This window comes from Chryseobacterium sp. MP_3.2 (assembly GCF_035984805.1).
In the GTDB taxonomy this organism is placed as follows: Bacteria; Bacteroidota; Bacteroidia; order Flavobacteriales; family Weeksellaceae; genus Kaistella.
Map to the genome: position 1 here is coordinate 1 of NZ_JAXCHW010000007.1, position 57,671 is coordinate 57,671.

The 57,671-nt window shown below is 35.4% G+C and carries 55 protein-coding genes, 1 tRNA gene and 3 pseudogenes; 28 read left to right on the plus strand and 31 right to left on the minus strand.

The annotated features are described in order from the left end of the window. Positions 1-70: 70 nt before the first annotated feature. Positions 71-433: a hypothetical protein gene (locus RCH13_RS09760; protein WP_326987059.1), complete on the plus strand. Its 363-nt coding sequence runs from the start codon at positions 71-73 to the stop codon at positions 431-433. 241 nt (positions 434-674) lie between these two features. On the opposite strand, the gene RCH13_RS09765 is transcribed toward RCH13_RS09760, so the two are convergent. From RCH13_RS09765 to holA, 11 genes and pseudogenes are all read right to left on the minus strand, one after another. Further along, positions 675-2,255 (minus strand): calcineurin-like phosphoesterase family protein, encoded by a 1,581-nt coding sequence (locus tag RCH13_RS09765; RefSeq protein WP_326987060.1) that lies wholly within the window; start codon positions 2,253-2,255, stop codon positions 675-677. Beyond that, positions 2,256-3,002, minus strand: a complete 747-nt coding sequence (locus tag RCH13_RS09770) for a glycerophosphodiester phosphodiesterase family protein (RefSeq protein WP_326987061.1) — start codon at positions 3,000-3,002, stop codon at positions 2,256-2,258. Between the two features lie 4 nt (positions 3,003-3,006). Next, positions 3,007-4,455 (minus strand): SusD/RagB family nutrient-binding outer membrane lipoprotein, encoded by a 1,449-nt coding sequence (locus RCH13_RS09775; protein WP_326987062.1) that lies wholly within the window; start codon positions 4,453-4,455, stop codon positions 3,007-3,009. 6 nt (positions 4,456-4,461) lie between these two features. After that, entirely contained in the window at positions 4,462-7,437 is a 2,976-nt protein-coding gene (locus tag RCH13_RS09780) for a SusC/RagA family TonB-linked outer membrane protein (RefSeq protein WP_326987063.1), read from the minus strand. A 670-nt stretch (positions 7,438-8,107) separates the two neighbouring features. Further along, positions 8,108-8,485, minus strand: a pseudogene (locus RCH13_RS09785) (site-specific integrase); the annotation flags it as partial. A 12-nt stretch (positions 8,486-8,497) separates the two neighbouring features. Beyond that, complete coding sequence (locus RCH13_RS09790; protein WP_326987064.1) at positions 8,498-9,340, minus strand: site-specific integrase; 843 nt, start codon at positions 9,338-9,340, stop codon at positions 8,498-8,500. A 255-nt stretch (positions 9,341-9,595) separates the two neighbouring features. Continuing rightward, a tRNA-Ser gene (locus RCH13_RS09795) sits at positions 9,596-9,680 on the minus strand. A 110-nt stretch (positions 9,681-9,790) separates the two neighbouring features. Then, a complete protein-coding gene (gene crcB, locus RCH13_RS09800) occupies positions 9,791-10,156 on the minus strand; it encodes a fluoride efflux transporter CrcB (RefSeq protein WP_326987065.1) in 366 nt (121 codons plus the stop codon). Positions 10,157-10,285: 129 nt separating this feature from the next. After that, positions 10,286-11,227, minus strand: a complete 942-nt coding sequence (gene trxB, locus RCH13_RS09805; protein WP_326987066.1) for a thioredoxin-disulfide reductase — start codon at positions 11,225-11,227, stop codon at positions 10,286-10,288. A gap of 101 nt (positions 11,228-11,328) precedes the next feature. After that, positions 11,329-12,090, minus strand: coding sequence for an alpha/beta hydrolase (locus tag RCH13_RS09810; RefSeq protein ID WP_326987067.1), 762 nt, complete (start codon positions 12,088-12,090; stop codon positions 11,329-11,331). Between the two features lie 142 nt (positions 12,091-12,232). Beyond that, a complete protein-coding gene (gene holA, locus RCH13_RS09815) occupies positions 12,233-13,267 on the minus strand; it encodes a DNA polymerase III subunit delta (RefSeq protein WP_326987068.1) in 1,035 nt (344 codons plus the stop codon). Between the two features lie 2 nt (positions 13,268-13,269). Between holA and RCH13_RS09820 the strand changes: the two genes are divergently transcribed. From RCH13_RS09820 to RCH13_RS09830, 3 genes are all read left to right on the plus strand, one after another. Further along, positions 13,270-13,704, plus strand: coding sequence for a type I restriction enzyme HsdR N-terminal domain-containing protein (locus tag RCH13_RS09820; protein WP_326987069.1), 435 nt, complete (start codon positions 13,270-13,272; stop codon positions 13,702-13,704). A gap of 97 nt (positions 13,705-13,801) precedes the next feature. Next, positions 13,802-15,115 carry a Na+/H+ antiporter NhaC family protein gene (locus RCH13_RS09825; protein WP_326987070.1) on the plus strand — a complete coding sequence of 438 codons (1,314 nt, stop codon included), beginning with the start codon at positions 13,802-13,804 and terminating at the stop codon, positions 15,113-15,115. A gap of 3 nt (positions 15,116-15,118) precedes the next feature. Continuing rightward, positions 15,119-15,733 (plus strand): HAD family hydrolase, encoded by a 615-nt coding sequence (locus RCH13_RS09830; protein WP_326987071.1) that lies wholly within the window; start codon positions 15,119-15,121, stop codon positions 15,731-15,733. 92 nt (positions 15,734-15,825) lie between these two features. Here the strand turns inward: RCH13_RS09830 and RCH13_RS09835 are convergent, their stop codons facing one another. Further along, positions 15,826-16,185 (minus strand): cupin domain-containing protein, encoded by a 360-nt coding sequence (locus RCH13_RS09835; protein WP_326987072.1) that lies wholly within the window; start codon positions 16,183-16,185, stop codon positions 15,826-15,828. A gap of 274 nt (positions 16,186-16,459) precedes the next feature. Between RCH13_RS09835 and RCH13_RS09840 the strand changes: the two genes are divergently transcribed. Then, a complete protein-coding gene (locus tag RCH13_RS09840; protein ID WP_326987073.1) occupies positions 16,460-17,203 on the plus strand; it encodes a dienelactone hydrolase family protein in 744 nt (247 codons plus the stop codon). 210 nt (positions 17,204-17,413) lie between these two features. Here the strand turns inward: RCH13_RS09840 and RCH13_RS09845 are convergent, their stop codons facing one another. Continuing rightward, the gene (locus RCH13_RS09845; RefSeq protein WP_326987074.1) at positions 17,414-18,067 is read right to left on the minus strand and encodes a CoA transferase subunit B; all 654 of its coding nucleotides are present in this window, start codon (positions 18,065-18,067) and stop codon (positions 17,414-17,416) included. Between the two features lie 126 nt (positions 18,068-18,193). Here RCH13_RS09845 and RCH13_RS09850 point away from each other — a divergent pair, with 126 nt between their 5' ends. From RCH13_RS09850 to RCH13_RS09865, 4 genes are all read left to right on the plus strand, one after another. Beyond that, positions 18,194-19,996, plus strand: a complete 1,803-nt coding sequence (locus RCH13_RS09850; RefSeq protein ID WP_326987075.1) for an ABC transporter ATP-binding protein — start codon at positions 18,194-18,196, stop codon at positions 19,994-19,996. A 14-nt stretch (positions 19,997-20,010) separates the two neighbouring features. After that, on the plus strand, positions 20,011-21,060 hold the full coding sequence (locus tag RCH13_RS09855; RefSeq protein ID WP_326987076.1) for a flavin monoamine oxidase family protein: 1,050 nt from the start codon (positions 20,011-20,013) through the stop codon (positions 21,058-21,060). A gap of 448 nt (positions 21,061-21,508) precedes the next feature. After that, positions 21,509-21,742 carry a hypothetical protein gene (locus RCH13_RS09860; RefSeq protein WP_326987077.1) on the plus strand — a complete coding sequence of 78 codons (234 nt, stop codon included), beginning with the start codon at positions 21,509-21,511 and terminating at the stop codon, positions 21,740-21,742. A gap of 3 nt (positions 21,743-21,745) precedes the next feature. Then, positions 21,746-22,054, plus strand: coding sequence for a type II toxin-antitoxin system RelE/ParE family toxin (locus RCH13_RS09865; RefSeq protein WP_326987078.1), 309 nt, complete (start codon positions 21,746-21,748; stop codon positions 22,052-22,054). A 98-nt stretch (positions 22,055-22,152) separates the two neighbouring features. Here RCH13_RS09865 and RCH13_RS09870 read toward each other — a convergent pair whose 3' ends face one another. Next, positions 22,153-22,854, minus strand: a complete 702-nt coding sequence (locus tag RCH13_RS09870) for a CoA transferase subunit A (RefSeq protein ID WP_326987079.1) — start codon at positions 22,852-22,854, stop codon at positions 22,153-22,155. Between the two features lie 614 nt (positions 22,855-23,468). Here RCH13_RS09870 and rplS point away from each other — a divergent pair. Beyond that, complete coding sequence (gene rplS, locus RCH13_RS09875) at positions 23,469-23,822, plus strand: 50S ribosomal protein L19 (RefSeq protein WP_326987080.1); 354 nt, start codon at positions 23,469-23,471, stop codon at positions 23,820-23,822. Between the two features lie 340 nt (positions 23,823-24,162). Here the strand turns inward: rplS and RCH13_RS09880 are convergent, their stop codons facing one another. Both RCH13_RS09880 and rpsA read right to left on the minus strand, forming a co-directional pair. Further along, positions 24,163-26,763: a T9SS-dependent M36 family metallopeptidase gene (locus tag RCH13_RS09880; protein ID WP_326987081.1), complete on the minus strand. Its 2,601-nt coding sequence runs from the start codon at positions 26,761-26,763 to the stop codon at positions 24,163-24,165. 315 nt (positions 26,764-27,078) lie between these two features. Beyond that, a complete protein-coding gene (gene rpsA / locus RCH13_RS09885) occupies positions 27,079-28,878 on the minus strand; it encodes a 30S ribosomal protein S1 (RefSeq protein ID WP_326987082.1) in 1,800 nt (599 codons plus the stop codon). A 225-nt stretch (positions 28,879-29,103) separates the two neighbouring features. Here rpsA and RCH13_RS09890 point away from each other — a divergent pair, with 225 nt between their 5' ends. After that, positions 29,104-30,411, plus strand: a complete 1,308-nt coding sequence (locus RCH13_RS09890) for a DEAD/DEAH box helicase (RefSeq protein WP_326987083.1) — start codon at positions 29,104-29,106, stop codon at positions 30,409-30,411. Between the two features lie 68 nt (positions 30,412-30,479). Here RCH13_RS09890 and RCH13_RS09895 read toward each other — a convergent pair whose 3' ends face one another. Beyond that, positions 30,480-31,190: an SMP-30/gluconolactonase/LRE family protein gene (locus RCH13_RS09895; protein WP_326987084.1), complete on the minus strand. Its 711-nt coding sequence runs from the start codon at positions 31,188-31,190 to the stop codon at positions 30,480-30,482. Between the two features lie 262 nt (positions 31,191-31,452). Here RCH13_RS09895 and RCH13_RS09900 point away from each other — a divergent pair, with 262 nt between their 5' ends. Both RCH13_RS09900 and RCH13_RS09905 read left to right on the plus strand, forming a co-directional pair. After that, positions 31,453-31,794 (plus strand): MerR family transcriptional regulator, encoded by a 342-nt coding sequence (locus RCH13_RS09900; RefSeq protein ID WP_326987085.1) that lies wholly within the window; start codon positions 31,453-31,455, stop codon positions 31,792-31,794. A gap of 105 nt (positions 31,795-31,899) precedes the next feature. Beyond that, positions 31,900-33,309, plus strand: coding sequence for a helix-hairpin-helix domain-containing protein (locus RCH13_RS09905; RefSeq protein ID WP_326987086.1), 1,410 nt, complete (start codon positions 31,900-31,902; stop codon positions 33,307-33,309). 60 nt (positions 33,310-33,369) lie between these two features. Here the strand turns inward: RCH13_RS09905 and RCH13_RS09910 are convergent, their stop codons facing one another. Next, positions 33,370-35,241: an endonuclease gene (locus RCH13_RS09910; RefSeq protein WP_326987087.1), complete on the minus strand. Its 1,872-nt coding sequence runs from the start codon at positions 35,239-35,241 to the stop codon at positions 33,370-33,372. A gap of 169 nt (positions 35,242-35,410) precedes the next feature. Between RCH13_RS09910 and RCH13_RS09915 the strand changes: the two genes are divergently transcribed. The 7 genes from RCH13_RS09915 (at position 35,411) to RCH13_RS09945 (ending at position 39,943) form a co-directional block, all read left to right on the plus strand. Then, positions 35,411-36,550 carry an acyl-CoA dehydrogenase family protein gene (locus tag RCH13_RS09915; RefSeq protein WP_326987088.1) on the plus strand — a complete coding sequence of 380 codons (1,140 nt, stop codon included), beginning with the start codon at positions 35,411-35,413 and terminating at the stop codon, positions 36,548-36,550. 88 nt (positions 36,551-36,638) lie between these two features. Continuing rightward, complete coding sequence (locus RCH13_RS09920; RefSeq protein ID WP_326987089.1) at positions 36,639-36,779, plus strand: hypothetical protein; 141 nt, start codon at positions 36,639-36,641, stop codon at positions 36,777-36,779. A gap of 481 nt (positions 36,780-37,260) precedes the next feature. Then, positions 37,261-37,728: a nucleoside triphosphate pyrophosphohydrolase family protein gene (locus tag RCH13_RS09925; protein ID WP_326987090.1), complete on the plus strand. Its 468-nt coding sequence runs from the start codon at positions 37,261-37,263 to the stop codon at positions 37,726-37,728. An 18-nt stretch (positions 37,729-37,746) separates the two neighbouring features. After that, positions 37,747-38,307, plus strand: coding sequence for a TlpA family protein disulfide reductase (locus RCH13_RS09930; protein WP_326987091.1), 561 nt, complete (start codon positions 37,747-37,749; stop codon positions 38,305-38,307). Positions 38,308-38,356: 49 nt separating this feature from the next. Further along, positions 38,357-38,920: a DUF4230 domain-containing protein gene (locus RCH13_RS09935; RefSeq protein WP_326987167.1), complete on the plus strand. Its 564-nt coding sequence runs from the start codon at positions 38,357-38,359 to the stop codon at positions 38,918-38,920. A gap of 121 nt (positions 38,921-39,041) precedes the next feature. Continuing rightward, positions 39,042-39,227 carry a hypothetical protein gene (locus tag RCH13_RS09940; protein WP_326987092.1) on the plus strand — a complete coding sequence of 62 codons (186 nt, stop codon included), beginning with the start codon at positions 39,042-39,044 and terminating at the stop codon, positions 39,225-39,227. A gap of 185 nt (positions 39,228-39,412) precedes the next feature. Next, positions 39,413-39,943, plus strand: coding sequence for a hypothetical protein (locus tag RCH13_RS09945; protein WP_326987093.1), 531 nt, complete (start codon positions 39,413-39,415; stop codon positions 39,941-39,943). Positions 39,944-39,973: 30 nt separating this feature from the next. On the opposite strand, the gene RCH13_RS09950 is transcribed toward RCH13_RS09945, so the two are convergent. Next, complete coding sequence (locus RCH13_RS09950) at positions 39,974-40,201, minus strand: hypothetical protein (RefSeq protein ID WP_326987094.1); 228 nt, start codon at positions 40,199-40,201, stop codon at positions 39,974-39,976. A 42-nt stretch (positions 40,202-40,243) separates the two neighbouring features. On the opposite strand from RCH13_RS09950, the gene thrS reads away from it, so the two are divergent. Next, positions 40,244-42,169, plus strand: a complete 1,926-nt coding sequence (thrS, locus tag RCH13_RS09955; RefSeq protein WP_326987095.1) for a threonine--tRNA ligase — start codon at positions 40,244-40,246, stop codon at positions 42,167-42,169. Between the two features lie 83 nt (positions 42,170-42,252). Next, a complete protein-coding gene (gene infC / locus RCH13_RS09960) occupies positions 42,253-42,759 on the plus strand; it encodes a translation initiation factor IF-3 (RefSeq protein ID WP_185113915.1) in 507 nt (168 codons plus the stop codon). 194 nt (positions 42,760-42,953) lie between these two features. Here infC (RCH13_RS09960) and RCH13_RS09965 read toward each other — a convergent pair whose 3' ends face one another. Together RCH13_RS09965 and RCH13_RS09970 are read right to left on the minus strand one after the other, a co-directional pair. Beyond that, positions 42,954-43,259, minus strand: a complete 306-nt coding sequence (locus tag RCH13_RS09965) for a helix-turn-helix transcriptional regulator (RefSeq protein WP_326987096.1) — start codon at positions 43,257-43,259, stop codon at positions 42,954-42,956. A 51-nt stretch (positions 43,260-43,310) separates the two neighbouring features. Continuing rightward, positions 43,311-43,553, minus strand: coding sequence for a type II toxin-antitoxin system RelE/ParE family toxin (locus RCH13_RS09970; protein ID WP_326987097.1), 243 nt, complete (start codon positions 43,551-43,553; stop codon positions 43,311-43,313). Positions 43,554-43,690: 137 nt separating this feature from the next. On the opposite strand from RCH13_RS09970, the pseudogene infC (RCH13_RS09975) reads away from it, so the two are divergent. The 3 genes and pseudogenes from infC (RCH13_RS09975) to RCH13_RS09985 form a co-directional block, all read left to right on the plus strand. Next, positions 43,691-43,954, plus strand: a pseudogene (gene infC, locus RCH13_RS09975) (translation initiation factor IF-3); the annotation flags it as partial. A 250-nt stretch (positions 43,955-44,204) separates the two neighbouring features. Then, positions 44,205-45,353, plus strand: coding sequence for a sensor histidine kinase (locus RCH13_RS09980; RefSeq protein ID WP_326987098.1), 1,149 nt, complete (start codon positions 44,205-44,207; stop codon positions 45,351-45,353). Positions 45,354-45,624: 271 nt separating this feature from the next. Then, positions 45,625-45,738: pseudogene (locus RCH13_RS09985) on the plus strand (IS1595 family transposase); the annotation flags it as partial. Between the two features lie 28 nt (positions 45,739-45,766). Here RCH13_RS09985 and RCH13_RS09990 read toward each other — a convergent pair. Together RCH13_RS09990 and RCH13_RS09995 are read right to left on the minus strand one after the other, a co-directional pair. Beyond that, positions 45,767-47,389, minus strand: a complete 1,623-nt coding sequence (locus RCH13_RS09990; RefSeq protein WP_326987099.1) for an amidase — start codon at positions 47,387-47,389, stop codon at positions 45,767-45,769. Positions 47,390-47,801: 412 nt separating this feature from the next. Beyond that, positions 47,802-48,167, minus strand: a complete 366-nt coding sequence (locus RCH13_RS09995) for a hypothetical protein (protein ID WP_326987100.1) — start codon at positions 48,165-48,167, stop codon at positions 47,802-47,804. A 330-nt stretch (positions 48,168-48,497) separates the two neighbouring features. Between RCH13_RS09995 and rpmI the strand changes: the two genes are divergently transcribed. The 3 genes from rpmI (at position 48,498) to RCH13_RS10010 (ending at position 50,428) form a co-directional block, all read left to right on the plus strand. Beyond that, a complete protein-coding gene (rpmI, locus tag RCH13_RS10000) occupies positions 48,498-48,695 on the plus strand; it encodes a 50S ribosomal protein L35 (protein ID WP_039348142.1) in 198 nt (65 codons plus the stop codon). Between the two features lie 117 nt (positions 48,696-48,812). Further along, on the plus strand, positions 48,813-49,157 hold the full coding sequence (rplT, locus tag RCH13_RS10005; RefSeq protein ID WP_039348143.1) for a 50S ribosomal protein L20: 345 nt from the start codon (positions 48,813-48,815) through the stop codon (positions 49,155-49,157). A 77-nt stretch (positions 49,158-49,234) separates the two neighbouring features. Next, positions 49,235-50,428, plus strand: a complete 1,194-nt coding sequence (locus RCH13_RS10010; RefSeq protein WP_326987101.1) for a M28 family peptidase — start codon at positions 49,235-49,237, stop codon at positions 50,426-50,428. A gap of 71 nt (positions 50,429-50,499) precedes the next feature. Here RCH13_RS10010 and hisIE read toward each other — a convergent pair whose 3' ends face one another. The 8 genes from hisIE to hisG form a co-directional block, all read right to left on the minus strand. Beyond that, positions 50,500-51,120, minus strand: coding sequence for a bifunctional phosphoribosyl-AMP cyclohydrolase/phosphoribosyl-ATP diphosphatase HisIE (hisIE, locus tag RCH13_RS10015; protein ID WP_326987168.1), 621 nt, complete (start codon positions 51,118-51,120; stop codon positions 50,500-50,502). Between the two features lie 55 nt (positions 51,121-51,175). Continuing rightward, positions 51,176-51,928: an imidazole glycerol phosphate synthase subunit HisF gene (hisF, locus tag RCH13_RS10020; RefSeq protein ID WP_326987102.1), complete on the minus strand. Its 753-nt coding sequence runs from the start codon at positions 51,926-51,928 to the stop codon at positions 51,176-51,178. A 1-nt stretch (position 51,929) separates the two neighbouring features. Continuing rightward, positions 51,930-52,643, minus strand: a complete 714-nt coding sequence (gene hisA, locus RCH13_RS10025; RefSeq protein ID WP_326987103.1) for a 1-(5-phosphoribosyl)-5-[(5-phosphoribosylamino)methylideneamino]imidazole-4-carboxamide isomerase — start codon at positions 52,641-52,643, stop codon at positions 51,930-51,932. Positions 52,644-52,797: 154 nt separating this feature from the next. Then, a complete protein-coding gene (gene hisH, locus RCH13_RS10030; RefSeq protein ID WP_326987104.1) occupies positions 52,798-53,379 on the minus strand; it encodes an imidazole glycerol phosphate synthase subunit HisH in 582 nt (193 codons plus the stop codon). After that, the gene (gene hisB, locus RCH13_RS10035; protein ID WP_326987105.1) at positions 53,376-54,470 is read right to left on the minus strand and encodes a bifunctional histidinol-phosphatase/imidazoleglycerol-phosphate dehydratase HisB; all 1,095 of its coding nucleotides are present in this window, start codon (positions 54,468-54,470) and stop codon (positions 53,376-53,378) included. The genes hisH and hisB overlap by 4 nt, the downstream gene beginning before the upstream one ends. Before the next feature lie 3 nt (positions 54,471-54,473). Then, on the minus strand, positions 54,474-55,496 hold the full coding sequence (hisC, locus tag RCH13_RS10040; RefSeq protein WP_326987106.1) for a histidinol-phosphate transaminase: 1,023 nt from the start codon (positions 55,494-55,496) through the stop codon (positions 54,474-54,476). Continuing rightward, complete coding sequence (gene hisD / locus RCH13_RS10045; protein ID WP_326987107.1) at positions 55,486-56,781, minus strand: histidinol dehydrogenase; 1,296 nt, start codon at positions 56,779-56,781, stop codon at positions 55,486-55,488. Before hisD ends, hisC begins: the two co-directional genes overlap by 11 nt. Positions 56,782-56,793: 12 nt before the next feature. Next, positions 56,794-57,651 carry an ATP phosphoribosyltransferase gene (gene hisG / locus RCH13_RS10050; RefSeq protein ID WP_326987108.1) on the minus strand — a complete coding sequence of 286 codons (858 nt, stop codon included), beginning with the start codon at positions 57,649-57,651 and terminating at the stop codon, positions 56,794-56,796. Positions 57,652-57,671: the final 20 nt, after the last annotated feature.

Here is a 57,671-nt window from a genome sequence, read left to right on the forward strand (position 1 = left end):
GTCGTTTTACCAAAAAAAAGAGGTGGTCAATTTAAACCGAATTTACATGGTCACTTTAAACCGAATCTAGGTGGTCAATTACACCGAACTTTGCACTACGCATCAAATTGTTCTTTTTGATCATGTAGGTGCTGGAACTTCAGACTTTTCCACCTATTCTTTTACAAAATATGATCAATTGGAAGGCTATGTTGCAGATATTGTAGAATTCGCTATCGAGTTGAATATTAAAAAATGCAATTTTGAAAGGGCATTCAGTTGGAGCTATCATGAGACTTATTGTTACCTATGTGGATCCTACTCTTTTCAAACACATTATTCTTGTCAGTCCGTCACCTTCATATATTATCACAAAGATTTTGTAACAGGCTTTAATCAATCTGAAATCGATGAACTTTTTGAGCGCTCAACTATAAAAATTTTTGAAAAATAAATCTGTGAAAAAAGCACCTACATCTCAGTAAATGCAAAGTTTCCACTTTTATGGTTTAATATAGCAAGTGCTACAATTTAGTAAGTTAGAGAGACTGAACGTCATAGATTATTATTTTTAGAAAAAAAAATGATTGTAATGTTCGCTACATTATATATTTGGTCTTGAACTCTGATATACTTCAGCAAAAAAACCAACTTAAAAAGTTGGTCTCTGAAAAAAATATATGAAGAAAAAAAAGTTACGGAATTGGAAGCGTCGGTTGAACTTCGAAAGTTTCAGAACTTCCATATTCATTACCGAACATATCGATCACTCTCACCTCCAGTTTGTGCATTCCTACGGTTAATTTATTGGTAAAACCAGCAATCCAAATATGCCGTGATAGTTCAGGATTTGAAGGGCGTCTACCATCGAGTAACTTTTCGGTAGTATCCCATTTATAAACAGACTGCGCAAAGGTAGGATCGACCGTTTCATTATAATCCATCTCCTTCCAATCTGCGCCGTCTATGCGATATTCTACCTTGTCTTTTTTGCTGCCCATAAAGAAATTTGCTACGATCTTCGCAGATGTTCGAGAGGGAAAAGGAATTACTTTTGGGACAGATAATTTGATTTGATAGTCATCGTCTTTTCCGAAGGATTTGTATTTGATATCATACTGATTATCTTTAAAACTAATAAATGAATAGCCTTTTAAAGTACCGTCTCTCATCGTAGAAGTTGGAAGTCCAGCTTGATCCGGCGTGCCAGAATACCAATCTCCACTTGTCGTTCCTGCATTGTACTCATGTAAATCTTTAGAACCATTCCATCCATCTTTTTTTCCATAAAAAAGCTGTTGCTGTAAATGCGTGTGTGCGGAAAGCAGCAAAACATTGGAAAATGGACTTAGAAAATCGAACAGTTTCTGACGATCTGCATTTCTAAAAGTATTTTCATCTGTATGATTTAATGGGATATGAAAAGAAACCACAATCAATTTGTTTTTATCTACCAATTTCAAATCATTCTCGATAAATTGCAACTGATCTTTCCGAAAACCGCCCCAATAGCCTTTTCCAGTTCGTGGATCAGGATATAGAATGTCATCTAAAATAATGAAATGCACATTTCCATAATTAAACGAATAGTTTGCAGGTCCAAAATTTAATTCAAAAGTTTCATCGGAAAGATGATCTTCTTTCGCTTCATAATTCATGTCATGGTTTCCCATAACATTGTACCACGGCAAACCAATTTCTTTCATCACGTCAGCATAAGGTTTCTGCAGATCTAAATTATCTCCCACCAGATCTCCTAAACTAATTCCAAAAACGGCATTCTTTCTATTGTTCTTTACTTCGTTAACAATTCCTCTTTTAAAATAATCCAATTCTTTTTCGGTGTAAGGTTGTGGATCACCAAAAACCAGAATATCAAAATTGTTTGTTTCATCTTGCTTCTGCAAAGAGAAGTTTAATTCTTTTGGAAGTTTCTCCGTTGGTTTAACACCTTGGTATTTAAAATGAGTCGGAGAACCTTTGGGCTTATGATGGTAATAAAATTGAGGCAAATTCCTTACATTTAAAGAAACTTTATAGCCCGTAGGTTTTATTACAAATACGGTTTGATCTTCCTGGATGGGTAAATTGTAATATCCTTTTTTATCTGTTACAACAACCTCGACCCCGTTTGAGATGGCTACATTTTCAATTCCTTTTTCGTTTTGCTCTTTTTGTTGGTTTTTATTGAGGTCATGATAGACATAACCAGAGACTGAAGTCTGAGAAAATGTTAATCCCGAAATTAATAGACAGGAAATTAAGTATGTTTTCATTTATTTATTTTTTAGTTGGTCAGGAATATTAGTGGTGATAAAATCAATTCCTTGTTTTTTTAGTTTTACAAAGAGTTCAATATCGTTTACCGTCCAAGAATTGGTAATTAATCCCAAAGTTTTAGCTTCCGAAATCCAAGTAGGATTTTTCAAAAAAACAGAATAATGATAATCTAAACCGTCCAAGCCTACTTCTTTTATTTCTAATGGCGACAAGTCTCCGTTCAGATACTGGACTTTAAAAGAAGGTTCTACTTTTTTAATCTGTTTACAAATATTTAGACTGAATGAAATAAATTCACTTTGGGATTCCAGGTTCAGTTCTTTAACCAGCTGGATTGTTTTCCGCACCAACTCGTTTTCCTTTGCTTCCGACTTGATGGGTTTCAGTTCTATAATTAGTTTTAAAGATGGGTTCTTCTTTCCTTTTTCTAAATACGCCTTTAACGTTTGAATGTTCTCACCGTTTTTCAATTTCAATTTCTTTAAATCCTCAAAATTGGTTTCAGAAATTTCCATAGGCCCGTGATGCTCATCATGATTAATGATCAAGACGCCATCTTTTGACATTCGAACATCAAATTCTGTCCCGTAGATCTTTAAATTCTGAGCATTTTCTAAAGCTTGAAGGGAATTCTCAGTGGTGGGAGGTTCTGTTTGCCAAAACCCGCGGTGTGCGATTATTTGAGTTTGCGCTTGCATGATCAATATATTTAAAAGTAAAAATGCAATGGTGTATTTTTTCATAATTCTATTGGTTCCACCACATTTTAGTGTTAATATTATCTCCGCCCATTCTCTGAGAGGCAATTACATAATTTTCATAATTTTGAATCTTGGTAGAGGTGGGATAAAGCATTCTTTGAGGCATTTTACCGTCATTTAGCAGACCACCATTATTAGGAAGAACTGGCAAACCCGTTCGTCGCTGCTCATACCACTGCTGCTGATCGATGAAGAAAAGACTGACATATTTCTGTAACATAATGCGTTCAAAGGTACCATTATAAGCCACTTTAGGATTAGCAAAATAGTTGGCCGGAACGACATTTCCCCATTGCTCAATTGTTGCTGTCACTCCATTCTGGTAAAATATTTTTGCATTACCCGGAATAATACCTTTAAAAGACAATTCGGCCAAAATAAACTGCAGTTCAGCGTAAGTCATTACCAGGATTTTCAACGGCGCTTTTGCCAAATTCTGATTCATATTCGACGGTTGATAGGTAAAGACGCTTCCTAGCGCATAACCCGAAGCTGCTCCTTTATAGCCGATATTTTGGTTACCAGGAATACTTTTCGCCTGAGTGAAAAATTTGCTTTGTCGCGGATCTTGATTATCTGCTAAAGTTTGGGTGAAAAACTCTCCAGCAGCTCTATAGGCCGTAAAATCCTGAGGCCTGGCAACGGGTGGGAGCAAGGGTGCAACACCCGAAATATCTAAAGTCGCTCCATCTTCATTATTATTAAAAATGGGATAAGTCGTAGGATCATTTACGATTTCATTAATTCTGCCATAAACATCAATTTCTCCATTTTTCTTAAGTATTCTAGTTAGTAATCTTAATGATAAGGAATTAGCGAATTTCTTCCATTTTACAATTCCTTCCGCGCTGGTATTAGCCTGATAAAATAAATCGCCTTCGGGTAATGTTTTTGTAACATCAAATAATAAGTTGGCGGCTTTCAAATCATCTAAAAGAAATTGGTAAATATCTTTTTGCTGGTCGTATTTAGGTTTTATGATATTGCTTTCTAATATGAGTGCTTCAGACATTGGAATATCTCCAAAAGCATCTGTAAGGTTAGCAAAAATCCAGGCATTTAATACTTTAGAAATAGCAATATAATTGTTATTCTGCTCTTTTGTAGCGGCGGCATTTAATTCACTAACCTGCTTTAGCCACTTGTAGCTTGTATTCCAGTATCCGTTTCCAGTACTTTCGGTAAGATAATATCTGCTCACGGTATTTCCTTCATTCGGAAAAGAAAGTGCGACCTGCATAATGTCAAAGGTAAAATCATCCGCTCTTTTGTAACCGTAATTTGCCATTTCATACTGAATAGGTTTTAGAAAACTCCCGGCCGAGGGATTTTTAATTCTACTTGTATCAGTGTTAATTTCTTCGAACGATCTTTGACATGAATTTAGTAAAATTAATAGTAAGATGAATGTTGTATTTAAGATTATCTTTCTCATGGTTATTTAAAATTTTAAGTTAAGTTGAAAACCAATTGTTCTGGAGGTGGGAAGTTGCCCTATCTCCACGCCGGGGGTGATAGTAGCATTATTGAGGGAAGCAACTTCTGGATCAAACAGCGGAAATTCTGTCCACATCCACAGATTTTTGCCGAATAAAGCGAGCGTTAGTTCTGATAGTTTTAAAGGTGCAATAAGATCTTTTGCAAACGAATAAGCAATTCTGGCATCTCTTAATTTAACGAAAGAGGTATCAAAGGTGTTGGTTTCTATATTTGCTCTTCGATAATAATCTCCGTAATAAGAACTTATTGAAACAGGGGTTGTGTTTGGACGGAAGGATCCGTCGGCATTTTTTACCACACCGTCTCCGATCATTGTTCCGTTCGGATTATCCCTACCAGCTAAAGTATGACCGAGTTTACCTTGTTCCGACATTTTATGATGAGTCTGTGAATATGCAACCCCACCATATTGTCCATCAAACGAAACACTGAGCGTAAAGTTTTTATATTTAAAATCGTTCTGGATACCTGCCCGCCACTCTGGAAAAGCATTTCCTACTTTCTCTATCCGATCGGGTCTTGAGGTGAGACCATTTTTATCATAGATCACTTGGCCCTGATCGTTGCGTAATAATTTAAAACCCCAGAGATCTCCTAAAGATCCACCTACGGTTGCGTTATAATAAACTACACCTGCAACGGTTGCCATAGTGTAATAACTTTCTCCAGAAAATTCTTCTGGCAGACTCATGATTTCATTCCCATTCGTCGACCAGTTTGCACCGATATTCCAGGAGAAATTTTTCGATTTTACAGGAATTGCATTTAGGCTCATTTCAATTCCTCTATTCCTCACCTTTCCGGCATTAATCACTCTGTTGGAATAGCCAGATTCATAAAGAGTAGGAATAACAATAATTTGATTATCGGTATCATTCTGATACAGTGTAAAATTATAAGACAATCGATTGTTCCAAAATGAAAAGTCCATTCCCGCTTCGATGTTTGTGTTCTTCTCTGGTTTTAAGAACGGATTTGGATATGTTCCCGGAATTTCCACTGAACCGGTAAAATCACTAATATTATAATATTTATCTAATTGGTAAGGAGCCCCCGCAATACCAACTTTTGCCCAGGAAGCGCGCAACTTCCAATAATTGAATTTCTTACTGGATGTTTTAAAAATATCAGACAATATGAAACTTGTACTAACAGAAGGATAGAAGAAAGAACGATATTGTTGAGAAAGTGTGCTGCTCCAATCATTTCTTCCGGTAACATCAAGGAAAATCTTATTTTCATAATTGACGCTTAATAAACCATAAACACTATTGGCTTGCTGATCGCGGGGTTGCGGAACTTTGGTCAGTAATGAGATGGCATTGTTAAGACTGTAATTTCCGGCTATTTTTAAACCTTCAGCTCTATAGTCATTCATGATATATTCATTGTAACGAACGCTTCCGCCAACATTTGCACTAATATTAATTTTGTTCAAATCTTTCTTATACGTAAATAAAATATCGTTATTATATTCTTGATTGCTAATAAATTGCTCTCTGTAAAAACCTTTGACGTAATTGGCAGAACTCCAGGGTCTGATGGTGGTTCTTTTTTCGTTTAAAATTTCGATTCCAGATCTCAACATTACTTTAAAATCACTCGTAAATTGATAATCGGTGGTAACATTTCCGGTAAGTAATTTTTTATCTACTCCGTTCAACATTTTATAAGCAATCAGATAAGGGTTATCAATGAAACTACTAAAAGGGTGAATTTGGTCAATATCTTCCTGCCCGTTTTTCCAAATGGGTTCATACCACGCCAAATCAACATTCGGATTTTGGAATATCATAAAATAGGATATCGATTGATTATTATAACCTGTGGCGGGCAGATTATCACTTTTCGTATTGGCATAATTAAACTTGGCCGATATCTTCAGTTTATTAGATAGTTGGTGTCCTATGGATAAAGACATATTGAATCGGTCAAAACCTGTATTAGGCATCATCCATTGATTATTCAGATAAGTAAGTGATGTTCTGAAATTAGTTTTCTCGGTGGAACTTTCTATAGAAACAGTATTGGAAGACGTAGTACCGACTTCCCAAAAACCTTTGATATTATCTTTGTAAGGACGCCAAAGTTGTCTTGTTGCGCTTTGTCCTTCTAAGGTTGGGTCATATTGAAAGTATGACTGTCCATTGAATTTTGGTCCAAATGCGCTGCTTGTTCCACCAGTACTTACTCCATCTGGTGAGGCACCGTAGGAATAGTAAAATTCTCCGGCAGTATTTTTTGTTAAAGTCCCCTGTCCGTATTCATATTGATAGTCCGGCCACTTTAAAACTGAATCGTAACTTAGAGTCGAATTGAAGGAAACCAGTACTTTTCCGTTTTTACTTTTTCCTGATTTTGTGGTGATCATCAAGGCGCCGTTCGCTGCTCTTGCTCCATAAAGCGCTGCTGCCGAAGCACCTTTTAGCACCGTCACCGATTCAATATCATCTGGGTTTATACTGTTGAGGCCATTTCCTAAATCAATAGGTACATCACCTCCCGATCCTGCACCGTAAGCCGGTGTTCCAGTTCCTGTAGTCGAGTTACTTAGAGGCACACCATCTACCACAATCAAAGCGTAGTTGTTATCAAGACTCATTGATTTCTCTCCTCTCAAAGTAATCCTGGACGAGCCTAAAGGACCCGCACCTGTGCTTTGAATTTTTAAACCTGCTACCCTTCCTTCCAGACTTTGTGCCCAATTGTTATTCTGAATATTTTCGAAAACTTCACCTTTCACTTTTTCAGCAACATATCCTAAAGATTTATCCTGTCTCTGAATTCCTAAAGCAGTAATGACCACTTCCTGGATATTGGCAACACTGTCTCTTTTAACCTTTTGCTGTGCTACCATTTTTCCGCTTAATAGTAATAGTATTGGAATCGCCAATATTTTTTGAGTCTCCTTTCGCATGATCTATTTTTGTTTAGGCAAAACTAGAGAGACCTTCCTATAAGGGCATTAACAAGTCATTAACAATTCGTAAATTCTTATTAACATACGACTGCACCCAGAAAATTGCGACGCAATTTCGATGTAAAAATAGATTTAAAAGAACTCAAGCTTACTTGGTTGCCGACGTTAACATTAGATTAATACTTAAAATAGTTAACAAAAAACAGCGGATAAAAACCCGCTTTTGATGTATAATGATGACAATCGTTATTAAAAAATTAATTCACGAGCGATGATTTTAGTTTATTTACAGAAGCGGCTTTTTGTTTAGGGACCTTTGCATCAATTTCATTAGCAGAATTATTTACTAAAACTATATCGTTAACAGATTCTGCTACATTTTATAGTCTTGAAATAGCAATACATAAAAAAGTATCGCTGTGGAGAAATTATTACAAACTGCATATTTGATTCACAACCAAAAAAATTACGGTTAGAGTTTAAAACTCCAAATTGTAAATAATTGAAGTCCGCAGATTAGAATTAGAGTAGTAAGCACAAAAAATGCTGTAAAATATATTTTTTACAGCATTTCTTTTTTACTGTGATATCGTAGTTGCGATCCGGGCTGGAAGGAATGGAATCCATATCCACAAATATTATTTCTTATTGCTAATTCTGATTAATTTTAGCTTATCTTTTTCTTTTTTGTTTTTTTGATTAATACTTTTTTAAGTAAATTCATATCATCACCAATTTTCCGATCTTGAATTTTAGCATAATGTTGAGTCATTTGAACATTTGAGTGGCCCAACATTTTACTAACGGTCTCAAGTGGTACCCCATTATTTAATGTTACAGTCGTTGCAAAAGTATGTCTAGCCGTATGAAAACTAATATCGAAGTCCAGCCCGCATAAAGCAGCAATCTCTTTTAAATACTCATTCATCTTCTGATTGCTTAAAACTGGCAAGACTTTCTCATCATTCACACACTTTACATTTGTCTTATAACGCTCTAAGATCTCGTTAGCAATTGGAAGAAGAGGAATTGTTGCTTCAACCTTTGTTTTTGTTCTTTAAATCTTAATCCACTTTTCGCTATTTGCATTAACTGATATATTGTCATGTGCCAAATTCTTAACATCTGAATATGCCAATCCTGTAAAACAACAAAAGAGAAATATATCGCGAATAGTCCGTAATCTCTCAGTACTGAATAATTTGTTTTTTATCCTTTCTAGCTCATCTTCTGTAAGAAAACGAACCTCAGTAACAATGATTTTAGATTTATAATTTGAAAAAGGATTTTTGACCATCCATTCATTATCTAAACATATATTAATTATTTTCTGAAAATTCTTGATGTATTTTACGGCAGAGTTATTTCCGCAATTGCGTACCGTTCTCAAAAAGAATTCATAATCTGAAATAAATGCAGGATTAATCTCTCGCACATCAATATCTGAAATATTATATTTCCAATTCATAAATTGTTGAGTATGCCTTAGAGAAGTTTCATATCTTTCCCAAGTTCCATAAGCGAATCCTCTTCCTATTAATTCTTTCACTTGATTATTATGATCTTGAAACGCTTCTACCAAAGTGACTTTTCGTTCATCAATACCCATAAATCGATTTCGCAAACTTTCTGCGGTGATCACTTTCCGATTATTTAAAAGGTAAGTATAAGATTCGAACATTTTTGTTCTCAGACTTTCCAGAAATGAATTGAAAGATTTTGCATGGGAAGAACGCCTAGAGAATTGTCCTGAATTAGAGTTCCAGTCAATCGATTTGATAGTTTTCCCCGTGGAGAGTTCCTTTCTTTTTCCATCTACTGTAATTCGCAGATAAATGGCCGAAAAATTAGGATTACTTTTCGTTTTTTTGGCATAGAACAGTAAACTGTAAGTTTGCATAGGTAATGATTTAAAAGGTTAATAAATGTATATCTGAACCTTTAAACCTGCAAGATGTTCAATAGCTTGTATAAATGATGAACAGGCTGTTTATGTTAAAATTCGGTGCGTACCTATTTTTTATTTCGTGGTACTCACCGCGCTACTCTCTTTCCATTTGTATCGATATGATATATTTTGATCGATTATAAACACAAAAAAGCCTTTAAATACTACTATTTAAAGGCTTTTGATGCTTTCTAGTTTCTCAACCAGCGGAGAACTAGGGATTCGAACCCCAGGACCTGTTACAGTCAACAGTTTTCAAGACTGCCGCAATCGACCACTCTGCCAGTTCTCCAACTAAAATAGATTTCTCTTTTTCAGTGGTGCAAATATAAAGAGCTTTTCAAGAGTGACCAAATTATTTGAGGGAAAAACTTGCAAATCCTTAATTATCAAAGGGAATAATTAATTTTTCAGCACTTGAAGTCCCAGAAACACCGCTCCAACCCCCACAATCACACTCAACGCGATATATAAAATCAGGACGCCATAGTTGCCTTCCTGCCACAAAGAATAATTTTCTGCAGAGAAAGTAGAAAATGTGGTAAAGCCCCCACAAAATCCCGTGATTAAAAGAAATTTTGAATAATGATCCACTTTCACGAAATATGAAGTGAAAATCCCAATTAAAAAACACCCGATCATATTTACGATAAAAGTACCCATCGGAAAGGAATTAACGCTCCAGAACTTTTGGGTATAATTCGAAATTAGGAAGCGCAAGACGCTTCCTAATCCGCCTCCTATAAATATGTAGATGAGGTTTTTCACTTAATTGATGATAGATGTTAAATGATGGATGTTGGTCATTCGATAAGTGATTAAACTACCTATCAAAAATCAAATAATATTAAATCTTTCCTCCTGTTTCTTTTTACTTTTAACTTGGCTCTTGCCTTCTTATTCCAGTTCTCCCAAATATTTTTCCGCATCCATTGCTGCCATACAACCACTTCCAGCTGCTGTTATGGCTTGACGGTAAATGTGATCCTGAACATCTCCCGCGGCAAAAACTCCAGGTAAATTAGTCAGACACGTATCAGATTTCGTAATGATATAACCGTTGTCATCCAAGTCAATCTGACCTTTAAAAATATCGGTATTCGGTTTATGTCCAATCGCAATAAATATTCCGTGAACATCAATTTTTGTTTCCTCCTTTGTCTGGTTGTTTATCGTTACGGCTCTTTCTACCAAAGAATTCTCGCCTTCAATCCCGATTAACTCATGGTTGAATAATACTTCAATATTTTTTGTATTGTTCACGCGGTGAATCATGGCTTTGGATGCACGCATGTAATCTTTTCTCACTAAAACAGTCACTTTGTTGCACAATTTAGAAAGGTATGTTGCCTCTTCTGCAGCCGTATCTCCAGCTCCAACTACCACCACATCTTTTCCTTTGTAGAAAAAACCATCACACGTTGCACATGCAGAAACGCCGCCACCCATGTATTTTTTCTCATCGTCTAGACCCAAATATTTCGCAGTTGCTCCCGTAGAAATAATGACAGACTTGGCTAAAATTTCGGTTTTCCCGGCCCATAATTTATGAACGCCGCCCACTTCTTTCGCAAATTCAGCTTTGGTGATAAGTTCGTAATGAACTTTAGTTTCGAAACGTTCTGCCTGTTTTTGCAGATCCATCATCATTTCTGGTCCCGTAATACCGTCTGGATACCCCGGAAAATTATCAACTTCCGTCGTCGTGGTTAATTGTCCACCGGGTTCTAAACCTGTGTATAAAACTGGTTTCAAGTCGGCTCTGGCGGCATAAATTGCGGCTGTAAATCCAGAAGGTCCGGATCCTACAATCACACAGTCTAAAATATTTTCTTCCATTTGATCTGATTAATTTTGAAATTGTTTTTGAGGGGTCAAAAATCGTTATTTATTTTCGGTTAGCGAAGTTATTCGCGATGAATTTTGTCAATACCTCAGTTTTAATCTTCTGTCAGAAATTTTCGAAAATACTTCGCTATTTCTGCTTTCTGGGTTAATGTTCCGCTGTCATCCATATCATTGTGGATGGTGGCGGGAAGTTTAATAATGGTCATTCCCCATTTTTTCTGATGGTCTAAAGTAGGAATCACGCCAACATCAGCGGGTTGATCACTGGAACGAAGAGAATAAATTTTTGGTTGAGAAATAAGCGGAAATGCATATCTTCTTTGATCCAGAGTAACTAATTTCCAAACCAATTCTGGATGTTGTTCTGCAAACAAAACGCTCATATCGCCTCCATTAGAATGCCCTGCAATGACGACTTTATTATAGTTTAACAGTGGATACTTTTTCTTCAATTCTTTTAAAACAAAATTAATATTTTCCGCACCACGATAGCAGTTGGACCGTCGAACAACTTGCGGATTCCCCTCTAATGGAAGCAAATCATCTGTTGGAAGTTCATGCTGAATACTGGCCACGAAAAAACCCTCTTCTGCTAAATTTCCGAGGAGATTATTATAATGAAGATTGCTGTCAGGATTATTTCTGCCATATCCATGACTGAAAATGAGGACAGGTGTATTTTTAAGTTCTAAACCTTTTTGATAATAAAAAGCAAGCGGAATTATTCGATTTCGTGAAGCATCAAAATACGCAACACTTCTTGTAGGTTGATTTATATTTTCAGCAAGTGAACTGATTGATGTTTTACAGGAAATCAAAAAGAAAAAGAGAAAAATGGGGAGTAAATTCTTCATAAAAAGATTCTTTAGGAGTATCGATTCAAATATTTTAAGTGCGTTTCGACTCGGTCTGAGTCGAGCTTCTTTTCTGGAATGAAGTGGGGAAATATTCTAACTATCAATGACAAGAGAGCGTATGAATAGAATATAAAAAAAATTAAGTCTTCACTTTATACTGATCCACTTTCAAAATTTTGAAGACCATTTCTCGCAACAATTCGCTGTCCGTCATATTAATCGCGCCCAAACCTTTGCTTTTTAAATCCATTTCTCGCAAAATTGAAATGCATCGGGTGCAATGTTTCAGATTATAAAACTGCGCTGCTTCTGCAAAATCTTTGAGGAAATAAGGATTTACTCCCATGACTGAAGCTTGATTTTGGGGAGAATCTCCCTTCATGGTATGAAAAATAATAAGATTCGAAAAGAAATTGTAGAGGCTTCCCATCGCCATAATAAGCGAGGTCGATTTTGATTTTCCCATGTAATGTGCAATTTTGAAGGAATTAACTTCATCCTTTTTTCCGAGGGCTTTGATGAGTTCAAAAACATTAAAATCTTTGCTGATTCCAATGTGTTTTTCAATGGCTTTTTCGTCCACATTTTCATCCGACTTTAAAATCATTTTTAACTTTTGCAACTCATTGGTGATTCGGGATAAATCGGTGCCCAAATACTGCGACAACAAAACAGGAATGTTCGGTTTGGCTTTTAAACCCAGGGTTCGCAACTCCTGATCAATCCATTTTGGAACATCATGATCTTTTAATTTTTCACTGTGAAAAAGCATTTTGCCTTTAGATAAAGCTTTGGTGAAGGCTTTCCGCGCATCTACTTTTTTGTATTTGTAGGCGATTACTAAAATCGTGGATTCTACAGGGTTTTCGGCGTATTGCAAAAGCGCTTTCGCTTCTTTATCGGTCATTTTAATTTCTTGCGCTTCTTTTAAAATGATGACTTGGCGATCACCCATCATGGGAAATTGACGCGCCAAAGAAAGCACCTCTGAAAAGTTGGTATCCTTGCCATAAACCACAGTTTGGTTAAAGGCTTTTTCATCTTCGGTTAAAACATCATTTTCAAAAGACTTCAGTGCAACATCTACAAAATAAGGTTCATCGCCGTGGAAAAAATAAATCGGCAGAAGCTCTTTATTTTTAATATTTTTGAGGATTAAATGTAATTCTTTCATAAATGGAACTGCCGAAACTGAATTTTAAGGAGGATTTTTCTTTCGATATCAAGAGAGACAAAGATAAGTTTTTTATTTATGATTTGGTCCGCAAGTCGTGGCTTCTCCTCACTCCGGAAGAATGGGTGCGGCAACATTGGGTTCATTATTTTCACTATGTTAAAGGTCGAAATTTAAGTTCTTTGATCTTAGAAAAGAAATTGGTTCTCAACGGAACTACAAAGAGAATTGATCTATTGGTTACCGAAAAAACGGTGGCAAAAATTCTGGTAGAATGCAAAGCGCCACACATTCAACTCACAGAAAAAACCTTTGAGCAAACAGCGCGATACAATTCTATTTTACTCGCGGAAGAAATTATTTTGAGCAATGGATTGCAACATATTTACGCGAAGTTTCTCCACGGAAAATATGAATTTTACGAAGGGGAATTTTAATCAACTCCTATTCTCTTCCGCATTAACATTCTTTCTCGATTTTTCTTTTTAAAATAATCTCTTTGTTTTTTGATCTTATGAAGCTTAGTTTTGCACCATGATGAAATCGAACGGCTCTTTTACAGCCATCACGCCCTTGCTTATCTTCGTAAGTGTTTTTTTGGGAGCAGGTATTTACAACCAAGATTTTTACGCTTTGCCGTCGCCAATAGCCGCTTTAATTGGGATTGTGTTTGCTTTTATTTTACTGAAAGGTAAAGTGAATTCAAAAATCGATACTTTTCTAAAAGGTTGTGGGGATGGAAAAATCTTAACCATGTGCATAATTTACCTTTTGGCGGGAGCCTTCGCCACGGTTTCAAAAGCCACCGGAAGTGTGGACACGATTGTCAATTTAGGATTAAATTATATTTCTGCTGAATATTTTCCGGTCGGGATTTTTGTCATTGCTTCTTTTCTGTCTTTCGCATCAGGGACTTCGGTCGGCTCAATTGTAACACTCGGACCAATTGTCATTGAACTCGCAGAAAAAAGTGGTTCGCCTCTCGGTTTAATTGGCGCTGCCTTACTTTCGGGTGCCATGTTTGGGGATAATCTTTCCCTTATTTCCGATACTACCATTGCATCTACTCAAAGTTTAGGTTGTGCCATGAAAGATAAATTTAGAGCCAATTTTAAACTCGCTCTTCCGGCGGCGATGATTGCAGTCATAATTCTTGTTTTTCTCGGATTTAATCAGGAATCAAATTCCGTTTTGATGGATGAAAAAGATTTTAATTTCCTGCTGATTCTCCCCTATTTATTGGTCATCGCACTTTCTATCATTGGAATTAATGTTTTTATCGTTCTATTTTCAGGATTACTTTTCGCGGGAGTTTTAGGTATGTTTAATGGAACTTTTGGACTGATGGATTTTGCAAAAAGTTCTTATGAAGGTTTTACGAGCATGACGGAAATTTTCCTACTTTCTCTTCTTACAGGAGGTTTAGCGGCTTTGGTTGAAAAGGCGGGTGGAATCAATTTTCTTTTAAGAAATATCAATAGAATTATTGACTCCAAGAAAACGGCTTTATTAGGAATTGGTGGCTTGGTAAGTGTGGCTAATTTCTGCGTTGCCAATAATACGATTGCCATTTTAATTTCCGGAAAGGTGTCGAAAGAAATTACGGATAAGTACGGCTTAAAACCTCAGGAAAGTGCTTCGGTACTGGATATTTTTGCGTGCTACGTGCAAGGTATTATTCCGTACGGCGCACAAATTTTGCTTTTGATTTCCCTCAGCAGTTTTAAAATGAGTTATGCCGATTTGGTGTTGAATTCCTTTTATCTGCATCTCCTTTTAATCATTACTTTGGGTTCCATTTTCTTTAGAAAATTTAAGAATAAAAAACTCAATAATTCTACAAGTTAAATTATGATGAACATTAAAAATATCATATTCGATTTCGGCGGTGTGGTTATGGATTGGAATCCGCGCTATTATTTCAGAGATTACTTTAAAGATGAGGAAAAGATGGAGTATTTTCTGAAAAACATTGTGACAGATGAATGGAATGCAGAACAGGATGGAGGAAGAACTTTAGAGGAAGGCACAGAAATTCAAGTGGCAAAGTATCCAGAATGGGAGAAAGAAATCCGCGCGTATTATGACAATTGGACCACGATGCTCAAATCTGATATTCCTGAAAATGTGGCGGTGCTTCGCAAGCTTGCAAATACAAATCTTGAACTTTTTGGATTAACGAACTGGTCCGCAGAAACATTTCCATACGCTTTAATAAACTACGATTTCTTCGAACTTTTCAAGGGAAAAATAGTGGTTTCCGGCACAGAAAAAATGATCAAACCAAATCCAGAATTGTGGCATCTTTTACTGAAGCGGTACGAGATTAAAGCAGAAGAATCTGTTTTCATTGATGATAATCAAAAGAATATTGAAGTGGCGAAAAGCTTAGGATTTATCTGCGTTCACATCAAGGAAGATACTGATTTGGAAAAGGAATTAAGAGATTTGGGAATAGCGTTTTAGTTTTCCTTTCCTCTAAAAAGGAAGTGAAGAATTTTTACTTAATAGAGATTCTCCACTTCACTTCACCATGATGTGTTAAGAAAGTCAGTATTCTATTCCTCTCGATTCACCAAATCCATTGAAAAGGCAGGCAGACAAATCGCCAAGTAATCGCAGGGATCTTCAAATGGATTGCTGTACCGAACGCGCGCTCCTTTTTCAATCATAATGCTTTGTCCCGTTTCGAGCACAACGATTTCATCATCTATTTCAAATTGTTTTTTCCCTTTGATGAAATAGGTGAATTCATCGAATTCTGGCGTCTGAAAAGGTTCACTCCAATTGGGTGGAGCCACCATATGTGCAATAGATATTTTTGGATTTCCCGTAGAATTTCCCCAGATTTCTTCAATGAGTTTTCCATCTGTAGTTGGAACGATGAAGGGTGATTTTTGAATTTTATATTTTGCCATGGGATTAATTTATACGTACAAGATAATCAAATTTTGGTTTTCATTTTTAGGTGGGGAGAATATATTGTGATGGATGATGGGTGATGTTGGATGATGAATGATGAATGATGGATGATGAATGATGAATGCGTATGAAGTGCATCTATAAATTTAAATGGTTTTCGGTTTCTGGAGGAACACTTTATTATTAAAATTATCAATTAAAGTCATTTTATACTTTTTTTCAAAGTCGTTCATATTGTGCGTATTTTTGAGTCTTTAAAATAAACAGAAAATGATAAAATCACTTTTTTTAGCAGCATTATTTATGACATCAGGAACAGTTTTTAGCCAAAATTTAAAGCAAGTTTCCTATAAAGATGGAACGCAAAAATTAAACGGATTGGTAACATCAAATGCAGGTAAAAAATTACCGGGTGTTTTAATTTTACCCGCCTGGAAAGGAATTGACAATGAGGCAAAAATGGCGGCCGCAGAATTGGAAAAAGCTGGTTACATTGCCTTCATCGCTGATATTTATGGAGAAGGAAACTTGCCGACTGACAACGCTTCTGCTGCAAAAATCGCAGGATATTTTAAGCAAAATTATGAAGTTTACCAAAAAAGAATTGCTTTAGCTTTAGAGGAATTAAAGAAAAGCGGTGCCATTACGGAAAAAATTGCGGTGATTGGTTATTGCTTCGGAGGAACCGGTGCTTTAGAAGCCATGCGAGGAAAAATGCCTGTAGCAGGAGTAGTTTCTATTCACGGTGGATTGTCCAAAGATCCAGCGCGACTCAACACTCCAATCACAACCAAAGTTTTAGTGGAACATCCAGCAGAAGATGAAAGCGTAAAACCAGAAGATTACACCCAATTGGTGGAGGAAATGAGAGCGGGAAAAGCAGATTGGCAAATCATTACGTACGCAAATTCTAAACATACCTTTACCAATCCAGAATCTCCAGACTACAATCCGGTAATGGCCATGAGAGCTTGGAATCATACCCTTTTATTCTTGAAAGAAATTTTGAAATAATTGTTCAATAAAAAATTTAGGTCAACTTCATTGTAAGCTCAGTGTTTCTATGAGTTTGTCATTCTGACGAAGGAAGAATCTCCAGATTATATTTTCCTGCAGAATTACCTGTTTAGGTATACTCTCTTTCATCTAGATTTGCATATGCGAGATAAAAAAAATCCTTTTCACTTCTGAAAAGGATTTTTTATTTTTGAGAAACTCGATTGATTAGAATTGCATTTCAGGAATTTCTCCCTCAATGATTAAGTCGGCTTCCGTTGATTTTACAATTTGTTCTACAGAAACACCGGGCGCTCTTTCTAAAAGTTTAAAACCTTTGGACGTCACTTCTAAAACTGCCATTTCTGTGACTATTTTTTTTACGCATCCAACACCAGTCAAAGGCAAGGTACATTTCTTCAAAATTTTACTTTCTCCCGCTTTATTTACGTGCATCATGGCGACGATAATATTTTCTGCAGAGGCTACCAAATCCATGGCGCCACCCATTCCTTTCACCATTTTCCCCGGTATTTTCCAATTGGCAATATCTCCGTTTTCAGAAACTTCCATCGCACCCAAAATAGTTAAATCTACTTTCTGACTTCTGATCATTCCGAAACTGAAAGCAGAATCAAAGAATGAAGCACCGGGCAATGTGGTGATTGTTTGCTTTCCAGCATTGATTAAATCCGGATCTTCTTCGCCTTCAAAAGGAAAAGGTCCCATTCCGAGTACGCCATTTTCACTTTGAAATTCTACGGAAAGATCGCGGGAAACGAAGTTGGCCACCAAAGTTGGAATACCAATTCCGAGATTTACATAATATCCATCCTTTACTTCCTTAGAAATTCTTTGGGCAATCTGTTCTTTTGTGAGCATAGTTTTAAGTTATACTGCAATTTATTGCTTTTCTTATTCCTATACAAATGGTATCGAGACAATCTATAGTATGACCTAAACAAACCGATTAATATCTCTAATTTTGCACCCAATTATTTTTTGACAATGAAAACTTTATTCAGATACCTAAAACCTCATAAGTGGCTGCTTTTTTTATCGCTCTTTTTAGCTACTGTCAACCAGGTTTTTTCCCTCTTTAGCCCTGCGATTACAGGGAATATTTTAGACCAATTGGTTACTCATCCCAATTTTTTTGACAAAGAGGAATTGCAACCGCGAAGTTTAGACCAGTTTTTAAATGGAACAGATTTATTTCATGGGGCCTTCTATTTTCTGGGTTTATTGATTGGAACGGCAATGATTAGCCGAATAGCGAAAGCTTTCCAAGATTATGTTGTAAGTGTAATTACGCAGAAATTTGGTGCCAATATTTTCACCGATGGATTGCAACATTCTATGGCGCTGCCTTTTCAGGAATTTGAGGATCAAAGAAGTGGAGAAACGCTTTCTATTTTAACCAAAGTTCGGGAGGATTCTGTAAAATTCATCAGCAACTTTATCAATATCTTTTTCGGAATTTTGGTGAGTATTGTTTTCGTGTCGATTTACGCGATTCGTTTGCATTGGTCCATTATGCCAGTTTATGTGGTGGGTATTTTTCTCATTGCATTCATTACCAATTTATTGAGTAAAAGAATTAAGCACATCCAAAAAACCATTGTGACCGAAACCACGAGTTTGGCAGGAAGCACTACGGAAAGTTTAAGAAATATAGAAATTGTAAAAAGTTTGGGTTTAACCACGCAAGAAGTGAAACGCTTAAACAGCAATACCTATAAGATTTTGGGTTTAGAATTGCGCAAAGTAAAAAGCATTCGGTCTTTGAGTTTCATTCAGGGGACTTTGGTTAATTTTCTGCAACAGCTGATTACCTTGACTTTGTTGCTTTTAATTTTCAAAAACATCGTGACACCGGGACAGTATTTATCATTGGTATTTTATGGATTTTTCATCTTTGGACCGATGCAGGAAATCGGGAATATCATCATTTCTTATCGGGAAGCTGAAGCATCCTTGCATAATTTCGATACGTTGATGAAAAAACCGAGTGAAGAAAAACCGCATACGCCAAAAATTATTGGAGCCATCGAGAAATTACAATTTCAAAAGGTATCTTTCCAACATCAATCCGCCTCCTATAAAGCTTTGAACAATATTTCATTTGAGGTGAGAAATGGAGAAACCATCGCTTTTGTAGGACCAAGTGGATCGGGAAAAAGTACCTTGGTAAAATTGTTGGTTGGATTGTACCGCCCGAAAGAAGGCGATATTTATTTCAATGGAATCAATGGAAATGAATTTGATTTTGATGAATTAAGAAATCAGATAGGTTTTGTAACGCAAGACACGCAGCTTTTTGCAGGAACGATTAAAGAAAACCTTCTTTTTGTGAATCCTGACGCAACGGACGAAGACTTGAGAATGGCCTTGAAGAAATCCAGTTGCACGGCATTAATTGAACGCGCAGAAAAAGGCATCGATACTGTAATCGGAGAAGCTGGATTAAAATTAAGCGGTGGAGAAAAACAAAGAATCGCTATTGCACGTGCGTTATTAAGAAAACCACACTTATTAATCTTCGATGAAGCAACTTCTGCTTTAGACAGTATTACAGAAGAAGAAATCACGTCTACGATTCGCGAAATTTCTCAGGAAAAAGAACAGATCACGGTTCTTATTGCGCATCGATTAAGTACAATTATGCATGCGGACCGAATTTATGTTTTAGAAAGAGGTAACGTGATTGAAACTGGTTCTCACCAAAATTTACTGGACTTAAAAGGGTTGTACTATGCAATGTGGAGACAGCAGATCGGGGAAAGGAAGATGATGGGAACGGTAAATTAAAGCAAAACTGAACAATGATCATTATTGTAGGAGCTGGATTATCAGGATTTTTGACCGCTTATCTTTTGCAAAAAGAAGGAATTCCCTTTAAAATTGTAGAAGCGAGAAATAGAGTTGGCGGAAGAATCAATACCATTTACAGAGAAAATGAAGCGCCGATTGAAATGGGTGCGACTTGGTTCAATTCTCAACATCCACATCTGATCGCGCTTTTGGAAGAATTAGGAATTGAACGCTTTGAACAATTTATGGACTCAAAGGTTTTTTATCAAACGAATCCAAATTTACCAGCTCAAATCGTGGAGGTTCCGAAAAACGAACCGAGTTACAGAATTTCCGGCGGAACTTCTACGCTTATCGATACATTGCTGCAAAAATTAAAACCAGAAGACATAATTCTGAATCAAGCGGTAAATCACATTACAATTAATGGAAAGATCATCACCATAAAAGCCGAAAAAGTATTTCAAGCTGACATGGTTGTTTTAGCGTTGCCACCCAAATTATGGGCAAATCGCATAACGTTTGAGCCAGAAATTTCGAAAGATTTGAGAGAAATTGCTTTGCATACGCATACCTGGATGGAAGATTCCATCAAAATTGCCTTAACTTTTGCAAAACCCTTTTGGAAGGAAGAAAATATTCCGCGAACTTTGTTTAGCAATGTGGGTCCTGTTGTAGAATTTTATGATCAAGCGGATACAAAAAATTCCAAATATGCATTGTGTGGATTTATCAATTCCGCCTTTCAAAAGCTTTCAAAAGCTGAACGAAAGCAACTTGTTATCAATCAATTGAAAAATATTTTTGGAAGTTCGGTTACAGAATTTTCACATTACGAAGAATGTGTTTGGAGCGAAGATTCTGAATGTTTTCAAGATTCCGTTTCGCCACTTTATCCTCATCAAAATAATGGAAATCCCATTTTCAGAGATACATATTTTGACCAAAGATTAATTTTTTCCGGTTCCGAAACATCTTCGCGATTTCCTGGATATATGGAAGGAGCGGTAATTTCTGCGAAGGAAACGGTGCGGAAAATAGTAGAATTACAATCAAAATAAATTCTAATTTATTATCTGACCTAATTTGAACAGCAAAATATCGCGTTACCAAGATAAGAAAGGGAAATTTAAATATAACAGAATTTAGAAGTAAATTGTACGATTTGGTTCCTGATGAAATTAATTTTAAATTAAATAACCAATATTTCGGTGCTTCGCACCTTTATACCTGAACTAATTTACACGCTACCTATATTACACGACTTCGTCGTTTTTTACTTCTGCTGTTCATTTCATTTCGCTATAATTTGATGCTCATTATCATAAATTATTACAAAAAAAAACATTTCCATCCCGGGAAATGCTTCATTTCAATTATGATTTAAAATCTTCAAAAAGGAAGATTCTAACTTCTTTTTCGTACCGTTTTAAGCTAAATATTTTTCTCAAATTTCTCGATTTTAAATTCAGATAGGAATTTGTACATTTGAAATAAATTAATTCTATTATGGATTTGCAAACTCGAACATTAAATCTAATTTCTTTTCTCGCACAATTACAAGATGAAAACTTTATTGTGAAAATTGAAGATTTCATTCTCAGTAAAAGCGGTAAAGACATATATTTTAAGCCATTTACGGAAGAAGAATTAATTGTAAGAATTCAAAAATCTGAAGAAGATTTCAAAATTGGGAAATATATAACTCAAAATGAATTAGAAGAAATTTCCTCTAAATGGTAAGTTATGGAAATAATTTGGACAGATTTTGCTATCGAAAATCTAAAAATTATTTTTGATTTTTACTCTGCTAAAGCCAGTAAAAAAGTTGCACATAACATTCGCAAACAAATCCTTAAAACAAAAAAACAGCTCATTTCCCATCCTGATTCAGGTCAAACAGTATTACATCTCGAAAAATTAGAAAAAGATTACAGATATGTTTTGAGTGGAAATTATAAAATTATTTATAGAATTAATGATGCTCAATTCATTATAAGCGGTGTTTTTGATGCAAGACAAAATCCCGATAAAATGGTTAATGAAAAGCGTTAATATTAGTTTAAACCAAAATCACTTTCATACTATTTTCTAGAAAAAAAAACATTTCCCTCACGAGAAATGTTTTTTTTATCAATAAATTTAAATAATTTCTAACTTCTTTTTCGAACCGTTCTTTGCTCAATTCTTTTTTCAAATTTTTCTCCCTGAAAAATTCTTTGAACCATAATTCCGGGAATGTGAATTTCGTTCGGATCGAGTTGTCCGGGTTCTACCAATTCTTCCACTTCGGCGATGGTGATTTTTCCACTTCCAGCCATTGGAGCATTGAAATTTCTTGCAGTTCCTTTAAATATTAGATTTCCATTGTGGTCGCCTTTCCAAGCTTTTACGATGGAATAATCTGCTTTGAAAGCATGTTCTAAAATATGAGGTTTTCCGTCAAAATCTTTGACTTCTTTTCCTTCCGCGACTTCAGTTCCGTAACCTGCAGGTGTATAAAAAGCGGGAATTCCATGTTGTGCTGCACGACATTTTTCAGCTAAAGTTCCTTGTGGTGTCAATTCAACTTCGAGTTCGCCGGAAAGCATTTGTCTTTCAAACTCCGCATTTTCGCCGACATAAGAAGCAATCATTTTTTTGATTTGTTTTTTCTGCAAGAGCAAGCCCAATCCAAAATCATCAACTCCAGCATTGTTGGAAATACACGTTAAATCCGTGACGTCGCTCTCTGCTAAAGCGTTGATTGAATTTTCTGGAATTCCGCAAAGCCCGAATCCACCTACGATTAAAGTCATACCGTCACTTATTCCGGCAATGGCTTCCTGAACATTTTTCACTCTTTTATCGATCATTTTCTTCTTGTAATTTTGAAGTTTGAATTTACGATTATTTTTGGAATTCGAATTTGAAGCTTAAAGTCCTAATTTATTTTCACCACAAAAGCGCAAACGTATTACTTAATTTTTTGAAAAAGAATCTACCATTACGAGCATAAAGGAATTAAGGACATTAAAATTGCGTGCGGCAATTGGAGCGAGCAGACAAAATCGAAGACGTGTTAGTAAACACTTCGAGAGGCTCAGTGTGACAATGTAATTAATTTTAGGAAGGAGGAATATCTAACTTTTCTACGAAATTTTGATTGGATGCGGTGTTTTTGCGTGAGGGATGGAAGTGGTATCCTTTTTTTTGCGAGGGGAAAAGAAAGGGTAAAAAAAGATTTAACGTACAGCCCGACCTGAATGAGGGAATGGAGTGCGTTCCCGAAAATTCGGGAGCGCGCGTATTGACCGAGTGAAGTACACGCCCAGGATAAGGTTGAGGTTAAGGTTTGGAAATGTGAGATTTATTTTGGTAAAGTATTGGGTGATAATATTTTTTGTAGTATTTTTGCAACCTGTTAATCAACCTCTGACGAAGGACGTGAAAGTTGATTGGCTCGACAAAACAAATTTTTATTATAAAAATGGATTTAGTAAAGTACGTACAAGAAAAGTACATCACAAAAAAAGAATTCCCAGAATTCAAAGCCGGTGACACCATCACTGTGTATTACGAGATTAAAGAGGGCGCGAAAACAAGAACTCAGTTCTTTAAAGGAACTGTGATTCAATTAAGAGGAACTGGCCTAACCAAAACTTTTACCATCAGAAAGATGAGTGGAGATGTTGGGGTACAGAGAGTTTTTCCGTTGAATATGCCTGCTTTGCAGAAAATTGAAATCGACAGAAGAGGTAAAGTTAGAAGAGCTAGAATCTACTACTTTAAACAACTTAGAGGTAAAAAAGCGAGAATTAAAGACGCTGCTTACAAAAAGTAATTCTGACTTTAAGAATAGAAGAACCCATCAATTTATTTTGATGGGTTTTTTATTGCGCTGAAGTGGAGGTACGCGTTGTTTACGAGCAAAATCTTTAGCCTGGAGTTTAAATGGTGAAACTAATTAGCGGTTGAAGATATGGAGACGCTCTCACCATTGAATGAAAAGGAACCTGTTTCATTCTTTAGCTTTAGAAAAAAAGTTTCTAAAATATTGGATAATTAAGCTATCCGTCGATTAACCTTCTACTAAAATAAATACAATGGTTTCAATAGAAAATATTAGACCCAAAAAAAACCGCCTTGATTACTCAAGACGGTTAAAAAATTATAATTAAAGATTATTTTTTAATCATTAATTTAGAAGAGTACTGAACTCCCATTCCTGTTACTTTAACAACATAAACACCATTAATTAGTGAAGATGAATTTACAGCTTCAGATATAGCCATTTTTTGGCTGGAAACTAATTTACCAGTTGCATCAAAGATTTCTACATTTACTTTTCCTAAGATATTATCCGCAGATTTCAAGTAAAACTCATTTTTCGCTGGATTTGGATAAATGGTCATTGCTTTGTTGGCAGAAACATCACTCGTAGCTAACAAACATTCAGCAGGAACATCATAGCTTTCTACTTGATCATTAATGTTATTTTTAACACCACCAGAAGCGCCAACGCCTAATCCTCTTTTTGCAAAAGCATTCCAGATCATACATTTATCTGCACCGTTACTCAATACATTAGCAGCTTCTGCAGCTAAGATTGCATCTCTACCTTCTACAAAGTTAGGGTAGCAAGGCTGTAATTTAAGACCGTTCATAACATTTTGTAAAACTCTGGTACTTCCGTTTGTAGCATTAGCCGCAACATCTGAAGAGTATCCATATTTTTCTACATATTTCCAATGTAAATCCCAAAGCATTGTAGCCCAAACAAATCCAATTGAATGTACATCAGTTTGCATTACTCCACTTGCATTAAGAAACTCCATTCCATTGGTGTCTGTAAAAGTATATCCATTGATGTTGAAATTTGGAGAGTATAATGCCGGACGAATACCTACGCCAGTTAAAGGCTCGGAGGTTGCGAACGTTCCAATTCCTCTCGAAACTGCAGCCGTGGCATTTGGTTGATTAGTTAGCATCAAGGCGAAGAAATCTGACCAACCTTCACCCATTTGTTCTTTTGAAATTGCAGAAGACAGACAACTTGCTCCATTACCTGTGTTTCTGTTAGAAATTCCATGGCCATATTCATGAACTACAATTCCATTATCAAAACTTCCATCTCTGGTTGCTTGTTCATTGGGATCAAATCTCAGGGTTATATTCACATTAGTGGGTTGATTTAAGAGTGATTGCATGTAAATTCCCTCTGAACTATTAATAAGTACGGAAGGGATCGTAATATTTGCGTTTACTCCAGCCATTCCTGCTGTTGGAGCAGATGAGGGTAAATTGTAAATAATTGCACCAATTGCACCTGCATCCTGTGCAGCTTGCACTTTGGCTTGAAACTCACAAGTTCCTCTGGCGATTAAGCCAATTTTTCCTGCAAGTGAGCCCGCCGGTAGTGGAGAACAAGCATCAACAACCGCTGCAATTTTAACATCTCCTGTAACTCCAGTCGCATCTAAAGCTGGACCGAAAGTAGTGGAAATAAAACTTTCTACAACTCTACCAACAGCTTCTGTAGGCGCGTTATAGAAAACTCTTTCAATTACATTAGCATCCCAAAGATACATTTGCATTCTTGGTCTTGATCCATCTAAAGGGGTAGAGAAATTGGCATTGTTTCTACCACCTCCATCTTGAGATTCAGCTTGCACGTAATCATTTTGAGCACCTCCTTTTCCGAAATTCCAAGATTGAAAATTTCTAGCAGTTTCAGTAAAGCCTAAGCGATAAAAAACATCGTGGATTTTATTGTTGATGTAGAATAAATTAGTTGTTGCTGCATTTAGATTTCCCGCAGTATTATTAGTAACAAAAGGAAAATCAAAATTTCTACTTGCTCCACCTTCTGCATAGGCTCCAGGAGCATTTAAATTCCCAGAATCTTCGTAAGCCATTACGTTATTTCCTCTCGTATTGGTGTAATTACCCACAAATGTTCCGCCTAAGATAGAATGCCATCCTTCTGGAGAAGCATCTGTAAACCAAGGATTGGTAACAAGTGATCTACCGCCGTGGCTAGGGCTTTCTAAAGGCAAAGCAAAAACTCTGTAAGACGCCGCATCTGGTGCAAAAGCCACAGTTGGAGCTTTATCAAAATCTTCTGCAAAACCTTCAGGAGTATGCGCTGAATAATCATGAGAATAGGCATCATGTTTAAAACTACAAGAAAGGGTTAAATTTTCTTTGCTTAATATTTCACCTGTAGCAGCATCTGCAAGAATGTCCCAATAGTTAGAGGTGCCTTTTTCCTCGAAAATGAATTCATGACACAGTTTAAGGTCATTATTGCTCGTCAAGAAATAAATCATTCTGGTTTTTGCAAAAGCAACACCATCTTTATCTGAATCTGTAATATTTAGAAGTTGATAAGACGCGCTATTTTTTAAACCAACACTTTGTGCAACATTGTCAAAAATCGCTTTTGAACTTCTTGCGCTACTTGGCTGTGTAGCGGTGGAATAATTTTTCGCAAAGGTGTCATTAAAATATCCAACTTTAGAATCTTTGATCATGGCAGTTCCAACTGCGTTGTAAACCGGAATTCCATTATAAGATTGCTGAATTTTCACTACTTCAGAATTCATCGATTTTGAGAAATCCTGATTAATAATTTCAAATTGATTGAGGTTCGGCTTTAGAAATGTATTCTCTTTGGACATGTGGCCTTGAATAATGGATTTAAAATCCTGGGCATTCACATTACCAAAAGAAAACATCAGGCAAACCGCCGCAATTTTCAAAGGTAAATTTCTGTTTTTCATATATATTTAATTAACTGGCACCGAATTTATAAAAAAAATATAGATTTATTGCCATTTTTACATGGAAAAAACGAATAACATACATATTCGTTTTTTAATTTAATGGAACTATGGCGTAGCGCATAGTAGTAGGAATCTACCAAGTTTATTTTATAATTACCAATTAATTTTTAAGTCTTAATTTTAGAAAAACGGTGTGATTTAACATTTCAATTTTAACCAAATTTGACACGTAGAAGTTTTATCTAAATTTATAAAAAAAAAGGTGAGCCATCTCACGATGGCTCACCTCAATATTAATTGAAAATTAAAGGATTAGTTCCCTTCCATTTTCTTTTTCAATTCTGCTAATACGTCTAAGTCACCAAGCGTTGATTTTTCTTCATTGTTAGAAGAACCAGTTGATTTGTTAGATGATTGATTAGAAGATTGCTCTCTTACATTTTTCTTTTCTTCGTCTCTGAAGATTCCTGTATGAGAAACTACTACTCTTTTAAATTCTTTGTTGAATTCGATTACTTTGAATTGTGCGTCGTCTCCTTTTTTGATTTTAGATCCGTCTTCCTTCTCTAATAATCTTGATGGACAGAATGCTTCAACTTCTGCGTCTTCAAACTGAATCTGAGCTCCTTTGTCAAAAACTTCAGTTGCTTTACCTTCATGTACTGAACCTTCAGCATACTTAGTTTCAAACTTATCCCAAGGATTGTCTAGTAATTGTTTGTGACCTAGAGATAATCTTCTTGCAGCTGTATCTAACTCTAAAACGATTACTTCTAATTTATCACCTACTGCACAGAATTCTGAAGGGTGTTTGATTTTTTTCGTCCAAGATAGATCTGAGATGTAGATTAATCCATCAATCCCTTCCTCCAACTCAACAAAAACTCCAAAGTTGGTAAAGTTTCTTACCGTACCTGTATGCGTAGAGCTTACTGGGTATTTAGCTTCGATGTTAGACCAAGGATCTTGCTTCAATTGTTTCATACCCAAAGAAATCTTACGATCTTCTCTGTCTAATGTTAACACTTCTGCTTCTACTTCATCTCCTACTTTTACGAAATCACCTGCACTTCTTAAGTGAGTTGACCAAGACATTTCTGAAACGTGAATTAATCCTTCTACACCTGGAGCTACTTCTACAAATGCACCATAGTCTGCAAGAACTACTACTCTACCTTTCACTCTGTCTCCTACTTTCATATCTGCAGAAAGAGCATCCCAAGGATGAGCTTCTAATTGCTTCATTCCTAATTGGATTCTTGTTTTCTCATCATCAAAGTCCAGGATTACAACTTTTACAGTTTGTCCGTCTTCCAAGATTTCTGATGGATGATTAACTCTGCTCCAAGATAAATCAGTAATGTGGATTAATCCATCAACACCTCCTAAATCTACGAATACCCCGTAAGAAGTAATATTTTTAACTGTACCTTCTAATACTTGTCCTTTTTCTAATTGACCAATGATCTCTTTTTTCTGACCTTCAAGATCTGCTTCAATCAATGCTTTGTGAGAAACTACAACGTTTTTAAATTCTGGGTTGATTTTCACAACTTTGAATTCCATTGTTTTTCCTACGAATTGATCGTAATCTTTAATAGGCTTCACGTCGATCTGAGAACCTGGTAAGAATGCTTCGATACCGTGGATATCTACGATCATACCTCCTTTTGTTCTTGATTTTACAAAACCGTTTACGATTTCGCCAGTGTCATGAAGTTCGTTTACTCTATCCCAAGCTTTAAGCGTTCTCGCTTTTTTGTGAGATAATTGTAACTGACCAGATTTGTCTTCTCTTCTGTCCACCATTACTTCTACCTCATCACCTACAGCAAGACCCTGATTGTAACGGAATTCATTAAGAGAAATAACTCCTTCTGATTTAAAGTTGATGTCTACAATTGCTTCTTTATCTGTAAGTCTTACAACTCTACCAATAAGTACGTCATTGTCTTGAAGATTGCTTAGAGAACCGTTGTAGATTTCTTCTAAGTCGCTTTTTTCTTGTCTAGCATCAGCATCAAGACCAGATTCAAAAGAATCCCAATCAAATTGTTCTGGAGCTACGTTTTGGTTCAAAAGAACCTCTGCTTTGTCTGTCGTTTCTGACATAAAATAAATAATTTGTATTCCTTCTTTTTTGAAATATGGCTTAATGTGGCTTTCAAAAAATACGGAAGATGTTAATTAGTAATGGTTTAACCTTGCCAAATACTCCCACAAAAAGTGGTGCAAAAATACTATTTTATATTGAATAAAATAAGTCTAATCCAAATAAATCTCATATTTTTCATTTATTTAAAGGCCGATACAATAGCATTGCATTAACTTTGCAAAATGGAATTACAGTCACTCTATCAAAATTTGCAGATTCAAGATATGAATCAAATGCAAAAATCAGCCTACAAATCATCGGAAAACGAAAAAGATCTTATTCTTTTATCTCCTACAGGATCTGGAAAAACCCTTGCATTTCTCTTTCCTGTATTGAGAAATTTAAAGGTAAACGAAACTGGAATTCAGGCCATGGTTTTGGTTCCTTCTCGAGAGTTGGCTTTACAAATTGAGCAGGTTTTTAAGAGCATGGGAACAGCCTACAAAGTAAGCGTTTGTTACGGTGGACACGATAAAAAAACGGAAGTGAATAATTTGATAGAGTCACCTGCTGTTTTAATCGGAACTCCGGGAAGAATAGCGTATCATCTTAAGAATGAAAATTTCGACCCTTCTACCATTAAAACTTTGGTGCTTGATGAATTTGATAAATCCTTAGAATTTGGATTTCATAATGATATCAGTTTGATTATAGAAGAGATGGAAAATCTGTCGCAAAGAATATTAACTTCCGCTACAGCAATGCATGAAATTCCCAAATTCACAGGTTTAAACGAGGCAAAAACTGTGGATTATTTGAAAGTTTTGGAATCTAAACCTGATCTGCAATTGCGTAAAGTAATGACGACTTCGGAAGAAAAATTAGACACCCTTTTCAATCTTCTTTGTAAAATTGGAAATAAAAGAACTTTAATTTTCTGCAATCACCGAGATGCAGTGGATCGGATTTCAGAACTTTTAAGAGAAAAAGGAATGTCTCGGGAAACTTTTCATGGCGGTATGGAACAAGATGAACGAGAGCGTGCATTGCTGAAATTCAGAAATGATTCTTCCCGAATTCTAATTACTACTGATTTAGCTTCCAGAGGTTTAGACATCGCCGAAGTTGAATCCATTGTGCATTATCAATTGCCCCCAAAAGAAGATGCATTTATCCACAGAAACGGAAGAACTGCAAGAATGAATGCAAAAGGATCTGTCTATTTAATTATGACGGAAGATGAAAATTTACCGTTTATTAAAAGTAATATTCCAACAGAAAGTTTAATAGAAACCTATAAAATTCCAGCCAGAACACCATTCTCCACAATTTATATTAGCGCCGGGAAAAAAGATAAAGTCAATAAAGTTGACATTGTAGGTTTTCTCATTAAAAAAGGCGGCCTGGAAAAAGATGATATTGGCTTGATTGAAGTAAAAGACAACACTTCTTATGTTGCTGTGAATCGGCAAAAAGTGGTTGAGCTCTTGAAAAAACTGGCAAACGAGAGGTTGAAAAATAAAAAACTGAAAATTGAAGTTGCCTATTAAAAAATGGAATTTTTTAAATTAATTTCGATTTGAAGAGAAATACAAAGGAAATTAGATTCTAGGTTTATTCACCGTGTACCAGAAACATTCATCTCTAATGTAAAAACAGATTTTGAAGCGGTTATGAAAAGAGTCGAATTGTTTTCTCCTCCAAAAGTTACGTTGGCAGTCCATTCTTCCGGAACTAGGATATTACTGAGTTTTTCACCTTTTTTATTATAAATCGTCACACCATTTCCAGTGAGATACACATTTCCTTCTCTGTCCAGAGTCATTCCATCAGAGCCGATTTCGCAGAATAATTTCTTTTCGGATAATTTACCTGCACCCAGAATATCATAAACAAAAGTTTTGTTCGCACCAAAATCGGACACGAACAGTTTTTTTAAAGTTACGCTTCCTATAATCCCGTTGGGCTGAATAAAAGTTTCCAGCTTCGTTACTTTTCCATTTATATTTCTGTAATAAAGATTTCTATCAGCAATTCCTTTTTTATCAATTTCCCAATAATCTCTTTCATATAATGGATCTGTGAAGTAAATTCCACCAAAATCATCTACCCATAAGTCATTCGGACCATTGAATCTATTTCCTTCAAAACCTTTGGATAAAATCTGGATATTTTTATCCTCATCTATTTTCCAGATTTCGCCATTTAAGTCAGAGGCCGTGATCAGATAATTTTGGCGGTCGAAGTAAGTTCCGTTGGCTCGTCCCGTGCTTTCCATGAACAAATTAATCTCACCCGTTTTCCAATCCCAAAAATAAAATGCGATCATTGGGTTGATCTGTAAAATAGATATTACCCTTTTTGTCAGAAGAAGGTCCTTCCGTAAAACTAAACTGGTTTGAAACTAATATTGGTTCATTTTGATATAACTCCATCTCTTTTTTATTTTGAGTTGTACAGGCCGTTAAAATTAATAGAAATCCTAAATTGGAAATTCCCCGAAACTTTTTCATTTGAATATTTTGAACTTGCAATGTACAAATTGAAGAAAAGTATTAAAAATAATTATCTTTGAGAATTCGATTTAAAACATGAAAATCAACCTACCAGACAAACTTTATTATTCTATCGGCGAAGTGGCAAAAGCTTTTGACGTGAATGCATCTTTAATTCGTTATTGGGAACAGGAATTCCCGATCATCAAGCCCAAAAAGAATAAAAAAGGAAACCGTTATTTCACGCCAGATGATATAAAAAATCTAAAAATTATATACCATTTGGTCAAAGAGAAAGGGTATACTTTGGACGGAGCCAGGATTGCTTTAACCACAAATAATAAAATATCTGAAACCGTGACTATGATTGACCGCCTGGAATTTGTAAAAGCAGAGCTGTTAAAACTTAAAGAATCATTGGTGGAAAAACCCGAATAAAAAGGTTTTTAAACGGGTTAAAAAAAGGTGTATTAAACTCTAAATTACCGTTAATCAACTTATTCATTACGTACTATCTCAATCTATTTTTGTAAAAAAATAGCCATGAAACTCTTTCAATTACATCTTTCCGCAGCCAAGCACTATTTCTTCGGATTCGCTACTTCTGGACTGGTTTTATTCTCCACATTCTATTACCTCAATTTAAAAATTCCCTCCCAAAATTCGCCCAGCTCCGAGCAAATAGACTTTGTAAAAGCTGAGCTAATTTTTCTAAAACCTTTTAATCCAAATGCCTTAGATGAAGAAGGCTGGAAACAATTAGGTTTCGCACCTAATAATATATCTACCATCTTAAAATATAAAGATATTGTTGGTGGGGAATTTACTTCTAAAGCGCAACTCAAAAAGTGCTACGCTATTTCCAGCGAAAAGTTTTCAGAAATAGAAAGTTTCATTTTGCTTCCGGACGAAGCTGCGCAAAAAAATTCTTACCTTCAACAAAGATTTGCAAGTAACAATTACAACAATAGCAGTTATCGCAAATCAAATTATACCACGAAAAAAATCTTAAAAATTTCCGGCAAATTTAATCCAGATCATTTAAGTGCCGGTGATTTTGAAAGTATGGGTTTTACAGAAAGACAAGCGCAATCTATTTTGAAATATAAAAATTATTTAGGTGGAAGTTTTCAAAGCAAAGAGAAATTTAAGGCATGTTTTATTATTAGTGAAGAACAGTACAGAAAAATGGAACCGTTTTTACTTTTGCCACAGACAGCGCCAGAATCAGATAAAAAATACAATTCTTATTCTTCCGCAAAAGCAGATAAAAACATTATAAAATATCAGAATTTCGACCCGAATACTACCGATTTAAATGGCTGGAAATTGTTAGGTTTTTCCGAAAAGCAGGCGCAAGTCATTATCAATTACAGAGATCGTAATTTGAAAGGCAGTTTTAAATCTTTAGAGGAATTAGAGCGCTGCTTTGTAATATCGGCAGAAAAATTTGCTGAGCTAAAACCCTTTATCACCTTAATTCCAGAAAATTTACAAAGCAACACAACACCAAAATCTAATTCAAATTATATTCAAGAAAGCAAAGGAAGTTCCCAAGAAACAGAGACCGATTTTTCAAAAGTTGATTTGAATAAAATTACCTACAAGCAACTCTCGGAATTTGGATTTGATGGAAAAAGTGCAGCCATGATTTTAGGTTTTAGAAAAAAATTGGGCGGATTTATGACCAAACAACAACTTGTGGACACCTACGAAATTGATAAAGAATTAGCGCAAAAACTAGTACTGATTGCTCCATTGGATATTTCAACCGTCACAAAATACACTTTGGTAGACGCACCTGAAGATTGGTTGAAAAATCATCCGTATTTCAAATATTCTGCAGATCGCATTATCTACTATCGACTTACAAATGATGAAGATAAAAAGATTTGGAAATTACTTAAAACGAAACCAGAATACGCAGATCGCATGAAATTGTATTTAAAATGAAAACCTCATCTTTAATAAAAATAATTCAGATGAGGTTTTACATTGATAAATAAATTAGTTCTAATTCTTGATGAATTTCATTGATTCATTTCCGATCCGAAGAAGATAAACGCCAGATTTTAGTGTCGAAACATCTATACTATTGGTATTTTTAAAAGGATTACTTTTCTGCTGAATCATTCTACCACTGATATCATTAATTGAAGCAGTTTGCATTCTATCTAAATTTTTACCTTTAACAAATAAGGTATTCTCAACGATCGGATTTGGATAAATTGTCCACTTTGGTGCAGAATTTACCGTAGTATTGCTTGTAGCCAAAACGCCTAAATCTTCACAATAATCGGCAGGATTTACTTTCCACTCAGAAAGCGAAAAAGTTGTGGTTGGTTGGTTTACAGAGTTTAAACGGTAAAGCGAAACATTTCCTAAAACATCAAAATTATTGATATCTCTTGTTCCAATGGCATCAACTGTACTAAAATTATAGCGCAACTCAATATATTGGCTTCCTGTGTACGTCATCTGCGGTGCGGCGGTTACAAATTTTGCCTCTTCATTTGTGATGCAAGAAAAATTTGCGGTAGGATTCAGTACGACAAAAGTTTCATCGTTCTGCACAATTCCCTCCATTTCAAAAGGTTTTGGAAAATAATATGCATTATTCCCATTGAACTGAATACTTAATCGATATTTATTTAAATCTATAGCATGACCAGTCTTATTGGTGATTTCAAGAGCTTTGTTATTTCCAGAGCCTTCTAAGTATTTGGTGATCATTAAATCCTTTGCATAAATATCAGTAGAAGCTGTACTAACAGTAAGTACATTGCTGTCAGTTGATTCTAAATATCCCGTATTAAAAGATCTTACGGTAAAATTGTAAGTAGATGCAGGATCAAGATGATCAATAATTGTTTCAGGCCCCTTAGAAGTTGCCACCAAAACTCCATTTTGATAAATCCTGTACCCCAAAACATCTGATTGTGTAGAAGGTGACCAGTTCAATTTCACAAAATAGGCTGAGTTTTGCGATTCTATTAAGTTTAAAGGTGAATTCGGAATTACAGTGGAAATAGTTTGATTCCAAATAGAGTTAACCCATTCTGGATAATCTACAAATGGATTTCTGTTTTTTTGAAGCGAATAAACTGAATTATTTCTGTCTATTTCACGCTGAGAAACAGGATCTTGGTTATGCCACTGAAGCAATAATGCAATATACCAATCTTCAAACGCCTTTTCTTCTGTCCCATCTAATGGACTTCTATCATTGGCAGCAGAAGTTCCATTGTAAAAATTAAAACTTGCTAATTTACCTTCGTACCGTACTGAGAAGTAAAGCAAACTACGGGCAATATCACCTTTAAATTCATCAATAGGTTCATAAACACGCCCCGTATAACCAGAATTTGCAGTAGCATTATTGCTAATTTTAGAACTGTTGGTGAAGGTGTAGTAATTAGTAGTTCCAGCCTTTCCGTAGGGGTAATTACTTCTTAACTGATTGATTCTGGCATCCGTAGGAATTACGAAATATAAATCAGAATACATTGGATAATTACTGTCGAACGTACTTTGTGGCATTACGTGTTCGCGGTTCCAACCTTGCCCTTCAGCATTTGCGGACCCAATGGAATTAGCTACCGTGTATTCATAAGCATCAACTCCACTCGGAATTTCAGAATACATATCCAATAAAAAATTAGTATTGGTTGCGTCATGATCATAATAACGATCTAAGTCAGTGGTCCCATAAAATGCAATTAAATCACCATAATGCCAATTGATAGTTTTAGTGGAAATAATATCATGCAATTTGGATTTTAAGGTATAGCCTGATAGTGTTGATGTACCAGAATAATAATCAGCGGGTATTTGAGCAAATGCGAAACAAGGAAGTACAAATAAAAGAAAAAGAATTTTTTTCATGAGATTTTTTTGAGTTCGCTAATGTAGGTAATTTGTAGCATACCAATTAACTGTATGCGAAAACAAGACAGCTAAAAATTTTGAATTACATGGAGTTCATTTAAATTTTAAATTGCAAAAATTATTTATACTTATTCATTTTAATTATATTTGGGCACAAATAAATTTTATGAATTCGGACACTACACAAAACCTTGAAATGATCGCAGAAACTGCACGTGATTTTGCGGAAAAAAATATTAGACCTCATATTATGGACTGGGATGAAAGTCAAACTTTTCCAGTAGAACTATTTCATCAATTAGGAGAAATGGGGTTTATGGGAATCGTCATTCCAGAAGAATATGGCGGATCTGGCTTAGGCTATCATGAATATGTAACAATACTTGACGAAATCTCTCAGGTGGATCCTTCCATTGGATTGTCATTAGCAGCACACAATTCATTGTGCACCAATCATATTTATGAATTTGGTACAGAGGAACAAAGAAAACAATGGTTGCCACAACTTGCTTCAGGTAAAGTTTTGGGAGCATGGGGATTAACGGAACACAATACAGGATCAGATTCTGGCGGAATGAGTACTACCGCAGTAAAAGACGGTGATGACTGGATTATTACTGGAGCGAAAAATTTCATTACCCACGCTATTTCAGGTGACATTGCTGTGGTGATGACTAGAACTGGAGAAAAAGGAGCGAAAAACAACTCAACCGCTTTCGTTTTAGAAAAAGGAATGGCTGGTTTTACGTCAGGTAAAAAAGAAAATAAGTTAGGAATGAGAGCTTCTGAAACTGCAGAATTAATTTTTGACAGCGTTAGAGTTCCAGATGCAAATCGTTTAGGCGAAGTTGGTTCTGGATTTAAACAAGCCATGAAAATTTTAGATGGCGGTAGAATTTCCATCGCAGCGCTAAGTTTAGGGATTGCAAGAGGAGCTTATAAAGCAGCTTTAAAATATTCCAAAGAAAGACATCAATTCGGAAAAGCCATTAATCAGTTCCAAGCAATTAACTTTATGCTTGCAGATATGGCTACAGAAATTGATGCTTCAGAATTATTGATTCAAAGAGCTTCTAACTTGAAAAATGCTAAAAAACCTTTAACCAAAGAAGGTGCGATGGCGAAATTATACGCTTCCGAAGCTTGTGTTAGAATCGCAAATAATGCAGTACAGATTTTCGGTGGATATGGTTACACGAAAGATTTCCCTGCAGAAAAATATTATAGAGATTCTAAATTGTGTACGATTGGAGAAGGAACTTCAGAGATCCAACGATTAGTTATTGGAAGAGAAATTTCGAAATAAATTTTATACTACGATATTGAAAGTGCCTTTTTTAAGGTGCTTTTTTTTTATTTTTTTTATTAATTCTATAGTAATAAAAACTACACCAATGCCAACTGACAACAAAGGTGATAAAACATCTCTGGCAGTGACCAGCACGGCTATTGCTACCTTAATCACCGCAATGGGTGGTTTAATTTATGCCTGGAAATCCAAAAACTTCTCAGAGGGACCAAGACCAAAATTATAAAGCCAGTTGTGAATCCTATAAGTTCTTTTACAAATGAAATAGGAAATTAGATGCCCCTTTTAATTTAACATTTGAAAGGAACTCCACAGCGATTATTGGAAATTTTTATTACAATAAAAAGACAGAACAAATTATATTAACTTTCTGGAATTTATATGAAAAGTGACTTACAGCTTAATGAATATTCCAATAGAATCTTAACCGCGAAATACGTTCTGAAAAGGGAAAATTTCGGGGGTTTTGCTGGAAAAATGTTTAATACTGACGGAAGAAAATATGATATGAGCATCTGTGAGTAATCGCTACTCTATTTTTCCGCAATCTTTTACATTGATAAATCCCCTACTATTTTTTCCAGGTAATAAGAAAGAAATATGTCGCAGCTTTATATTTTCCTAATTTCTAAAGCCCTTCGTTTTAAACAATACAAATTTTTAGCTAGATTAATTTGAATTTCTATCTTTGTTTAAATAAAAATTGAATGGACAAATTAGATGCACTCAACCAAGTTGCAGAATTTCACAAAACTTTTAACGCACCAATTTTAGAAATTCCTCAAATTCCTTCCAAGGAAAGATGTGAACTTCGGGTTTCTCTAATACAAGAGGAGTTAAATGAATTAAAAGAAGCCATTTCCGATAATAATTTAGTTGAAATTGCAGACGCTTTATGCGATTTACAATATGTTTTAAGCGGTGCAGTTTTAGAATTTGGTTTAGGGAATAAATTTGCGAAGCTATTTGAGGAGGTTCAAAGATCTAACATGTCTAAAGCTTGCGTCAATCAATCCGAAGCAGATGAAACCATTGCATTCTATCAAGAAAAAGGAGAAGATGCCTTTTCCGAAATTGCAGGTGAAAAGATCAACGTACATCGTAAAAGTGACCACAAAGTATTGAAGAATAAATACTATTCTCCTGCTGACTTGAAATCAATTTTAGAAAATTAATTAGTTCAAAACATAAGTATGAAGAAAAAATTCCAGATTTTATCGCTTTTTGCCACATTATTATTAACCGTGCAATCTTGCCAATCCCAAAAAATTGTTGTGAATAGAGAAGTTGAAACCACCGCAGATGGCAAAATGCTTTTAGGTCATCAAACCAAAGAGCAATTGCTAAAAGAACCTTATGCTTCTTGGTATACCCCAGAACATGATGGCTACCAAATCGATATGAAAGCTTTGGCCGAATTGAAAAAAGAAAAGCTAACTTCTTATAACATCACCGTTGTTCTAGGGACTTGGTGCGAAGACAGCCACCGGGAAGTTCCTCGATTATTTAAAATATTAGACGAATTAAAATTTCCTGAAAATAAATTGACCATCATTGCAGTAAATCGTAAAAAAGAAGCGCCGGGTGGTGAAGAAGGACTTTTTAATATTCAAAGAATCCCTACCATCATCGTTCAAAAATATGGAAAAGAGATTGGGCGAATTGTAGAATTTACGCAAACGGGTTATTTGGAAAGAGATTTGGTAGAAATCCTTCGAAAAGATAATTCATCAATTAAAGATTTATTAAAGTAATTTGAAAACAAACCAAAAAATAGGCATCTTCGCCTTGGGAGCTGCAGCCATGTTGCTCCTCTTTTTAATCTGGAATACCGTAACCAAAAAAAGCGAAGACCAGGTTCAAAATGATTTTTACATCATTACCAACCAAATTCGGAAGATGAACAAGCTCGTAGTGGTGGAGCAGGATTTTTCCAGCATGCAAAAAACCAAAGTCACTTCTCAGCTTTTTGGTGGAATGCTGCCAAATGTTGAAAAAGAAATTATTACTTTTACCAAAACGAATGCACAAGTTTCTTACGACTTAAATAAAATGAAACTCGATGTAGATTCCATCAATAAGAAACTTATTATTAAAGAATTACCAACTGCGGACATCAAAATAAGACCGAGTGTAGAAATACAATCTTTAGATGATTCCTTCTTCGACCGCTTTGAAGAAAAGGACTTTAAGAAAATAACGCAGTCCGCGAAAGACAATGCTTACAAAACTGTAAATCAAAATCGTTTAAGAAATGAAGGTCGCATCCAATTGTTAGAAAATCTAGATCATATTTTTGTGCTTGCCAAAGCTTTAAATTACACCATTGAAGATGAAACTGGCACTTTAGATACCAGTAAATTGTAATGACTCTAATATAAAAATCAAATTCTTCAGTATCAGCAAAAAACCTAAATGTCTTCAAATTGGCAGCACTTTTGAACCTAACTAAAAAGAGGCTTAAACTTTAAAATAAAAATAATCGGATATGAATGATCAAACCAAAAAAACAGAAGACGCACAAATTCAAAAAGAAAACGAAGATTTGCCAAATATTCCAGCCGCTACTGATAAAATTGAGGAGGTTGAGAAAGTTAAAGAAGAAATTAACCACACCTCCGATTTACAGAAGGATGGCAAAACTGATAACACAGAGAGAAACAGCGAAAATTAATTTTTTCGCTTTTTTTTTATACTGCACATGAGAATTTTCTTAATAAAAGTTAAGTCTTCACCTTCACTATGCTGATTTTGTTAAATACTTTTAAAGTTCACACATTTTTGAGCACTTGTCATAGTTTTTGATATTATGTTAAACATAAAGCAAAAGCAAAAATATCAACATTAAATACTAAAATTATGGCTTACACAATCGTGGGAATGTTCCCAACCAATGAAGACGCGGATCAAGCATCAGATAAATTGAACAGCGAAGGTTTTCAAAAAGAAGAGTACAATGTTTCCCGCTACTCCACAACTGGTGAGTACGATACCACTAAAAGTGATTATGATTACAAAGAAGATGAAAAAACTTCTGGATTTTGGAACTGGCTCTTTGGTGACGACGAAGACAATAGACAAAAATACAGTTATGCAGGAACCAAAAGTAATATGGTTACAGTCTACACAGATGAAGTAGAGCGCGCAGAAAAAGCCCGAGATATCATGAATGACAATGGTGCAATTAATGTAAATGATTTTACTAAGGATCGTTACACTAAGCAAGAAAATACAGATAATGACAATAATCTCTCTGCAGATGAACGTGCAAGAATTATTAACAAAGCAAAAAACAACTTGTATTTTACGGAGGAAAACAGAAATTACAGCGTTTCCAGCAAAGGGATGGATTCAGATATGGACTCTCAAGGTAGTAGAGACACCTTTTAATTTTACAAATTCAATATTCGTTTTGCAGCCTCAATTTATTGGGGTTGCATTTTTTTTGGAGCGTGCAGATTTGGTCTTTTTCTTGAAGAGCAGACCCGCTTTCCATTCCTCCACTCCACGACTTTCGTGGTTTGGATTCATTGCAATCGGGGCTATAATTTCCGAAGTGAAATAGATTTTAGAAATCAATAACGCAAAATTCCCGTATTTTCCTAAAACTTCCTTCATAAAAAAAGGAAAAGGAAAAGGACTTTCCACAGAAAATCCGTATTTTTGCCACTTAATTTTTTTTATAAAATAATGGTTAAAATTACTCTTCCAGATGGGAGCCTCAGAGAATTTGAAAGCGCGGTAACTCCGCTTGACGTCGCAAAATCAATCAGTGAAGGTTTAGCCAGAAATGTTATTTCTGCTTTGGTAAACGGAACGCAGGTTGAAAATACCACGCCCATCACGACAGATTCTACGGTTCAATTGCTCACCTGGAACGATGATTTGGGGAAAAAAGCCTTTTGGCATTCTTCCGCCCACCTTTTGGCGCAAGCGATCATGGAATTTTATCCGGAAGCTAAATTAACAATCGGACCTGCAATTGAGCAAGGTTTCTATTACGACGTCGATTTTGGCGAGGAGGTTTTATCTGAAAAAGATTTCGAGAAGATCGAGAAAAAAATATTGGAGAACGCGAAGAAAAATGAAACCTTCAGTATTTATCCCGTTTCAAAAGCAGATGCTCTAAAAGAATACGCAGACAATCCTTATAAAACAGAATTAATTTCCAACTTAAACGATGGTGAAATTACTTTTTGTACGCACGAAAACTTCACGGATCTTTGTCGTGGCGGTCACATTCCAGCAACAGGAATTGTAAAAGCCGTAAAAATACTGAATGCAGCAGGCGCATATTGGAGAGGCGATGAGAAAAACAAACAACTCACAAGAGTTTATGCCATTTCGTTCCCGAAACAAAAAGATCTAACTGAATATTTAGAACTTTTAGAAGAAGCAAAAAGACGCGATCACCGAAAACTGGGTCGGGAATTGGGAATTTATGCCTTTTCTGAAAAAGTAGGTGCAGGTTTACCTTTATGGTTACCAAAAGGAACGGCTCTAAGAAGAAAATTAGAAGAATTTCTTTCCGCAGCTCAGAAAAAATCAGGCTACGAATTTGTGATGACGCCACATATTGGGTCCAAAGAATTGTACGTGACTTCCGGACATTGGGACAAATATGGCGCAGACAGTTTTCAACCCATCAAAACTCCAAACGAAGGCGAAGAGTTTATGTTGAAACCCATGAACTGTCCACACCATTGCGAAATTTATAAGGTTGGTCAATGGTCTTACCGCGATCTGCCGAAACGTTTTGCAGAATTCGGCACGGTTTACAGATACGAACAATCGGGTGAACTTCATGGTTTAACAAGAGTTCGTGGATTTACGCAGGATGATGCACACATTTTCTGTACACCAGATCAATTGATGTCCGAATTCGAAAATGTAATTGATTTGACACTTTATGTTTTTAAATCTTTAGGATTTCAAGATTTTGTAACGCAGGTTTCTCTTAGAGATCCAGACAACAAAGAAAAATACATCGGCAGCGACGAAAACTGGAAAAAAGCAGAAGATGCAATTGTTCAGGCAGCCCAAAAGAAAAATCTGAATTACGTCGTAGAATATGGTGAAGCTGCATTCTATGGACCGAAACTGGATTTCATGGTCAAAGATGCTTTAGGTAGAAAGTGGCAACTCGGAACCATCCAGGTTGATTATAATCTACCGGAAAGATTCGATCTTTGGTACACTGGAAGCGATGGGGAAAAACACAGACCGGTCATGATTCACAGAGCGCCTTTCGGTTCTATGGAACGGTTTATCGCAATCTTGCTGGAAAACACTGCAGGAGATTTCCCCTTGTGGTTGGCTCCAGATCAGTTCACAATCTTACCGATAAGCGAAAAATATTTGGATTATGCAAAAAAAGTTTCACAATTGCTGGAAAATCACGATATTTGCGGAATAGTTGATGAAAGAAACGAAAAAACAGGTAGAAAAATTCGCGATGCGGAAATAAACAAACTCCCATTTATGCTTATTGTAGGAGAAAACGAAGAATTGAATGGCACTATTTCTGTAAGAAGAAGAGGTGAAGGCGATTTAGGCGAAATGAGCGTAGAAGACTTCATCACTTACTTCAAAAAAGAAGCAAAAATTAGCAATTAGAATTTAAACAATTAAAAAAATACACCATAGCACAGAAATTTCATTACAGAGGTAGAGGTCCACAGAGACGAGTACAAGAAGATTTGCACCAGATTAATCAAAAAATCCGTGCAAGAGAAGTACGTTTGGTAGGTGATAATGTGGAACCTGGCGTTTATCCGCTAGAAAAAGCGCTGGAAATAGCTAAAGATCTTGAATTGGATTTAGTGGTTATTTCAGATAAAGCAGAACCTTTTATTTCCAGAATTCTGGATTATAAAAAGTTTCTTTACGAGCAAAAGAAAAAAACAAAAGAGTTAAAAGCGAAACAAGTAAAAGTTGTTGTAAAAGAGATCAGATTCGGCCCTCAAACCGATGAGCATGATTACGACTTCAAAAAGAAACACGCTGAAAAATTTTTAGAAGAAGGTTCAAAATTGAAAACGTACGTTTTCTTTAAAGGACGTTCCATCATATTTAAAGATCAGGGAGAAATCCTTCTTTTAAAATTAGCCCAGGAATTAGAGCACGTTGGAAAAGTTGATCAGTTGCCTAAATTAGAAGGTAAGAGAATGATTATGATGATGAGCCCCAAAAAGCCGGCTAAATAATTTGACGATTTGGTGATGTGATGATTTGATGATTACATTGCTTTGAATTATAAAATAGTAAAGAGATTCTTTTTGAGTCTCTTTTTTTGTGCGCTAGAAAATAAGAATTCTTTTCAAACGAATTTTGTCAACGATAAAAAAGAATATTCAAAACCGTTCAAGTGTAAGAATTGTGTGCAAATGGCGTTTAAAATTTAACTAAAAATTAAATTCACACGTTTTCCCAATCCTAATTCAAAAATTCTATAAAGTGTCGAAAGCTGAATATCACATTTTCCATTTTCAATTTTAGAAATATAACTTTTTTTAGTTCCAATCTTATCAGCTAATTGTTCCTGGGTCATATTCGCTTCCTTTCGTGCTTCTTTCAACATTTCACTAATAACAAAATATTGTGCTTTTTCTTCGAATTGGTCCCGTTTTTCAATGCCGACTTTCCCATATTTAATATCTAATAACTCGTCAAAGTTTTTAGTTTTACTTATATTTTCTTTATTCATTATTTCTTATTATTTGAAGTAAAGTATTCATCTTTTAATTTCAAAGCCAAGTCAATTTCCGTTTTTGGGCGTTTTTTGAGATTTTTTTTGAAAGCCATTAAACAGAATTTCTAAATCACCCTTGTCGAAACAACAAAATATTCTGTAGATATTGCTTTCAAATTCTATCCGTATTTCATACAGTCCAACTGTTCCTGTCATGTGACTTAGGAATTTTTTTGGCACATTTTGAACGGTTTTCAAAATCTTAAAAACATATTCAATCTTCTCCTGCACTTTTTCAGTCTGATCCACATAGAAGTCAATGAAATAATGTTTATGAAAAAGGATTTTTCTTTATGAATCTATTGAAAAAAATTAACTTAAAAGTTATCAGTTCGCAAATTTATTTTTTATATAATCAATGAACAGTTAAATTCAAAATTTCGTAACGGCGTATCCGATTCGGTCCACAAACCGATGAGCATGATTACGACTTCAAAAAGAAACACGCTGAAAAATTTTTAGAGGAAGGTTCAAAATTGAAATCTTACGTTTTCTTTAAAGGACGTTCCATCATCTTTAAAGATCAGGTAGAAATCCGTCTTTTAAAATTAGCCCAGGAATTGGAACACGTTGGAAAAGTTGATCAATTGCCAAAATTAGAAGGTAAAAGAATGATTATGATAATGAGCCCGAAAAAACCGGCGAAATAATTTGAAAATTTGGTGATGTGATAATTTGATGATTTGATGATTGTATCGCTTTGAATGATAAAAATAGTAAAGAGACTTTTTGGAGTTTCTTTTTTATGGTTTTAGAAATAATCATTATTAATGAGTCTTGCTTTATTGGCAAAAAAAAATATTTAACAAGGCTCAAGGTCGGAAGATTTTGCGCAGCAGATTGATTAAATTTTTAAAACCTGCCTGTAAAATGTTAGATTTGTAAATCTATTACACACAAATGAAAAAAATCGCAAAAATACTGCGCGAAAACAACGCCGAAATCATGAAACGTTGGGAGGACAAAGTTTTGCAAGAAGTGCCTGCTAGCAGAGAAGCAAACTCAGTTGCGTTATATGACCATTTACCAAATCTCATAAACGATATTGCCGACATCATGTCGCGATATCCTGAACTGCAAAATATTCACGAAGATGAAAAATTTAAAGAAATTTTTAAAAATAGCGAAAATCACGGGAGACACAGGTCGACCTCACCCAACTACTCGGTTGAACAGATTGTACACGAATACATTATCTTTCACCATACTTTGAGTGAATTTATAAAATCTCAAAATTCTTTTGTCATTGAAGTTTTGGATTTACTTAAGTATGCAATCGAAAACTCAATTCTAAAATCAGTCGGTGCATTTTCCTATTCCATACAGGTAATGCAGGAAAAGTTGATTGCAACCCTTGCACACGATATTCGAAATCCGCTTTTTGCTGCCCAATTATCTTTAAAAATGATACAGGAGTTACAGGGTAATGAGTGCTCAGCAAAAATGCTGGAAACAGCCCATCGAAGTGTGCTAAACGCATTAAGGCTTACTGAAAATCTCATGGACGGTATTTCCGTAAAAGCAGGCGAGGGAATGATGCTCCATTTTGAAAATGTCGACATTTTGCAAGATATTAAATGGGTATTTACTGAATCGAAAGAAGTTTACGCAAGCGAAATATTCTTAAAATGTCAGGAAGATCATATTAAAGGTGTTTTTGATAATATTGCAATCAGGCGTCTGTTAGAAAACCTTATATCCAACGCGGTGAAGCATGGATCTCCGCAACGACCTATCACCATTAGTGTTAAAGACAGTGAAGATGCCATAGAGATTGTAATTCAGAATTATGGCGAACCTATATCTGCAGAAAAACGAGCGCACATTTTTAAATTTTTAGGAAAAGATAACAATGGCAGCTGCCAAGTGAGGAAAGGTTGGGGAATGGGTCTTACTTTAGCTCAAATGGTGGCAGAAGCGCATGGAGGAAATATTAAGCTGGAAAATACAGAAGAAAATGGCACTTCATTTATCGTCACTCTTTTTAAGCATTTCAATCAATCGGGCAAAAGGCGTACAAAACTTATTGTTGAGCATCAATTAAAATAGAAAACAATAGAACACGGCAAAGGAATCTAATGTCAAAAACTTATATACGGAAATCAGCATCTGATAAAACCGATTAAATAATTTAAAAATTTGGTGATGTGTCAATTTGATGATTACCTCGCTTGAATTATAAAATAGTAGAGAGATTCTTTTGGAGTCTCTTTTTTTACTGCAATGAATAAAATAGTTTGTTAAACGTCTTGAAATCCGGAGACTTTGGACAGCAGTTTCAAATCTTTATAAGCGATACAAAGAAAAATTATAAAGAAAATATGATAAAATAAAACGTAGAAATTTACAACTCTACCTCAATGAGTTCGTTTATAAACTGAATCGGCGATATTTTGGAGACAGAATCTTTGCCAGGATCGTTATAACGTTATGATTAAAACGGAAGCAAATTAAAGAATCTATTAATCCAAAAACGCCTTTTTAAATTCTGGTTTCACTCTGTGTTTTGTGGCTTGTTCAAAAGCGAAAGCGAAAGAAATAATTTCACCCTCGCGATAAGCGCCGCTAAAAAAAGACAAACCAATTGGCAAATCGTAAACTTTTCCACATGGCACAGAAATATGCGGATAACCACTCATTGCAGCAGGCGCGGTGAGAGAAACTTCGCCCCATTTGTCGCCATAAATAACGTCGATACTACAAGCTGGTCCCATTGTTAAACCAGTGATTGCGTCAAGATTATATTTTTTAAGGACATCATCAATAATTTTTTGAGATCCTTTATGACTATTTTTTAAGGCTTTAAGATATGCAGGATCACTTAAATCTTTTTTGGCTTCACTTTGCTCCAGGAGTTCCTGCTTAAAAGTCGGCATTGCTGCGTCTTCATTCTCTTTGTTGAATTTTATCACGGCTGCCAAAGTTTTCATTTTAGCTTTCGCGTTGGAAAGATAAGCATTGACGCCACTTTTAAACTCATATTTCAACACTTCCAATTCATCACTTCCCAAGGCATTAATACTTTCTAAATAATTGAATTCCACAATGGTGGCACCTTGTTTTTTAAGAATATCCAAAGCTTTTTCCTGTAATTCATTCAGAAATTGGTTGGTATATTTTTTCTTTTCCACGCCAATTCTTTTTCCTTTTAAGCCGTCCTTATTTAAAAATTTGGTGTATTTGGTATTTTTGCCACGGCTTTCGTTTGTCACAGGATCTGCGCTGTCAACGCCTGATAAAACTTCTAAAAGTAGGGCTGCATCGGTCACCGTTCTCGTCAAAGGTCCTGCTGTATCCTGAGTACTTGAAATCGGGATAATTCCGGAGCGACTCACCAAACCAACCGTCGGTTTAATACCGACTGCACCATTGATAGAAGCCGGACAAGTTACCGAACCGTCCGTTTCCGTACCCACTGCAACCGCACATAAATTTGCCGAAACTGCTGAACCGGAACCTGCACTTGAACCACACGGCGAATGATCTAAAATATAAGGATTTTTTGTTTGTAAACCACGGCTGCTCCAACCGGAAGAGGAATTAGTGGAGCGAAAATTGGCCCATTCACTTAAATTGGTTTTTCCTAAAATTACAGCACCCGCATTTCTTAGTTGCGTCACAATAAAGGCATCTTTTTTTGCAAAATTTCCGACTAGAGCGAGTGCTCCGGCTGTCGTCATCATTTTATCTGCCGTATCAATATTATCTTTGATTACCACCGGAATTCCGTGGAGAGGACCTCTTATTTTACCCTGTTTTCTTTCTTGATCCATCACTTTTGCAATATTTAAAGCATCTGGATTTATTTCTATCATGGAATTGAGTTTCGGTCCATTTTTATCAATGGCTTCAATTCGGTTCAGATAAAGTTGGGTAATCTGCGCCGAAGTATAAGTTCCTTTCTCCATTTTGTCTTGAAGTTCTGAAACCGTCATTTCATCTAATTCAAAATTATTGTCGGATTCTTCAGCTGTATTTTCTAGTTTAGAATCAGTTTTATTTTGTGTAAATGAGGTTGTGGCAAATAGTGTTGGGATACCGATCGCGGCCAAAGCCGTGTTCTTTAAAAAATCGCTTCTTTTCATGGATGTTTAGGATTTCAAAATAATAAAGTTTAGAATTTTTGATGTTTAAAAATACAAAAAAATATTAGTAATGATTATTGCTTGTTTAATAATTAGTTCTAAATTACAACTTAGCATTCTTGTTCTTTTAAAGACTAAAAAAGACATTCCGTCACTTTGAAATACAAAAAAAAAAGTCTCTTTTGAAGTCTCTTTTTTGATTATTGGAATTAATGAAATAGTTTGTTAAGTGGCTCAAAGTAGGAAAACTTTGCGCAGCAGGGACTTTGCGCAGCGGGGAATTCTATTATTTAAATTTCAAATCAATTAGATAATTAGATAATTTCTCAGTTGATTCAAAGGAACTAAAGGGACTAACAATAAGCAATTGTTTAATAGCTAACTTACATAAATGTAAAGCTTTGTTTAAATCTTAACTTGTAATTTCTTGACTTGATCCGTGAACTATTCCGGATCTTTTTATATATAAATCTTTAAATGAGGATGCGATTATTTTTCGCTGATCAAAATCTTCAGATAAAAGAAAGGCAATATTATCACTAATTTGACTTAAAATTGAAGGGTTAATAATGTTTTTTGTGTCGATATGCAAAATACATTCAATTGCAAATATAAATTGAATTAAAGCTTTTGCGTTATTTTCATCCTTCAGTGCCTTGCCGGTCCATTCAACAGCATTTTTAATTCGTTTCTCTAATTTATTGTTGTTAAGCTTTGAATATAATTCCCAAACTTTATTATTACCGTTCTCAATATCTAAAAAATAGGGTTCACTCAAGTCAATAATGAGCGAGTAATCAAATTGTTCTTTAATTTGAATTTTATTTTTTGATTCGATAAAAAATTGTTTATTAGTGGGATCAACCTTAGTCGATGACGAGTATGAGTGGATAGCCCGACCCGAAGGAGAGAATGGAGGCTCGTCTTAAGACGAGACGGAATGAACGACTGAAGGGCACGCCCAGATTCTGAAAATAATAAAAGAAAATGTCTTTTTTAATTGGGTGAAAATTCGTACTTTTGCAGTCTGAAAAATGTGGAGAATACCGCGAGGTCCTCACTTACACAGCAAAAAGACATTGATAACAAATAGATAAAATTAAGCAAAATGCCAAAATTAAAAACTAAATCAGGTGCTAAGAAGCGTTTTAAGCTGACCGGAACCGGAAAGATTAAAAGAAAAGGTGCTTTCAAAAGCCACATCTTGACCAAAAAAGAAACGAAGCAAAAGAGAAATCTTACGCAGACTTCTTATGTTGCAAAAGTGGACAAAAAGAGCGTTTTACGTCAATTAGCTTTAAGATAGTTTTTATAAATCAACCGGTTTATAAGAATTAACAAATTCAGAAAATTTAACCCTGAAACGGTGCAAAAAAGTGCAATGAAATAGTTTGCCGCCCTTTTCAAAAAAACAAATTTAATTATGCCAAGATCAGTAAATGCCGTAGCTTCCAGAGCTCGCAGAAAAAAAGTAATTAAGCTCGCGAAAGGTTTTTTCGGTAGAAGAAAAAATGTTTGGACCGTAGCTAAAAATGCCGTACAAAAAGCAATGCAATATGCTTACCGCGGTAGAAAAGAAAAGAAAAGAAGTTTCCGAAGCTTATGGATCATGCGTATTAACGCAGGTGCAAGAGAACACGGAATGTCTTACTCCCAGTTTATGGGCGCCCTGAAAACGAACAACATCGAATTGAACAGAAAAGTTTTAGCTGATTTAGCAATGAATCACCCAGAATCGTTCAAAGCGATCGTAGATTCATTAAAATAAATGTAAAATTTTTTGTTATCAATTATAAAATCCTAAACAAATGTTTAGGATTTTTTTTATATTTGGGGAAAAATTACATGAAAAATCTTCTCCTTCCTTCCTTCCTCCTTTTTTCTTTTTTAGGCTATTCCCAAAGTTATATTCAAACCTATAAAAACAGAGCCAATCAAGTTACCCAAGCCAACGTTAATACCCTCTTAAATGATTTCGCAGGATTAGGCATAAAAACAACGGGATCCGTGGCAAATAACAATGCATTAGCTTGGTTAAAAGGGAAATACACCGCTTTTGGCTATACTGCGGCTCAAATTTCTGAACATACTTTTACATACAACTCTAAACAAAGTAAAAACTTAATCGTGACCAAAACGGGTACCACTTACCCAAACAAATTCATCATCATCTGTGGACATTACGATACCATAAACGGTCCTGGTGTAAATGACAATGGATCTGGAATTGCCATTATTTTAGAAGCAGCTAGAATCCTGCAAAATATTTCCAGTGAATATTCCATCAAATTTATTAATTTTTCTGGGGAAGAACAGGGACTTTTAGGAAGTCAAGCGTACGTAACAAACGTAGTTAATGGCACTAATCCGAAAATGGACATCAAATTAGTGATCAATATTGATGAAGTTGGTGGTGTTGCAGGAGCCGCAAATACTAAAATCTATTGTGAGAAAGATGGAACACCTTCTTTCCCTGCAGGAATGTACAGCACTTATCCCGCAACCAATAACGCAGCTTCTACCACTGCAACTAATGAATTGATGAGTTGCATGACGCTCTATTCAAACATCACTCCCGTCACAGCATATATCGAACGTTCAGATTATATGCCCTTTGATAAAAATAATGAGATAGTTACAGGACTTTATGAATTTAATCAAAGCAGCAAACCTCACACTACCGGAGACACTTATGTCAATATGGATCCAGTTTATGTGTATAATATTGCGCAAGGAGTTTTGGGAGCATTACAACATTTCTCTACTTCTGCGGTTGACATTACGCTAGGTGCAATTGAATCCCCAAAAAGTTTAAATGAAAGAATCAGTATTTTTCCTAATCCAGCGAATGATTTTGTAAACATTGGACTGGATGGAAAAGGATATACTACTACGATTTCCGATTTTTCTGGAAGAACAGTACTGCAGTCCAAAGATCAGCAGAATTTAGATACTTCAAAACTAAAGAGCGGTGTCTATTTAGTTAAAATTACCATGAATGGTGAAAGTGTGACCAAGAAACTGATCATCAAGAAATAGTTTTAAAAATATTTTAAAGGAAAACCTGGGCAATTGCTCAGGTTTCTTTTTTTTTGTGATCGATTTGAATATTATTTCCTATTTCTATCCATCAAAACTTCTTCAATATCGGTCAAGGAAAACGATTTGGCTTTCAGCAAGATTAAAAAGTGATACATCAGATCTGCGGCTTCATCTTTAAACAATTTAGCATTATCATCTTTCGCTTCGATGACCAATTCTACAGCTTCCTCTCCTACTTTCTGCGCCATTTTATTGATGCCTCTCTGATACAGATCGTAAGTATAAGATTTTTCAACTTTTTGATCAATTCTCTTTGAAATGGTTTCTTCTAATTCATATAAAAAACCTTTTGAATTTTTCTCTTCGAAACAACTGAAAGTTCCGGTATGACAAACATTTCCGGCTGGTTTTGCCTGAATTAAAAGCGCATCTGAATCACAATCTTCTTTAATGCTTTTTACATGAAGATAATTTTCGGAGGTTTCGCCTTTGAGCCAAATTCTATTTTTAGTGCGGCTGAAAAAATGAACGCGTCCGTCTTTTTGGGTTAATTCTAAAGCTTCTTCATTCATATAACCCAACATTAAAACCTGCTGCGTTCGATCGTCCTGAATAATTACAGGGACTAAACCATTTCCTTTTTCAAAATCTAATTTCATATGTGATTTTTTATTGTTTAGAAATGTCATATGCAATCTCATCAAACATTATTCGTGTTTATTTGTAAAATTGTTAATGGCGATTTCATCTGATGGATATTTTATTTTCTTTTAAATTTTCTTTTAAGTCGGATATTTTAATTTCATTAAAGTGAAAAATACTTGCAGCCAAAGCTCCTGTAACCGTAGTTTCGGTAAAAACCTCTGTAAAATCTTCCATTTTACCAGCGCCACCTGAAGCAATGATCGGAAGTTGGCAAACCGCTGAAATATTTTGCAACATTCGCGTATCGAAACCGTTTTTCGTTCCGTCAAAATCCATGGAAGTCAACAAGATTTCTCCAGCTCCTAAATCGGTCACCGTTTTCACCCAATCAATTGTTTTCAATTCGGTTTGAATTTTTCCCCCATTAATGAAAACATAATCTTCACCTTCAATATTTTTAGTATCAATCGCAACTACAACACATTGATTGCCGAACTGTTGCGCAATTTCCCGAACTAATTCCGGTCTTCGTACTGCGGCTGAATTGATGGAAACTTTATCGGCTCCAGCTTTTAGTAACGCTTCTACATCTTGCACAGAGGAAATTCCGCCACCAATTGTAAAAGGAATATTGATCTCTAAACTCAATTTTTCAACGAGTTCAATCAAAGTTTTTCTTCCTTCCAAAGTCGCCGTAATATCCAGGAAGACCAATTCATCGGCGCCATCTTTGACATATTTTTTTGCGAGTTCCACTGGATCTCCCGCAACTCTCAGATCTTCAAACTGAACTCCTTTTACCGTTTTTCCATCTTTGATATCCAAACACGGAATAATTCTTTTTTTCAACATGCTACAAAAATTTCTGAAGTTCCTTTAAAGTAATTTTCCCCTCGTACAATGCTTTTCCGATGATTGCGCCAGAACAACCGAGTTCTTTTAAATCCTCTAAATCTTTCATAGAAGAAATTCCGCCACTTGCAATTAGAGAAATTTCGCATTGCTCTAAAATCTCCTTATACAATTCAAAAGAAGGACCTTCTAACATTCCGTCTTTGGAAATATCTGTGCAAATCACGTCTTTTATTCCTTTTTTTTGATAGGATTGAATAAAGTCAATCACCTCAAGATCTGAATTTTCTAACCAACCCGAAGTTTTTACTTTTCGGTCTAAACAATCTGCACCTAAAATTAATTTATCTGCTCCAAATTCATTAATCCATTCTTCACACAATTCTCCATTTTCAACAGCAATACTTCCAATCGTGACCTGATTTGCTCCTGCATTAAAAGCACTTTCCAGACTTTCCCGAGTTTTAATCCCACCACCAAAATCAATAATGAGATTTGTTTGAGAAGCGAGAATTTCTAAGGTTTTTAAATTTTTAATGGTTTTTGCTTTTGCTCCATCCAAATCGACCAAATGCAAATATTGAATTCCGTTGGCTTCATATTCTTTCGCAATATCCAAAGGATTTTCGTGATAGATTTTTTTCGTGTCGTAATCACCTTTCGAAAGTCGAACACATTTGCCCTCGATAATATCTATAGCTGGAATTATTTTCATTTTATTTTTTTTAAAACCACAAAAGGGACAAAAGTTTTTTAATTTTTAATGCAATTCAAAAGTCCATAAAAGTGTAAACGTTAACACCATAAACTTTTGCATACTTTAAAGCGATCAAATTTCACCTTTTTATTTTGTAGCTTTTGTAGTTAAATTATTTTAGTTTTAAAAAGTTTTCTAGAATTTTTGATCCAACTTCACCAGATTTTTCGGGGTGAAACTGCGTTCCATAAAAATTATCTTTTTGCAATGTCGCACTGAATGGCAAGATATAATCACATTCCGAGGTCGTATTTCCTCCAACTTCGCAATAATAACTGTGCACGAAATAGAAATTATCTTCCTCTGAAATTCCCTCGAAAAGAGGACCTTGCCTTTTCTGCAAATTATTCCAACCCATATGCGGAACAATGTCTGTAGCTGGAAATTCCTTGACTTTCAAATCAAAAATTCCGAGACATTTTGTGTTTCCTTCTTCGGAGAAATCACACAATAATTGTTGTCCCAAACAAATTCCCAAAAAAGGTTGTGTTAAAGTGGGAATCAACTGATCTAAATTTTTCTGTTTCAAATAATTCATCGCCGTTGAAGCTTCTCCAACTCCGGGGAAAATCACTTTTTTAGCATTTCTTATTTCTTCAAAATCTGAAGTAATGATCGTCTCAAAACCTAATTTTCTCACGGCATTTTCCACGGATTTTACATTTCCGGCAACGTAATCGATAATCGCTATCATAATATTCCTTTGGTACTTGGGATGGAAAAATTATTCTGATCCTGCTTCACCGAATCCCGTAAAACTTTTGCAAATGCTTTAAAAATCGACTCTATTTTGTGGTGTTCGTTTTCGCCTTCACATTGAATATTCAAATTGCATTTTCCGGTGTCTGTAAAAGATTTGAAGAAGTGATAAAAAAGTTCCGTCGGAACATCACCAATTTTTTCTCTTTTAAAATCCACGTTCCAAACCAACCAGTTTCTTCCGCCAAAATCTAAAGCAACTTGCGCCAGACAATCGTCCATCGGAAGAGCAAAAGCATAACGTTCGATTCCTTTTTTAGAACCTAAAGCCTGCTCAAAACACGTTCCTAAAACCAATGCCGTATCTTCAATCGTGTGATGTTCATCAACTTCTAAATCGCCATTAACTATAACTTCTAAGTCGAAATTCCCGTGTTTCGAGATCTGTTCCAACATGTGATCAAAAAATGCCAAACCCGTATTGATGTTCGATTTTCCACTTCCATCTAAATTGAGTTCAACCGTAATATCAGTTTCTTTTGTTTTGCGGTTGACTTTTGCTTTGCGGGGAATTTGCTTTAAATATTGATAAATTTCATCCCAGTTTTTCGTCGTCAAAGTCGCTTCTTCGAAATTTTCATCTCCAATAAAAATGGACTTTGTACCGAGATTTTTCGCCAGTTCAACATCCGTTTTTCGGTCTCCGATGACGAAAGAATTTTTCAGATCGTAATTTCCAAAGATATATTTTTGAAGCAATCCGGTTCGAGGTTTTCTATTCGGCGAATTTTCAGATTCAAAACTATCATCAATCAGTAGATCGGAGAAAATAATATTTTCATTAGCCAAAGTTTTCAGCATTTTCTCCTGTGGAATTCTAAAATCAACTTCCGGAAAAGAATCGGTTCCTAAACCGTCCTGGTTCGTGACCATGACCAATTCATAATCGAGTTCGTTTACGATCTTGGCTAAATTCTGAATGACTTTCGGATAAAATTCTAATTTTTCTAAAGAATCGACTTGAAAATCGGTCGGCGGTTCTAATATTATTGTTCCGTCGCGATCGATGAATAATACTTTTTTCATAATTTATATTTGGGATAAGGCACTTAATAATTTGGAATTTTCATCAGCGGTTCCGACACTAATTCTAAGGCAGTTCTTCAAGGCGGGATGTCTTAAACTCGTCAGAATATTTTCTTTCAATATTTTTTGATAAACCAATTCAGCATCTTTAAATTTAATGAGGAAAAAATTGGCATCGGAAGGAAATATTTTGGTTGCGGAAGAAATTGTTTCTAATCCAACACGAAAATTTTCCTTTTCATTTAAAATAATCGAAATGTTATTTTTTAATTCTTCTAAATTTTGCAATTGTTCCAACGCCAATCTCTGACTTTCTGAACTGATGTTATAAGGTGGTTTTAGCTGTATGAACAAACTCGCAATTTCTGGTGAGGCAAATCCAACTCCAATTCTTAAACCTGCCATTCCAAAAGCCTTCGATAAAGTTTTCAGAACAATTACGTTTGGATATTTACTCAATAAATTGACTGCAGAATCTTCAGGAGAAAATTCAATGTATGCTTCATCGACCACTACAATTCCAGTAAAATTTTGAATATAAAATTCTAAATCGTCAATCGAATTTCCTGTTGGATTATTCGGTGAACAGAGAAATAAAACTTTAGCTTGACTTTTGGAAATTGTATTTAAAAACGAGTCTTTCTTTAATTCAAAATCTGAATTCAGCTGAAGTTTTTCAACCTTCACATTATTCATTTTCGCGTAAATCTCATACATCACAAAGCTTGGATCCATTATCAGAATCGAATCTTTGGTTGGTTCGCAGAAAATTCTCATCGTTAAATCGATTAATTCATCACTTCCATTTCCTAAAAATAGATTCTCAGTTTTAGATTGATTAATTTCAGCCAGTTTCATTTTTAACTGAATCGGATCACCATCTGGATAACGGTTAAATTCACCAAACGGATTTTCATTTGCATCCAAGAAAACAACCTTTTTATCTAAGAAAGAATCACGCAAAGTTTGGTAAGATTTCACTCCAGCCAAATGCGGACGAATCATTTTATTTAAATTAAATTCCATTTTCTAAAGATTTTAAGCGAAGCGAAACTGCATTTTTGTGCGCGGTCAAACCTTCCGCTGCTGCCATAATTTCTATGGTTTTCCCAATATTTTGAAGTCCAGTTTTGGAAATTTCCTGAATGGTTATTTTTTTTACAAAACTATCGAGCGAAACGCCGCTGTAATTCCGGGCAAAACCGTTGGTTGGCAAAGTGTGATTGGTTCCGCTTGCATAATCTCCCGCGGATTCTGGCGTATAATTTCCGAGGAAAATTGAACCTGCATTGTTGATTTTTGAAATGTAATTTCTAGGGTTTAGTACGGATAAAATTAAGTGTTCCGGCGCATAATAATTGCTCATTTCAATGGCTTCTTCAATCGATTTCATTAAAATAAAACGACTGTTTTCTAAAGCTGACTTTGCAATTTCATTTCGGGGAAGCTCTGCTACTTGCTTTTCAATTTCCTTTAAAGTTTTATTAAAAATGTCTTCATCCGTCGAAATAAAAATCACTTGAGAATCCGTTCCGTGTTCCGCTTGAGAAAGCAAATCTGCCGCACAAAATTCAGGATTTGCAGTTTCATCCGCAATCACCAAAACTTCACTTGGTCCTGCTGGCAAATCGATAGCCACATGATATTCCATCGCCAATTGTTTCGCTTGCGTTACATATTGATTTCCGGGTCCGAAAATTTTATCGACTTTCGGAATACTTTCTGTCCCAAAAGTTAGGGCTGCAATGGCTTGAGCACCGCCAACTTTGAAAATTTTTGTAATTCCACACAATTGTGCAGTAAATAAAATGGCGGGATTGATGGAACCGTCTTTTTGGGGCGGCGTGCAAAGGATCATTTCTTTACAACCTGCAATTTGAGCCGGAACAGCCAACATTAAAACCGTGGAAAAAAGTGGCGCTGTTCCGCCCGGAATGTACAATCCAACATTTTCAATGGCTCTGGATTCCCGCCAGCAAACAACTCCTTCTGTGGTTTCAATTTCTTCGGATTCTGCTTTTTGAGCAAGGTGAAATTTGAATATATTTTCTTTGGCTTTCTTGATGGCAGTTTTTAAATCCTCGGAAACTTCATTGATCGCAGATTCAATCTCCTTTTTAGAAACTAAAAAATTTTCAATATTAACCTGATCAAATTTTGCGCAAAATTCCTTTAAAGCAGAATTTCCTTCATTTTTTACCTTTAAGAAGATTTCCCCGACGGTATTTCTTAAATCTTTTTTTTCCAGAACCGGTCTTTCTAAAAGAGTTGACCAAGTATTTTCTTCTGGATATTTACTAATATTTTTCATATTTACTCCTTTTTACATGACCATTTTTTCGATTGGAATCACGAGAATTCCTTCGGCGCCATACTTTTTTAGTTCATCAATAATTTTCCAGAATTCATTTTCCCGAACGACAGAGTGAATACTGCTCCATCCCGTTTCAGCGAGTGGCAAAACGGTGGGGGATTTCATACCGGGCAAAATGTCAATAATTTTTTCAATAGAATCATTTGGTGCATTCAGCAAAATGTATTTATTCTCCCTGGAATTAATTACGGCTTGAATTCGGAACAAAAATGATTCTAAAATGATGGAAACGTCATCTGAAATATTCTTACTGGAAATAATCACTGCTTCACTTGTTAAAACCTGTTCAACTTCCTTTAATCCATTGTGCAAAAGCGTACTTCCGGAACTTACCAAATCAGCGATGGTATCTGCTAAACCAATACTCGGTGCAATCTCCACACTTCCCGAGATTTCCACAATTTCGGTATTGATATTTTTGCTCTCGAAGTAATTTTTAACGATTGATGGATAAGAAGTCGCAATTTTTTTTCCTTCAAAAAAACTAATACCTGAATATTCCTGTTCTTTCGGAATTGCTAAGGATAATCTGCAGTTGGCGAAACCTAATTTGCGAACCAGATCTACATTTTTGTTCTGTTCCAAAACTTCATTTTCCCCGATAATCCCAATATCCACAATGCCTTGTTCCACATATTTTGGAATATCATCATCACGAAGAAAAAGAATTTCTAAAGGAAAATTGGTCGCGGAATTTTTGAGTTTACTTTTAAAGTCGGGAATTTTAATTCCACATTCTTTTAAAAGTTCGAGGGACTTTTCACTTAATCGTCCGCTTTTCTGAATTGCAATTTTTAATTTGTTCATTTTAAATTTTGAGATTGGGT

Coding starts and splice junctions, on each gene's coding strand:
- rplS (WP_326987080.1), top strand. CDS start 23,469: ATGGATTTAGTAAAGTACGTACAAGAAAAGTACATCACAAAAAAAGAA.
- rpsA (WP_326987082.1), bottom strand. CDS start 28,878: ATGTCAGAAACGACAGACAAAGCAGAGGTTCTTTTGAACCAAAACGTA.
- RCH13_RS09980 (WP_326987098.1), top strand. CDS start 44,205: ATGAAAAAAATCGCAAAAATACTGCGCGAAAACAACGCCGAAATCATG.
- RCH13_RS09870 (WP_326987079.1), bottom strand. CDS start 22,854: ATGATCGATAAAAGAGTGAAAAATGTTCAGGAAGCCATTGCCGGAATA.
- hisF (WP_326987102.1), bottom strand. CDS start 51,928: ATGTTGAAAAAAAGAATTATTCCGTGTTTGGATATCAAAGATGGAAAA.
- RCH13_RS09855 (WP_326987076.1), top strand. CDS start 20,011: ATGATCATTATTGTAGGAGCTGGATTATCAGGATTTTTGACCGCTTAT.
- RCH13_RS09850 (WP_326987075.1), top strand. CDS start 18,194: ATGAAAACTTTATTCAGATACCTAAAACCTCATAAGTGGCTGCTTTTT.
- holA (WP_326987068.1), bottom strand. CDS start 13,267: ATGAAAGAATTACATTTAATCCTCAAAAATATTAAAAATAAAGAGCTT.
- RCH13_RS09860 (WP_326987077.1), top strand. CDS start 21,509: ATGGATTTGCAAACTCGAACATTAAATCTAATTTCTTTTCTCGCACAA.
- RCH13_RS09770 (WP_326987061.1), bottom strand. CDS start 3,002: ATGAAAAAATACACCATTGCATTTTTACTTTTAAATATATTGATCATG.
- hisD (WP_326987107.1), bottom strand. CDS start 56,781: ATGAAAAATATTAGTAAATATCCAGAAGAAAATACTTGGTCAACTCTT.
- RCH13_RS09890 (WP_326987083.1), top strand. CDS start 29,104: ATGGAATTACAGTCACTCTATCAAAATTTGCAGATTCAAGATATGAAT.
- RCH13_RS09940 (WP_326987092.1), top strand. CDS start 39,042: ATGAATGATCAAACCAAAAAAACAGAAGACGCACAAATTCAAAAAGAA.
- RCH13_RS09825 (WP_326987070.1), top strand. CDS start 13,802: ATGATGAAATCGAACGGCTCTTTTACAGCCATCACGCCCTTGCTTATC.
- RCH13_RS09945 (WP_326987093.1), top strand. CDS start 39,413: ATGGCTTACACAATCGTGGGAATGTTCCCAACCAATGAAGACGCGGAT.
- RCH13_RS09790 (WP_326987064.1), bottom strand. CDS start 9,340: ATGCAAACTTACAGTTTACTGTTCTATGCCAAAAAAACGAAAAGTAAT.
- RCH13_RS09765 (WP_326987060.1), bottom strand. CDS start 2,255: ATGAAAACATACTTAATTTCCTGTCTATTAATTTCGGGATTAACATTT.
- RCH13_RS09865 (WP_326987078.1), top strand. CDS start 21,746: ATGGAAATAATTTGGACAGATTTTGCTATCGAAAATCTAAAAATTATT.
- rplT (WP_039348143.1), top strand. CDS start 48,813: ATGCCAAGATCAGTAAATGCCGTAGCTTCCAGAGCTCGCAGAAAAAAA.
- hisIE (WP_326987168.1), bottom strand. CDS start 51,120: ATGACATTTCTAAACAATAAAAAATCACATATGAAATTAGATTTTGAA.
- RCH13_RS09990 (WP_326987099.1), bottom strand. CDS start 47,389: ATGAAAAGAAGCGATTTTTTAAAGAACACGGCTTTGGCCGCGATCGGT.
- RCH13_RS09900 (WP_326987085.1), top strand. CDS start 31,453: ATGAAAATCAACCTACCAGACAAACTTTATTATTCTATCGGCGAAGTG.
- RCH13_RS09965 (WP_326987096.1), bottom strand. CDS start 43,259: ATGAATAAAGAAAATATAAGTAAAACTAAAAACTTTGACGAGTTATTA.
- RCH13_RS10010 (WP_326987101.1), top strand. CDS start 49,235: ATGAAAAATCTTCTCCTTCCTTCCTTCCTCCTTTTTTCTTTTTTAGGC.
- thrS (WP_326987095.1), top strand. CDS start 40,244: ATGGTTAAAATTACTCTTCCAGATGGGAGCCTCAGAGAATTTGAAAGC.
- RCH13_RS09830 (WP_326987071.1), top strand. CDS start 15,119: ATGATGAACATTAAAAATATCATATTCGATTTCGGCGGTGTGGTTATG.
- RCH13_RS09780 (WP_326987063.1), bottom strand. CDS start 7,437: ATGCGAAAGGAGACTCAAAAAATATTGGCGATTCCAATACTATTACTA.
- hisA (WP_326987103.1), bottom strand. CDS start 52,643: ATGAAAATAATTCCAGCTATAGATATTATCGAGGGCAAATGTGTTCGA.
- RCH13_RS09895 (WP_326987084.1), bottom strand. CDS start 31,190: ATGATCGCATTTTATTTTTGGGATTGGAAAACGGGTGAGATTAATTTG.
- RCH13_RS09920 (WP_326987089.1), top strand. CDS start 36,639: ATGCCAACTGACAACAAAGGTGATAAAACATCTCTGGCAGTGACCAGC.
- hisG (WP_326987108.1), bottom strand. CDS start 57,651: ATGAACAAATTAAAAATTGCAATTCAGAAAAGCGGACGATTAAGTGAA.
- hisC (WP_326987106.1), bottom strand. CDS start 55,496: ATGGAATTTAATTTAAATAAAATGATTCGTCCGCATTTGGCTGGAGTG.
- RCH13_RS09910 (WP_326987087.1), bottom strand. CDS start 35,241: ATGAAAAAAATTCTTTTTCTTTTATTTGTACTTCCTTGTTTCGCATTT.
- RCH13_RS09810 (WP_326987067.1), bottom strand. CDS start 12,090: ATGAAGAATTTACTCCCCATTTTTCTCTTTTTCTTTTTGATTTCCTGT.
- trxB (WP_326987066.1), bottom strand. CDS start 11,227: ATGGAAGAAAATATTTTAGACTGTGTGATTGTAGGATCCGGACCTTCT.
- RCH13_RS09905 (WP_326987086.1), top strand. CDS start 31,900: ATGAAACTCTTTCAATTACATCTTTCCGCAGCCAAGCACTATTTCTTC.
- RCH13_RS09835 (WP_326987072.1), bottom strand. CDS start 16,185: ATGGCAAAATATAAAATTCAAAAATCACCCTTCATCGTTCCAACTACA.
- RCH13_RS09880 (WP_326987081.1), bottom strand. CDS start 26,763: ATGAAAAACAGAAATTTACCTTTGAAAATTGCGGCGGTTTGCCTGATG.
- RCH13_RS09930 (WP_326987091.1), top strand. CDS start 37,747: ATGAAGAAAAAATTCCAGATTTTATCGCTTTTTGCCACATTATTATTA.
- rpmI (WP_039348142.1), top strand. CDS start 48,498: ATGCCAAAATTAAAAACTAAATCAGGTGCTAAGAAGCGTTTTAAGCTG.
- RCH13_RS09775 (WP_326987062.1), bottom strand. CDS start 4,455: ATGAGAAAGATAATCTTAAATACAACATTCATCTTACTATTAATTTTA.
- RCH13_RS09935 (WP_326987167.1), top strand. CDS start 38,357: ATGTTGCTCCTCTTTTTAATCTGGAATACCGTAACCAAAAAAAGCGAA.
- RCH13_RS09915 (WP_326987088.1), top strand. CDS start 35,411: ATGAATTCGGACACTACACAAAACCTTGAAATGATCGCAGAAACTGCA.
- RCH13_RS09845 (WP_326987074.1), bottom strand. CDS start 18,067: ATGCTCACAAAAGAACAGATTGCCCAAAGAATTTCTAAGGAAGTAAAG.
- RCH13_RS09820 (WP_326987069.1), top strand. CDS start 13,270: ATGGAACTGCCGAAACTGAATTTTAAGGAGGATTTTTCTTTCGATATC.
- hisH (WP_326987104.1), bottom strand. CDS start 53,379: ATGATAGCGATTATCGATTACGTTGCCGGAAATGTAAAATCCGTGGAA.
- RCH13_RS09925 (WP_326987090.1), top strand. CDS start 37,261: ATGGACAAATTAGATGCACTCAACCAAGTTGCAGAATTTCACAAAACT.
- RCH13_RS09840 (WP_326987073.1), top strand. CDS start 16,460: ATGATAAAATCACTTTTTTTAGCAGCATTATTTATGACATCAGGAACA.
- hisB (WP_326987105.1), bottom strand. CDS start 54,470: ATGAAAAAAGTATTATTCATCGATCGCGACGGAACAATAATATTAGAA.